The 56,384-nt window shown below is 72.6% G+C and carries 51 protein-coding genes (2 of these 51 cut by a window edge); 31 read left to right on the top strand and 20 right to left on the bottom strand.

Annotation, left to right across the window (positions count from 1 at the left end):
- The 5 genes from ACBJ32_RS31195 to ACBJ32_RS31175 form a co-directional block, all read left to right on the top strand.
- Positions 1-675, top strand: partial view of an ABC transporter permease subunit gene (locus ACBJ32_RS31195; RefSeq protein WP_357879849.1) — the 3' portion only. 312 nt of this gene lie to the left of the window's left edge; only the last 675 of its 987 coding nucleotides appear in the window; the start codon falls outside the window, past its left edge; the stop codon is at positions 673-675.
- Positions 672-1,550, top strand: coding sequence for a carbohydrate ABC transporter permease (locus ACBJ32_RS31190; protein WP_357879852.1), 879 nt, complete (start codon positions 672-674; stop codon positions 1,548-1,550). Before ACBJ32_RS31195 ends, ACBJ32_RS31190 begins: the two co-directional genes overlap by 4 nt.
- 40 nt (positions 1,551-1,590) lie before the next feature.
- On the top strand, positions 1,591-3,231 hold the full coding sequence (locus ACBJ32_RS31185; RefSeq protein ID WP_375129748.1) for an extracellular solute-binding protein: 1,641 nt from the start codon (positions 1,591-1,593) through the stop codon (positions 3,229-3,231).
- Positions 3,232-3,300: 69 nt separating this feature from the next.
- Entirely contained in the window at positions 3,301-4,812 is a 1,512-nt protein-coding gene (locus tag ACBJ32_RS31180) for a hypothetical protein (protein WP_375129747.1), read from the top strand.
- 37 nt (positions 4,813-4,849) lie between these two features.
- Entirely contained in the window at positions 4,850-5,539 is a 690-nt protein-coding gene (locus ACBJ32_RS31175) for a DUF624 domain-containing protein (protein WP_375129746.1), read from the top strand.
- Positions 5,540-5,544: 5 nt separating this feature from the next.
- On the opposite strand, the gene ACBJ32_RS31170 is transcribed toward ACBJ32_RS31175, so the two are convergent.
- From ACBJ32_RS31170 to ACBJ32_RS31160, 3 genes are all read right to left on the bottom strand, one after another.
- On the bottom strand, positions 5,545-7,560 hold the full coding sequence (locus tag ACBJ32_RS31170; protein ID WP_375129745.1) for an alpha-glucuronidase: 2,016 nt from the start codon (positions 7,558-7,560) through the stop codon (positions 5,545-5,547).
- A gap of 202 nt (positions 7,561-7,762) precedes the next feature.
- Positions 7,763-7,981 (bottom strand): hypothetical protein, encoded by a 219-nt coding sequence (locus ACBJ32_RS31165; RefSeq protein WP_357879867.1) that lies wholly within the window; start codon positions 7,979-7,981, stop codon positions 7,763-7,765.
- 91 nt (positions 7,982-8,072) lie between these two features.
- Complete coding sequence (locus ACBJ32_RS31160) at positions 8,073-8,972, bottom strand: PaaX family transcriptional regulator C-terminal domain-containing protein (RefSeq protein ID WP_375129744.1); 900 nt, start codon at positions 8,970-8,972, stop codon at positions 8,073-8,075.
- Positions 8,973-9,225: 253 nt separating this feature from the next.
- Between ACBJ32_RS31160 and ACBJ32_RS31155 the strand changes: the two genes are divergently transcribed.
- From ACBJ32_RS31155 to ACBJ32_RS31135, 5 genes are all read left to right on the top strand, one after another.
- Positions 9,226-10,548, top strand: a complete 1,323-nt coding sequence (locus ACBJ32_RS31155) for a cellulose binding domain-containing protein (RefSeq protein ID WP_375129743.1) — start codon at positions 9,226-9,228, stop codon at positions 10,546-10,548.
- Positions 10,549-11,065: 517 nt separating this feature from the next.
- Entirely contained in the window at positions 11,066-12,103 is a 1,038-nt protein-coding gene (locus ACBJ32_RS31150; protein ID WP_375129742.1) for a ketoacyl-ACP synthase III family protein, read from the top strand.
- Positions 12,100-12,351 carry an acyl carrier protein gene (locus tag ACBJ32_RS31145; protein WP_375129741.1) on the top strand — a complete coding sequence of 84 codons (252 nt, stop codon included), beginning with the start codon at positions 12,100-12,102 and terminating at the stop codon, positions 12,349-12,351. Before ACBJ32_RS31150 ends, ACBJ32_RS31145 begins: the two co-directional genes overlap by 4 nt.
- A 20-nt stretch (positions 12,352-12,371) precedes the next feature.
- Entirely contained in the window at positions 12,372-13,415 is a 1,044-nt protein-coding gene (locus ACBJ32_RS31140; protein ID WP_375129740.1) for a ketoacyl-ACP synthase III family protein, read from the top strand.
- 56 nt (positions 13,416-13,471) lie between these two features.
- Positions 13,472-17,512, top strand: coding sequence for a type I polyketide synthase (locus tag ACBJ32_RS31135; RefSeq protein ID WP_375129739.1), 4,041 nt, complete (start codon positions 13,472-13,474; stop codon positions 17,510-17,512).
- Positions 17,513-17,547: 35 nt separating this feature from the next.
- Here ACBJ32_RS31135 and ACBJ32_RS31130 read toward each other — a convergent pair whose 3' ends face one another.
- The 4 genes from ACBJ32_RS31130 to ACBJ32_RS31115 form a co-directional block, all read right to left on the bottom strand.
- Positions 17,548-18,174, bottom strand: a complete 627-nt coding sequence (locus ACBJ32_RS31130) for a response regulator (protein ID WP_375129862.1) — start codon at positions 18,172-18,174, stop codon at positions 17,548-17,550.
- 2 nt (positions 18,175-18,176) lie between these two features.
- Positions 18,177-19,334 (bottom strand): sensor histidine kinase, encoded by a 1,158-nt coding sequence (locus ACBJ32_RS31125; protein WP_375129738.1) that lies wholly within the window; start codon positions 19,332-19,334, stop codon positions 18,177-18,179.
- Between the two features lie 3 nt (positions 19,335-19,337).
- Positions 19,338-19,508, bottom strand: coding sequence for a hypothetical protein (locus ACBJ32_RS31120; RefSeq protein WP_375129737.1), 171 nt, complete (start codon positions 19,506-19,508; stop codon positions 19,338-19,340).
- 172 nt (positions 19,509-19,680) lie between these two features.
- A complete protein-coding gene (locus ACBJ32_RS31115; RefSeq protein ID WP_375129736.1) occupies positions 19,681-20,262 on the bottom strand; it encodes a hypothetical protein in 582 nt (193 codons plus the stop codon).
- A gap of 431 nt (positions 20,263-20,693) precedes the next feature.
- Here ACBJ32_RS31115 and ACBJ32_RS31110 point away from each other — a divergent pair, with 431 nt between their 5' ends.
- Entirely contained in the window at positions 20,694-21,713 is a 1,020-nt protein-coding gene (locus ACBJ32_RS31110; protein ID WP_357879891.1) for a LacI family DNA-binding transcriptional regulator, read from the top strand.
- A gap of 3 nt (positions 21,714-21,716) precedes the next feature.
- Here ACBJ32_RS31110 and ACBJ32_RS31105 read toward each other — a convergent pair whose 3' ends face one another.
- Complete coding sequence (locus ACBJ32_RS31105; protein WP_375129735.1) at positions 21,717-23,630, bottom strand: primary-amine oxidase; 1,914 nt, start codon at positions 23,628-23,630, stop codon at positions 21,717-21,719.
- 102 nt (positions 23,631-23,732) lie between these two features.
- Complete coding sequence (locus ACBJ32_RS31100) at positions 23,733-24,419, bottom strand: TetR family transcriptional regulator (RefSeq protein ID WP_375129734.1); 687 nt, start codon at positions 24,417-24,419, stop codon at positions 23,733-23,735.
- A gap of 219 nt (positions 24,420-24,638) precedes the next feature.
- Here ACBJ32_RS31100 and ACBJ32_RS31095 point away from each other — a divergent pair, with 219 nt between their 5' ends.
- The 3 genes from ACBJ32_RS31095 to ACBJ32_RS31085 all read left to right on the top strand — a co-directional run bounded on the left by ACBJ32_RS31095 (position 24,639) and on the right by ACBJ32_RS31085 (position 26,866).
- Positions 24,639-25,679 carry a TerC/Alx family metal homeostasis membrane protein gene (locus ACBJ32_RS31095; RefSeq protein WP_375129733.1) on the top strand — a complete coding sequence of 347 codons (1,041 nt, stop codon included), beginning with the start codon at positions 24,639-24,641 and terminating at the stop codon, positions 25,677-25,679.
- A 237-nt stretch (positions 25,680-25,916) separates the two neighbouring features.
- Positions 25,917-26,540 (top strand): RNA polymerase sigma factor, encoded by a 624-nt coding sequence (locus ACBJ32_RS31090; RefSeq protein ID WP_357879902.1) that lies wholly within the window; start codon positions 25,917-25,919, stop codon positions 26,538-26,540.
- Positions 26,541-26,581: 41 nt separating this feature from the next.
- On the top strand, positions 26,582-26,866 hold the full coding sequence (locus tag ACBJ32_RS31085; protein ID WP_375129732.1) for an anti-sigma factor family protein: 285 nt from the start codon (positions 26,582-26,584) through the stop codon (positions 26,864-26,866).
- Here ACBJ32_RS31085 and ACBJ32_RS31080 read toward each other — a convergent pair.
- Complete coding sequence (locus tag ACBJ32_RS31080; protein WP_375129731.1) at positions 26,826-27,137, bottom strand: anti-sigma factor family protein; 312 nt, start codon at positions 27,135-27,137, stop codon at positions 26,826-26,828. The genes ACBJ32_RS31085 and ACBJ32_RS31080 overlap by 41 nt on opposite strands.
- A 123-nt stretch (positions 27,138-27,260) precedes the next feature.
- On the opposite strand from ACBJ32_RS31080, the gene egtA reads away from it, so the two are divergent.
- The 5 genes from egtA to ACBJ32_RS31055 are packed head-to-tail and all read left to right on the top strand — an operon-like array spanning position 27,261 to position 33,027.
- Complete coding sequence (gene egtA, locus ACBJ32_RS31075) at positions 27,261-28,547, top strand: ergothioneine biosynthesis glutamate--cysteine ligase EgtA (protein WP_375129730.1); 1,287 nt, start codon at positions 27,261-27,263, stop codon at positions 28,545-28,547.
- The gene (egtB, locus tag ACBJ32_RS31070) at positions 28,544-29,836 is read left to right on the top strand and encodes an ergothioneine biosynthesis protein EgtB (protein WP_375129729.1); all 1,293 of its coding nucleotides are present in this window, start codon (positions 28,544-28,546) and stop codon (positions 29,834-29,836) included. Before egtA ends, egtB begins: the two co-directional genes overlap by 4 nt.
- 1 nt (position 29,837) lies before the next feature.
- On the top strand, positions 29,838-30,545 hold the full coding sequence (egtC, locus tag ACBJ32_RS31065; protein WP_375129728.1) for an ergothioneine biosynthesis protein EgtC: 708 nt from the start codon (positions 29,838-29,840) through the stop codon (positions 30,543-30,545).
- 20 nt (positions 30,546-30,565) lie between these two features.
- Positions 30,566-31,546 carry an L-histidine N(alpha)-methyltransferase gene (gene egtD, locus ACBJ32_RS31060; protein WP_375129727.1) on the top strand — a complete coding sequence of 327 codons (981 nt, stop codon included), beginning with the start codon at positions 30,566-30,568 and terminating at the stop codon, positions 31,544-31,546.
- Positions 31,543-33,027 (top strand): aminotransferase class V-fold PLP-dependent enzyme, encoded by a 1,485-nt coding sequence (locus ACBJ32_RS31055; RefSeq protein ID WP_375129726.1) that lies wholly within the window; start codon positions 31,543-31,545, stop codon positions 33,025-33,027. The genes egtD and ACBJ32_RS31055 overlap by 4 nt, the downstream gene beginning before the upstream one ends.
- 77 nt (positions 33,028-33,104) lie before the next feature.
- Here ACBJ32_RS31055 and ACBJ32_RS31050 read toward each other — a convergent pair whose 3' ends face one another.
- The gene (locus ACBJ32_RS31050) at positions 33,105-33,812 is read right to left on the bottom strand and encodes a TetR/AcrR family transcriptional regulator (protein ID WP_375129725.1); all 708 of its coding nucleotides are present in this window, start codon (positions 33,810-33,812) and stop codon (positions 33,105-33,107) included.
- Positions 33,813-33,904: 92 nt separating this feature from the next.
- Between ACBJ32_RS31050 and ACBJ32_RS31045 the strand changes: the two genes are divergently transcribed.
- Both ACBJ32_RS31045 and ACBJ32_RS31040 read left to right on the top strand, forming a co-directional pair.
- The gene (locus ACBJ32_RS31045; protein ID WP_375129724.1) at positions 33,905-34,588 is read left to right on the top strand and encodes an NAD(P)-dependent oxidoreductase; all 684 of its coding nucleotides are present in this window, start codon (positions 33,905-33,907) and stop codon (positions 34,586-34,588) included.
- 58 nt (positions 34,589-34,646) lie between these two features.
- Positions 34,647-35,870, top strand: a complete 1,224-nt coding sequence (locus ACBJ32_RS31040) for an exo-alpha-sialidase (RefSeq protein ID WP_375129723.1) — start codon at positions 34,647-34,649, stop codon at positions 35,868-35,870.
- Between the two features lie 85 nt (positions 35,871-35,955).
- Here ACBJ32_RS31040 and ACBJ32_RS31035 read toward each other — a convergent pair whose 3' ends face one another.
- Entirely contained in the window at positions 35,956-37,407 is a 1,452-nt protein-coding gene (locus ACBJ32_RS31035) for a hypothetical protein (RefSeq protein ID WP_375129722.1), read from the bottom strand.
- Between the two features lie 108 nt (positions 37,408-37,515).
- Between ACBJ32_RS31035 and ACBJ32_RS31030 the strand changes: the two genes are divergently transcribed.
- Positions 37,516-38,865, top strand: a complete 1,350-nt coding sequence (locus ACBJ32_RS31030; protein WP_375129721.1) for a hypothetical protein — start codon at positions 37,516-37,518, stop codon at positions 38,863-38,865.
- An 85-nt stretch (positions 38,866-38,950) separates the two neighbouring features.
- Here the strand turns inward: ACBJ32_RS31030 and ACBJ32_RS31025 are convergent, their stop codons facing one another.
- Both ACBJ32_RS31025 and ACBJ32_RS31020 read right to left on the bottom strand, forming a co-directional pair.
- Entirely contained in the window at positions 38,951-39,796 is an 846-nt protein-coding gene (locus tag ACBJ32_RS31025; RefSeq protein WP_375129720.1) for an LLM class flavin-dependent oxidoreductase, read from the bottom strand.
- 173 nt (positions 39,797-39,969) lie between these two features.
- Positions 39,970-41,868 carry a S41 family peptidase gene (locus ACBJ32_RS31020; RefSeq protein ID WP_375129719.1) on the bottom strand — a complete coding sequence of 633 codons (1,899 nt, stop codon included), beginning with the start codon at positions 41,866-41,868 and terminating at the stop codon, positions 39,970-39,972.
- A gap of 346 nt (positions 41,869-42,214) precedes the next feature.
- Here ACBJ32_RS31020 and ACBJ32_RS31015 point away from each other — a divergent pair, with 346 nt between their 5' ends.
- From ACBJ32_RS31015 to ACBJ32_RS31000, 4 genes are all read left to right on the top strand, one after another.
- Positions 42,215-42,964 (top strand): hypothetical protein, encoded by a 750-nt coding sequence (locus ACBJ32_RS31015; RefSeq protein WP_375129718.1) that lies wholly within the window; start codon positions 42,215-42,217, stop codon positions 42,962-42,964.
- 95 nt (positions 42,965-43,059) lie between these two features.
- Positions 43,060-44,769: an FUSC family protein gene (locus ACBJ32_RS31010; RefSeq protein ID WP_375129717.1), complete on the top strand. Its 1,710-nt coding sequence runs from the start codon at positions 43,060-43,062 to the stop codon at positions 44,767-44,769.
- Between the two features lie 83 nt (positions 44,770-44,852).
- Positions 44,853-45,356 (top strand): MarR family winged helix-turn-helix transcriptional regulator, encoded by a 504-nt coding sequence (locus tag ACBJ32_RS31005; protein ID WP_375129716.1) that lies wholly within the window; start codon positions 44,853-44,855, stop codon positions 45,354-45,356.
- 99 nt (positions 45,357-45,455) lie between these two features.
- A complete protein-coding gene (locus ACBJ32_RS31000; protein ID WP_375129715.1) occupies positions 45,456-46,085 on the top strand; it encodes a hypothetical protein in 630 nt (209 codons plus the stop codon).
- Between the two features lie 130 nt (positions 46,086-46,215).
- Here ACBJ32_RS31000 and ACBJ32_RS30995 read toward each other — a convergent pair whose 3' ends face one another.
- On the bottom strand, positions 46,216-46,944 hold the full coding sequence (locus ACBJ32_RS30995) for a maleylpyruvate isomerase family mycothiol-dependent enzyme (protein WP_375129714.1): 729 nt from the start codon (positions 46,942-46,944) through the stop codon (positions 46,216-46,218).
- Between the two features lie 41 nt (positions 46,945-46,985).
- Positions 46,986-48,449, bottom strand: a complete 1,464-nt coding sequence (locus tag ACBJ32_RS30990; protein WP_375129713.1) for a carboxylesterase/lipase family protein — start codon at positions 48,447-48,449, stop codon at positions 46,986-46,988.
- Between the two features lie 216 nt (positions 48,450-48,665).
- Here ACBJ32_RS30990 and ACBJ32_RS30985 point away from each other — a divergent pair, with 216 nt between their 5' ends.
- Entirely contained in the window at positions 48,666-49,961 is a 1,296-nt protein-coding gene (locus ACBJ32_RS30985) for an OFA family MFS transporter (RefSeq protein ID WP_375129712.1), read from the top strand.
- 194 nt (positions 49,962-50,155) lie between these two features.
- Here the strand turns inward: ACBJ32_RS30985 and ACBJ32_RS30980 are convergent, their stop codons facing one another.
- Positions 50,156-51,070: an alpha/beta hydrolase gene (locus ACBJ32_RS30980; RefSeq protein ID WP_375129711.1), complete on the bottom strand. Its 915-nt coding sequence runs from the start codon at positions 51,068-51,070 to the stop codon at positions 50,156-50,158.
- 127 nt (positions 51,071-51,197) lie between these two features.
- Between ACBJ32_RS30980 and ACBJ32_RS30975 the strand changes: the two genes are divergently transcribed.
- Positions 51,198-52,037 (top strand): FRG domain-containing protein, encoded by an 840-nt coding sequence (locus ACBJ32_RS30975; protein ID WP_375129710.1) that lies wholly within the window; start codon positions 51,198-51,200, stop codon positions 52,035-52,037.
- Between the two features lie 11 nt (positions 52,038-52,048).
- Here ACBJ32_RS30975 and ACBJ32_RS30970 read toward each other — a convergent pair whose 3' ends face one another.
- The 3 genes from ACBJ32_RS30970 to ACBJ32_RS30960 all read right to left on the bottom strand — a co-directional run bounded on the left by ACBJ32_RS30970 (position 52,049) and on the right by ACBJ32_RS30960 (position 53,337).
- Positions 52,049-52,306 carry a hypothetical protein gene (locus ACBJ32_RS30970; RefSeq protein WP_375129709.1) on the bottom strand — a complete coding sequence of 86 codons (258 nt, stop codon included), beginning with the start codon at positions 52,304-52,306 and terminating at the stop codon, positions 52,049-52,051.
- Between the two features lie 7 nt (positions 52,307-52,313).
- On the bottom strand, positions 52,314-52,763 hold the full coding sequence (locus ACBJ32_RS30965) for a hypothetical protein (RefSeq protein ID WP_375129708.1): 450 nt from the start codon (positions 52,761-52,763) through the stop codon (positions 52,314-52,316).
- A gap of 130 nt (positions 52,764-52,893) precedes the next feature.
- Entirely contained in the window at positions 52,894-53,337 is a 444-nt protein-coding gene (locus tag ACBJ32_RS30960; RefSeq protein WP_375129707.1) for a MarR family winged helix-turn-helix transcriptional regulator, read from the bottom strand.
- Positions 53,338-53,366: 29 nt separating this feature from the next.
- Between ACBJ32_RS30960 and ACBJ32_RS30955 the strand changes: the two genes are divergently transcribed.
- The 3 genes from ACBJ32_RS30955 to ACBJ32_RS30945 form a co-directional block, all read left to right on the top strand.
- Positions 53,367-53,774, top strand: a complete 408-nt coding sequence (locus ACBJ32_RS30955; protein ID WP_375129706.1) for an NUDIX domain-containing protein — start codon at positions 53,367-53,369, stop codon at positions 53,772-53,774.
- A 67-nt stretch (positions 53,775-53,841) separates the two neighbouring features.
- Complete coding sequence (locus tag ACBJ32_RS30950; RefSeq protein ID WP_375129705.1) at positions 53,842-54,660, top strand: SAM-dependent methyltransferase; 819 nt, start codon at positions 53,842-53,844, stop codon at positions 54,658-54,660.
- A gap of 89 nt (positions 54,661-54,749) precedes the next feature.
- Positions 54,750-56,384, top strand: partial view of a S8 family serine peptidase gene (locus ACBJ32_RS30945; protein WP_375129704.1) — the 5' portion only. Its footprint extends 1,065 nt past the window's final position; only the first 1,635 of its 2,700 coding nucleotides appear in the window; the start codon lies at positions 54,750-54,752; the stop codon falls past the right edge of the window.

The raw sequence follows: 56,384 nt of genomic DNA, 5'->3' as shown, positions 1-56,384 counted from the left end.
CTGATCCTCGGGGCGCTGACCCTGATCTTCTGCTTCCCGCTGCCGATCATCCTGGCGCTGCTGCTCAACGAGGTGCGGCGGCGCGCGCTGAAGCGGTTCCTGCAGTCGGTGTCGTACCTGCCGCACTTCCTGTCGATCGTGATCGTGGCCGGTCTCGTCATGCAGATGACGGCGATCGACGGGCCGATCAACGCGTTCCTCGGCTACATAGGCAACGAGAAGATCTCGTTCATGCAGGACCCGGACTGGTTCCGGACGATCTACGTCGGCTCCGAGGTCTGGCAGACGGTCGGCTGGGGCACGATCCTCTACCTGGCCGCGCTGACCACCATCGACGACCAGCTCTACGAGGCCGCCCGGATGGACGGCGCCTCGCGGTGGCGGCAGATCTGGCACGTGACCCTGCCGGGCATCCGGCCGACGGCGGTGACGCTGCTGATCCTCAACATCGGCACGTTCCTGGCGGTCGGCTTCGAGAAGGTCTTCCTGCTGTACAACCCGCTGACGTACCCGACCGCGGACGTGATCTCCACGTACCTGTACCGGATGGGTCTGGAGGCCAGCAACTTCAGCTACGCCGCGGCCATCGGCCTGTTCGAGGCGCTGGTCGGCCTGGTCCTGATCCTCTCGGCGAATGTGATCTCCCGTCGCACAGTTGGGACGAGCCTGTGGTGACAACGCACGACATGACCCGGGGCTACCGCGTCTTCCAGTGGTTCAACGGCGTCATCCTGACGCTGGTGGTGGTGGTGACGCTCTACCCGTTCGTCAACATCCTGGCCCGCTCGTTCAGCTCCCAGAGCGCCATCAGCGCGGGCGAGGTGAACCTCCTGCCCAAGGGGTTCAACCTGACGACGTACCAGATCGTCGCGTCGGACCCGATGTTCTGGACGAACTACCGCAACACGGTCGTGTACACGGTCGTCGCGACGTTCATCGCGATGGTGATGACGACGTGTTACGCGTACGTGCTGTCCAAGCAGCACCTCAAGGGCCGCAAGCTCCTCATCGGCGTCGCGGTCTTCACCATGTTCTTCTCCGGCGGCCTGATCCCGAACTACGTGCTGATCACCGGCCTCGGCATGAAGAACTCGATCTGGGCCATCGTCCTGCCCAACGCCATCAGCGTGTTCAACCTCCTGGTCATGAAGGCGTTCTTCGAGAGCCTGCCGCAGGACCTGGAGGAGGCCGCCGCCATCGACGGCCTGAACACCTACGGCATCCTGTGGAAGATCGTGCTGCCGCTGTCGAAGGCGGTCATCGCCACGATGATCCTGTTCTACGCGGTCTCGTTCTGGAACTCCTGGTTCGCGGCGTTCCTGTACATGGACCGGTCGGACCTGTTCCCGGTGACCGTCTATTTGCGCAACCTCATCGCCGGTGCCACCGGCGCCGACTCCTACGGCGCGGCGGCCGCGGAAGTGACGCAGGTGGGGGCCAACATCCAGGCGGTGACGATCGTGCTCACCGTCCTGCCGATCCTGGTCATCTACCCGTTCGTCCAGCGTTACTTCGTCTCCGGCGTCATGCTCGGCGCGGTCAAGGGCTGACCTCCCGGCGCCTCCCCAACCCCCAGAAAGGATTCCCCCCATGCGCGACATTTCGCGGCGTCAGGCGATCATCGGCCTCGGTGCCTTCGCCTCCCTCGCCCTGACCGCCTGCGGCAGCGACAGCGAGACCCCGGCCAAGGCCACGGACGCGGCCAACAAGGCGGGATCGATGGCGTCGTACGGCGTCGGCCAGCAGTTCAAGGCCACCGAGCCGCTCTCGTTCGACGTGCTCTACAACAACCACTCGTTCTACCCGAACAAGCCCGACTGGCTGTTCTGGCAGGAGCTGACCAAGCGGACCAACGTCACGCTCAAGCCGGTCGAGGTGCCGCTCAGCGACTACGAGAAGAAGCGCAGCCTGCTCATCGCCTCCGGCGACGCCCCGCTGATCATCCCGAAGACGTACCACCCGCAGGAGGAGGCGTTCGTCTCCTCCGGCGCGATCCTGCCGGTCAGCGACTACTTCAACCTGATGCCCAACTTCCAGGACAAGATCGCCAAGTGGCAGCTCCAGCCGGAGCTGAACTCGATCATGCAGACGGACGGCAAGATCTACCTGCTGCCCGGCCTGCACGAGGCCGCCTGGGCCGACTACTCCTTCGCGGTGCGCACCGACATCCTGGAGAAGCTGAAGCTGGAAGTCCCCAAGACCCTGGACGACTTCTACAACATGCTCAAGGCGATGAAGGCCGAGTACCCGGACCTGTACCCGATGACCGACCGGTGGGGCGTGCCCACGCCGGGCGGCAACCTGATCAAGCTCATCGCGCAGGCGTTCGGCAGCAAGGGCGGCTGGGAGTACCAGCACGCGACGTTCGACGCCGCCCAGGGCAAGTTCGTCTACACCGGCGCCATGCCCCAGTACAAGCAGGCGCTGGAGTACCTCAACAAGCTGGTGAAGGAGAAGCTGCTCGACCCCGAGAGCTTCACCCAGCAGGACGAGGCCGCCAAGCAGAAGTTCATCTCGGGCAAGTCCTTCGTGATCAGCACCAACGCGCAGACGCTGATCAACGACTACCGGGCGGCGCTGACCGAGAACGACAAGGACGCCAAGATCGTCAAGATCCCGGTGCCGATCGGCCCGGCGGGCGAGTTCAAGTTCGCCAGCCGCCTGGAGAACGGCATCATGATCTCCAAGAAGGCCACGGAGAACAAGAACTTCGTCGCCATGATGCAGCTCATCGACTGGCTGTGGTACTCCGAGGCCGGCATGGAGTTCGCCAAGTGGGGCGTCGAGGGCACCACGTTCACCAAGGACGGCGACAAGTACAAGCTGGCCGACGGCGTCGACTACGTCGGCCTCAACCCCGGCGCGCCCAAGCACCTGCAGAAGGACTTCGGCTTCGGCAACGGTGTGTTCGCCTACGGCGGCCCCACCAAGCTGCTCCAGTCCACGTTCTCGGACGAGGAGATGGAGTTCCAGAAGGTGATGAACACCAGGAAGCAGTGGCCGGTCGAGCCGGCCGCCCCGCTCAGCGAGGAGGAGCGCGACCAGGTCTCGCTCTGGGAGACGCCGCTGAAGGACCACGTCACCCAGAACACGCTGAAGTTCATCCTCGGCGAGCGTGACCTCGCCGAGTGGGACGCCTACGTCAAGGAGCTGGAGTCCAAGAACTCCACGCAGTACGTCACCCTCGTGAACGGCGCCTACGACCGGTTCAAGAAGGCACACGGCGGCTGATTCCCCTCAGGCCGGGCCGTCCCCTCCTGCCGGGGGCGGCCCGGCCGCCTCTTTCCCAAGGACTGATCCATGCGCAACCCCGTCCCCGGCGAGCCCTCCGGGCGGTTGTCCGACGCCTGGCGCCTCTGCGTCGGCACCGGGCGCTTCGACCTCGCGCTGCGGCGCGACTACCAGGACTCGCTGGCGCTCGTCCAGCGGGAGATCGGCTTCCGGCACATCCGCGGTCACGGCCTGTTCAGCGACGGCGTCGGCGTGCACCGGCCCTACGAGTACGGGGGCGAGCGGCGCGTCCGGCACGCGTTCACGTACCTGGACCAGGTCATCGACGCCTACCTGGAGATCGGCATCGAGCCCTTCCTGGAGCTGGGCTTCATGCCCTCGGGGCTGGCCTCCGGCGAGCAGACCGTGTTCTGGTGGCGCGGCAACGTCACCCCGCCCAGCTCGTGGCAGGAGTGGGCCGAGCTGGTCAGGGCCACGCTCATCCACCTCATCGACCGCTACGGCCTCGACCGGGTGCGCCGCTGGCCGATCGAGGTCTGGAACGAGCCCAACCTCAAGGACTTCTGGCAGGACGCCGACGAGGCCGCCTACCACCGCCTGTACGAGATCACCGCCCGCACGGTCAAGGACGTGGACGCGTCGCTGCAGGTCGGCGGCCCGTCCATCTCGCCGGGCTCCGACGAGTGGATGCCGCGCTTCGCCGACTTCGTCACCGCCCGCGACGTGCCGGTGGACTTCCTCAGCCGCCACGCCTACACCTCGGGCCCGGCCCAGCACGTGCCGTTCGGCGTGCACCAGACGATGGGGCCCGCCTCCGGCCTGCTGGAGCAGTTCGCCACCACGCGGCGCCAGCTCGCGGGCGGCCCGCTGGCGGGCCTGCCGGTGCACATCACCGAGTTCAACTCCTCCTACCGGCCCGACAACCCGATCCACGACACGGCCTTCAACGCCGCCTACCTGGCCCCCGTCCTGGCCGAGGGCGGCGAGCTGGTGGACTCCTTCTCGTACTGGACGTTCAGCGACATGTTCGAGGAGGTCGGGATCCCGACCTCGATCTTCCACGGCGGCTTCGGCCTGCTGACCCACCGGCAGATCAAGAAGCCCACCTACCACCTGTACGCGTTCATGGCCCGCATGGGCGACCAGCTCCTGACCCGGGGCGAGGACCACCTCGTGACCAGGGACTCCGGCGGCCGGGTCACCGTGCTGGCCTGGGCTCCGGTGGACGTCACGGGAGGTCCGGCCGTCGCCGGGCACACCGTGCGCCTGTCGATCCCGTTCCAGGGCGGCTCGGCCTTCATGCTGCGCTCGTCGGTGAGCGAGGAGATGGGCAACGCGTGGGCGGCCTGGTCTGAAATGGGGCGTCCCCGGTCACCGCACCCCAAGCAGCTCGATATCCTCCGGGAAGCGGCGGAACCGGTCCGCCGCCACCGGAGCCTGCCGGTCACCGGCGGGACGGTCGAGCTCGACCTGACGCTCGACCGCCACGAGGTCACGCTCGTCGAGCTCTCCCCGGTGGTGGACGAGACCCCGCCGTGGTGGGACGACCGCCGGCTGCTCGGCCTGGCGGAGGGCACGTGACCGGCGACGGCCCGGGACACCTGGGGAGGGGTACGCGATGAGCGACGTGACGAGCTCACGGAAGTTCGGCACCGGCCCGCTCTCGCGGGCCTCCGCCCTGATCTACACCCTGCTGGTCGTCGAACTGCTCGTCCTGCTCACCGCGGTGCCGGGCCTGGTGGTGCTGGTCCTGCTCGACCGGGACGCCAGCAACGTGCCGCTGATGGCCGCCTGCCTGCTGCCCGCCGGCCCGGCGCTGTCCGCCGCCCTGTACGCGCTGCGCCACCGCGGCCGGGAGCTGACCGAGCTGCGCCCGGCGTCGGCGTTCTGGCGCGGTTACCGGCTCAACTTCGGCGCGGCCATGAAGATCTGGATCCCCTGGCTGGTGGGGCTGGCCCTGGTCGGGACGAACCTGGGCAACTTCTCGGCCGCAGGGGTGCCCGGCTGGTGGGGGGCGCTGCTGATCGTCCTGGCGGCGGGCGCCACGCTGTGGGTGGCCAACGCGCTGGTCATCACCTCGCTGTTCGCGTTCAGGGCGGTGGACGTGGCCAAGCTGGCGGCGTACTCGCTGGGCCGCTTCCCCGCCGCCACCCTGGCGAACGCGTGCCTGATCATCGTGGCCGGCGGGGTCACGCTCGCCGCCACGGAGGCGGTGCTGGCGCTGCTGGCCTCGGTGCTCGCCGCGACGCTCCTGTGGAACAGCCGCTCGATGATCACCGAGGTCCAGCAGCGCTTCACCCGCCAGTAGGCCGCTCAGCAGATCTGCCTGCCGCGGGCGTCGGGCACCCCCGACTTGCGCAGGAAATAGGTGTTGACCTGGTCGCGCCACTCCTGCGCGCACCGGACCTGCTCGTCGAGCCGCTCCTGGACCCGCGCGTACAGCGCCGGGTCCACGGAGCCCGCCAGCTTCTCCCACGCCAGCCGGATCCCGGCCGCCTCCTCCGCGCCCGCGAAGTGGCTGTCGTAGATGTGCTGGATGACCGTGACGCCGCTCTGCAGCACGTGCTCGTACGGCACGTGGTGGAAGAAGAGCAGCAGCTCGTCGGGGCACTCGGCGAGCGACTCGTACACCTCCGACCACGGCGCCGGGTACTGGCCGGTGTAGCCGGTGCCGGTGGCGCGGGTGCGGTCCACGCCGACGCCGTCGCGGTCGGCGAAGTGGTAGGTGCCCCACGGCGTGTACTCGTACCCGTCCACGTCGGGGCCGTAGTGGTGGCCGGGGCGGACCATGAAGCCGACGCCGAGCGGCGCGGTGTACCGCTCGTAGGTCTCCCAGGAGCCGTCCATCATCTCGTGCAGCGTGTCGCGCACCAGGCCGTCGCCGCCGGGGAACGTCAGGCCGATCCACTCGTCCAGGATCGCCGCCGGGTCGAGCTCGGGGGACCAGGCGAGCCTGCCGAACGCGTACAGGTTGGCCTGGGCCAGCGGGTGACCCGTCCAGTACGGGTCGTCGCCCACGTTGGAGACGGCCACCAGGCCGCCGCCGGCGGCCACGTCGGCGACCGTGCGCTCGCCCGGCCCCCAGAAGCGGAACCCGAGCACCTCGCTCCACATCGGGCCGAGGTAGCACACGTGCCGCTGCTGGCCGGTGTACTCCTGGGTCACCTGCAGCTCCACCGCGAGCCTGGTGGCGGGCATGGCGGCGATCACGGGGGAGACCGGCTCGCGCGTCTGGAAGTCCATGGGGCCGTACTTGACCTGGAGGATCGCGTTGTCCCTGAACTGGCCGTCCAGCGGGGCGAAGTGGTCGTGGGCCGCGCGGGCGCGGTCGGTGGAGCGGTCGCGCCAGTCCTGGCGGTGGTTGTAGACGAAGGCGCGCCAGTACACCACGCCGCCGTGCGGGGCCAGGGCGTCGGCCAGCATGTTCGCGCCGTCGGCGTGGCTGCGACCGTACGCGAACGGTCCCGGCTGGCCCTCCGAGTCGGCCTTGACCACGTACCCGCCGAAGTCGGGGATCGTCTCGTAGACCCGCTCGGTGGTGCGCGCCCACCACTCGCGCACGGCCTCGTCCAGCGGGTCGGCGCTGTCCAGGCCGCCGAGCGCGATCGGGGAGGCGAAGTTGACCGACAGGTGCACGCGGATGCCGTACGGGCGCAGCTCCGCCGCGATGGCGGCGACCTCGCCGAGCCGGTCGGTCAGCAGGCGGGCCTCGGCGGCGTGCACGTTCACGTTGTTGACGGCGACCGCGTTGACGCCGGTCGCGGCCAGCAGCCGGCCGTACGCGCGCACCCGGGTGAGGTCCGCGCGCAGCGCGCCGTCCCGCCAGAAGATCGACCCGCCCGAGTAGCCGCGCTCGACCTGGCCCATCACCGGGTGCACGTCGATGTTGTCCCAGTGGTCCAGCATGCGCCGGCGCAGCGCGGGGCGGTGCGCCCGGGCCGGCCGGGCCTCGCCGAACGCCGCCTCGCCGAGCCGTACCACCTCGAACCAGCCGTACAACAAGCCCGCGGGGTCGTCGGCGAGGACCGCCGTGACACCGTCCTGCCGGGCCAGCACGAAACCCTCGGCGCCGATCTCCGGCCCCTGCAACGCCTGTACGGCGGGCGGCAGGTCGCCGGCCGAGGAAAGGGCGAGCACGAGGTCGCACGCCTCGCCGGGCGCGGCCACGGCGCCGCCGTGCCGCTCGCAGGCGCCGGCCACCTCGGCCCGCACGGTCGCGGCGAGCGCCGAGTCGTCGCCGAGCACGAGCACGCGGCGCGCGCCGGCCGCGCGGAAGGCCTCGGGAGGCAGCCAGGCTGGATGCACGTCGGGCACATGGGGAACGGTCACGGGGGCTCCTTGGATCAGGCGAGCGGGCGGGGACGCCGCCCGGTCACGCGCGGCGGCAAAGGCACGCGCACGCAGCGGTTATGCACCGAATCTATCGGTTCCCGCCGAGCCGCCCCGCACCGCCTCAAGGAGTCGCGCCGGCACGGTGGCGCGCCCCCTGGCCCGGCCCTCAGGAGCCGGGGGACGCGTCCGTCTCACGGTGTCACGCGTAGAGGAAGTAGTAGTGATACTGACTCTTCCACTCGCATCGCCAATCGTCCCACCAGCCCTGGTCGTCGCCGTAGCTGCCGACCCGCTGGCATTCCGAGTATTCCCGGTAGACGCCGTTCACCGATTCGGCGTGCGCCGGGGCGGCGCCGATCGACAACGACATTCCGACGGCCAGAACGGCCGAGACGAGAACCGCGCGTGCCTTGCGCATCAATCCTCCTGCGACTCACCGGATCATGGCGGTCAAGATTATTGCTGACCGGGTGCCTGGAAAGATAGTCATCAGGCGCGCAAACCCCGGTTCATCGTGTTCGCGCGCTGATCCGTTCCCATTCGCGCAACGCGGCCGGCGCCCACCTCGCGTGCTGCTCGTGGAAGAGCCGCGCGGCGCGGGCGCCGCGCCATCCCGCGGGCAGGAGCTCCGCGGGCAGTTCCGGATCGATGAGTGCGAGACGGCGCCAGTCGTGCACGAGCCTGGTGAGCCGGACCAGCGGATCGCTGAAGGGCGGGCGGGTGAACGCGGCGAGGAACGCCTCGTACTCCCGCTCGACCTCGTCGAAGTTCCACGCCTGGCGGACGAGCGCCGACGCTTCGCCGCCCGACAGGTGTTCCGCGACGAAGATCTGCGCCTCCCGGCGGACCCCGGCCTCGTCGAGGACGAGCTCGGCCTCCCCGGCCCGGTCGGTGTGCGTGTTGACCCAGGTGCCCGGCGCCGGGTTGCCGAACCCCGCCCACCGCAGCCGCGTGCGCAGCAGGTGGCGTGCCGGCCGGTTCGTCTCCGCCGCTCGCGCCAGGACCACCAGCCAGCGGCCGTCCCAGTCGGGCTGGGCCGCGGTGAAGCGGAGGATCCGCTCGGCGCCCAGCCGCAGGAACTGCCCGAAGGCGGGGCTGAGGCGCCACCACGTGTACCGTCCCTCGCGGCTCGGGCGCAGCCAGCCGTCCGCGGTGGCGCGGGCCAGCGCCTGCCGGCAGGCGTCCTCCCTGACGCCGAAGCGGCCCAGCGCCTCGACGAAGGCCGAGGTGGGCGTGGCCTGGCCGGGCGAGCGCACGTAGCCGCCGAGAAGCGTGAGCAGCAGCCCCCGGACGCCGCTCGTGCCCGCGGCGAACCGGCGGGACGGGACGGACCGCTCGCGGGAGGCGTCGCCGGGCTCGGACACCCCACCGCTGTTGACTGCCGGCGTGACGCTGCTGTCAGAGCGCATGTGGGGATTGTAGGACCTGTCACCAGGTCATCGCGGTGTGTTCGGAAATGCACTTATTTGACGAGATCTTTGACCACCGTCACATTCCTGTCATATCGTCACTTCGGCCATATCGATGCGAGACCAGAACTCGAACGGGGGCGGGCGTTCTCGCGGGCGCCACAGCCGGCGTGCCCATCACGGGCGCCCGGCGCCGGAGGAGATCTGGACGGCCACGGGGAAGCGGCGATCATCCGAACACCGGAGGCGCACCATGCATGCTCGTAACCGCACGGCCTCGATCCTCGGCATGGTCATGACCATGCTGGTCACCCTCGGTGTGTCGCTCGCCCTCTCGCCACCGGCCCGCGCCGCGCAGGTGATCAGCGACATCGCCTACGCCCCCGCCCAGCCGGCCGGCTCCAGGGGACACCTGCTGGACCTCTACCTGCCGTCCGGCGGCATCACCCCCCGGCCGCTGCTGATCTGGCACAGCGGCTCGGCGTGGTCGAGCGACGACGGCAAGACCGGCGCGGACGCGATCGCCGCCGTCTTCAACGCCAAGGGGTTCGCGGTCGCCGGCGTCAGCGTCCGGTCCAGCTCGCAGGCGGTCTTCCCGGCCCAGGTGCACGACGTCAAGGCGGCCATCCGGTGGCTGCGGGCCAACGCCGCCACGTACCAGCTCGACCCCAACCGGTTCGCGATGATGGGGGACTCCTCGGGCGGCTGGCTGACGGAGATGGCCACCCTGACCGGCGGCGTGCCGGCACTGGAGGGCACCGTCGGCACGACCGGCGTCTCCAGCGCCGTGCAGGCGGGACTCGCCTTCTACAGCCCGACCGACTTCCTCCAGATGAACGCGCAGAACCTGCCGGGCGGAGGGCTGGACCACGACTCTCCCGCCTCGCCCGAATCCCTCCTGATCGGCTGCGCCATCCAGACCTGCCCCGACAAGACGGCCCTGGCCAACCCGATCAACTACGTCGACGCCAACGACCCGCCGCTGCTGTTCCTGCACGGCCAGGCCGACTTCCTGGTACCGCACGGGCAGAGCGTCCTGCTCTACAACAAGATCAAGGCGAGCTGCGGCAACGCCCAGTTCATCTCGATCCCCGGCGCGGACCACGGCAAGAGCGACGTCATGGACCCCGCTCGCTTCGGCACCCAGACCAGCTACACCACCACCAACTGCCACGGGACCACCCAGGTCGGCTCGCCCAACCCCACGTGGGACACCTTCGAGCAGTTCCTGCGCGGCGGGCTCAAGCTGGGCACCTCCTGCCAGGTCTCCTACGCCACCACCACCTGGAACGGCGGCTTCACCGGCAGCGTGACCATCAGGAACACCGGCACGACCCCCATCGACCGCTGGGTCCTGACGTGGGGCTGGCCGGGCAACCAGCAGGTCACGACCGCCTGGAACGCCACGGTGAACCAGTCCGGCACCCAGGTGACCGCACGCGACGCCGGCCACAACGCCGTCATCGGCGCCAGCTCCAGCACCAGCTTCGGCTTCGAGGCCACCTACAGCGGGACGAACGCCACACCGGCCGAGTTCAGGCTCAACGGCATCGCCTGCACCAAGGTGTCCGGCTGAGCCGGGCCCAATTTCGGAAACACGCCCTGGAACCATCCAGGCGGAGAAACCGCAGCTCGGCGGAGAAAAGTGCATTTCCTAACTCGACACGTTCCGCCGATCCCCGATCACGGAATGACGTCGTCCAGATTTCGGACGTTATATTGATTTACTCGAGGGCCGGCCCTATCCTTTCCTCTGTGCCGACCGATGAAAGAGCGGAACTCGTGACGGCCATTGGTTCCGGCTCTTCGCCGACCGGCGGAAATTGCAGAACCTACCAGCTGACCCTCGTCTGACCGCCGACTCCGTATTCACGATATTTTTCGTCGGCTCGCTGCGTGCGCTTGGCCGAATTTCCCATACAAATCGCCGACGGCGAGATTTCGGGATGTGCGTCGCCCATCCCGCCGCCGTCCTGTTCACGCCGTTCCCCCTGGTGCTCCGTCGCATCGACGGCGCCCTTCCACGCCCTTCCACGCCGTGCCCGCAGCGCGGCGATCGTCGACGAGTTAGGGGACGTGTGCGTACATCCAACATGTTCGTCAGAAGCCTCGGCGTCTTCGTGCCGGACATCGTGAGCGTCGAGCAGGCGGTACGGGAGGGCCGGTACCCGGCCGAGGAGGTCGAGCGGTTCCAGCAGATCGGCGCGGCGGTCGCCGGTGACGTGCCCGCGCCGGAGATGGCCCGGCGCGCGGTCCTGGACGCCTACGACCGCTGGGGCGAATCCTCCCCGCGGGAGCTCGATCTCCTGCTCTACCCGTCGGTCTGGCACCAGGGCCCGAACGGCTGGCAGCCCCAGCACTACCTGCAGATGCATCTCCTCGGCGGGCACGTGCCGGCGTTCGAGATCCGCAGCGGCTGCGTCGGGATGATCAGCTCGCTGGAGCTGGCGGCGAGCTACCTGCAGGCGGACCCGCGGCGGGAGACGGCGATGGTGGTCTCCGCGGACAACCACGGCACCCCGCTGGTCGACCGCTGGCGCATGACGCCCGGGGCGGTGATCGGCGATGCCGCGTGCGCGCTCGTCCTCGGCAAGGAGTACGGCATGGCCGAGCTCCTCGCGGTCAACGTGACCACGATCCCGGAGGCCGACGCCGTCAACGACGGCGGCTACCCCCTGTTCCCCCCGGACGCCACCGTCGGAAGAGGGCTCAGCTTCGGGGACCGGCACGAGGAGTTCCGCCGGCGGCTGCTCAAGGCGCACGGGACCGGGATCCACCTGACGATCCAGAAGACGATGATGCAGCAGGTCGAACAGACCCTGGACGAGGCCGGCATCGGGTTCGCCGACATCACCCGGGTGGCGTTCCCGCACGGCCGCCGCGAGGACCTGGACGGCCAGATGTCCTGGCTGGGCATCGAGGAGGAGCAGACGACGTGGGACTACGGGCGGCGCGTCGGCCACTGCGGCGCGGTGGACCAGTTCATCGCCTTCGAGCACCTGATCGCGACCGGCGGGCTCGTGGCCGGTGATCACCTGCTCATGGTCGGCTTCGGCTCGGGGACGTCGGTCGCCGCGGCCGCGTTCCGGGTCCTGTCCAGCGTTCCCGTCACGAGAGGAGCACACGCATGACCGACCTCACGCAGCGGCTGGTCGGCTTCATCCAGGAGAACCTCGTCCTGGACGGCGACGACATCGAGGTCGACGAGACGACCCCGCTCCTGGTGTCGGGCCTCCTGGACTCCCTGCGGACGGCGCGGCTGCTGAACTTCCTCAGGAAGGACGTCGGCGTCCCGATCCCCGCCGCGAAGCTCGACCCCGAGAACTTCAGGGACGTCGTGACCATCGTGGCGATGGTCAGAGAACTCGAATCCGTCTAGCCGGGGCGAGGGGCGCAGTCATGCAGTGGGCGGACACGTACATCAGCGGGGTGGGAGCCTTCCTCCCCCGGACCGTCGTCAGCGTCGAGAAGGCCGTCGCCAAGGGCTGGTACCCGGCCGAGGAGGCCGAGCTGCACAACCTGGCCGGGGCGGCGGTGGCCGGCGACGTACCGGCTCCGGAGATGGCCCTGCACGCGGCGCAGAGCGCGCTCAAGCGCAGCGGCCGGGCACCGGCGGACCTGGATCTCCTCCTGTACGCCTCGACGTGGCACCAGGGCCCGGACGGCTGGCCCCCGCACTCCTACCTGCAGCGCCACCTGGTCGGCGGGGACGTCCTGGCCACCGAGATCAGGCAGGGCTGCAACGGGATGTTCATCGCGCTCGAACTCGCGGCGAGCTACCTGGACGCCGCTCCCGGACGGCAGGCCGCCCTGCTCGTCGCCGCCGACAACTACGGCACCCCGCTGATGGACCGGTGGCGCATGGGCCCCGGCTACATCGGCGGGGACGCCGCCAGCGCCCTCGTGCTCACGAAGGAGGCGGGTTTCGCCCGCCTGATGTCGGTCTGCACGGTGACCGTGGCCGAGGCCGAGGAGCTGCACCGCGGCACCGAGCCGCTGTTCCCGCCCGGCGTCACCGTCGGGCGCCGGATGAGCTTCGGCGCCAGGAACGAGCAGTTCAGGCAGCAGGTCATGCCCAAGGGGGAGGCCACCGCCGCCCTGTTCAAGATCCAGCGGGCGCTGATGGACGTCGTCGAGCGCGCGCTGGCCGAGAGCGGGATCGAGGCCCGCGATCTCGCCCGGGTGGCCTTCATGAACTACTCCGAGGAGATCGTCGAGCAGCGGTGCATGGCCGTGCTCGACCTGCCCATGTCCCGATCGACCTGGGGTTACGGCCGCACCATCGGCCACTGCGGCGCCAGCGACCAGGTGCTCGCCCTCGACCGGCTGCTGCAGACGGGGGAGCTGGGCCCCGGCGACCACCTGCTGATGCTCGGCACCGGCCCGGGGGTCACCGTCTCCAGCGCCGTGATCAAGATTCTCGATACGCCTGCATGGTCGTGAAACGTCGTCATCGAAGGGAAACGAACGCGATGGTCGATAGTCCGAGCGGAGTACGGGTGGAACCGGTGGCGGTGGTCGGGATCGGATGCCGCTTCCCCGGCGACGCCGGCTCACCGGACGCATTCTGGGACCTGCTGAGCGCCGCCAGGAACACGACCCGGCCGCTGCCCGCCGAACGCTGGCGCCCCTACGAGAACCACAGCCCCGAGTACGCCGCCGCGCTGCGCGACGCCGTACGTCACGGCAGCTTCCTGCGCGACATCGAGGGCTTCGACGCGGAGTTCTTCGGCCTGTCGCCCCGCGAGGCCGAGCTGATGGACCCGCAGCAGCGCATCCTGATGGAAACCGCGTGGGAGGCGCTGGAGCACGCCGGCCTGCCGCCGCACGAGCTGGCCGGCACCGACGCCGGGGTGTTCGTCGGCGTCTGCACGGCCGACTACGGCGGCCGCCTGCTGGAGGACCTGCCCCAGATCGAGGCGTGGACCGGGATCGGCGCCGCCACCTGCGCCGTCGCCAACCGCATCTCCTACTCCCTGGACCTGCGCGGCCCCAGCATGGCCATCGACACCGCCTGCTCGGCGTCGCTGGTCGCGCTGCACCTGGCCGCGCAGAGCCTGCGGCTCGGCGAGAGCGACGTCGCCCTCGCCGGCGGCGTCAACCTGCTGGTCACCCCGGGCCAGACCCTCACGCTCGGCACCGCCGGAGCCCTGGCCCCCGACGGGCGGTCCAAGTCGTTCGACGCCTCGGCCGACGGCTACGGGCGCGGCGAGGGCTGCGGCGTGATCGTGCTCAAGCGGCTGTCCGACGCGCGGCGCGACGGCGACCGGATCCTCGCCCTCGTCATCGGCAGCGCCGTGAACCAGGACGGGCACACCAACGGCATCATGGCCCCGTGCGGGACGGCCCAGGAACACGTGATGACCAGGGCCTGCCGGCAGGCGGGCATCTCGCCCGCCACGGTCGACTACATCGAGGCGCACGGGACCGGGACCAGGCTGGGCGACCCGCTCGAGGCGGAGGCGCTGGCCGCCGTGTACGGCACGGGACGCTCCCCTGACGACCCCTGCCTCATCGGCTCGGTCAAGTCCAACATCGGCCACCTCGAAGGCGCCGCCGGCATCGCCGGCGTCATCAAGGCGGTGCTCGCCCTCGACCGTGGCGAGATCCCCCCGAGCGTGCTGACCACCCCGAACCCGGCCATCTCGTGGGAGACCTCGGGGCTTCGCGTGGTGACCGAACGGTCGGCCTGGCCGGACCGCGGCCACCCGCGCCGGGCGGGCGTCTCCAGCTTCGGGTACGGCGGCACCGTCGCGCACATCCTGCTCGAACAGGCCCCTCCCGCCGCGGACGCCGCTCGGGGCGAGGGGGCGGGGCAGCGCCTGTTCCCGCTGTCGGCCGCGTCACGGACGGCTCTGCGGCAGTACGCGGGCGCGCTGGCCGACCGGCTCGACGGGCTCGACAAGCTGGACCTGGCTTCGGCGGGGCACACGCTGGCGCTGCGGCGCTCCCACCTGGCCCGCCGAGCCGTCGTGATCGCGGCGGACAGGGACGAGCTGGCGGCGAACCTGCGCAGGCTCGCGCAGGACCTGCCGTCCGAGGACGTCCTCACCGGGGACGTGCTGCCCGACCCCGGCCCCGGGCCGATCTGGGTGTTCTCCGGGCAGGGCTGCCAGTGGCGCGGCATGGGGCGGGAACTGCTCGCCACCGAGCCGGAGTTCGCGGCCCTGGTCGACGAGGTGGAGCCGATCTTCGCCGAGGAGATCGGCTTCTCTCCCCGGCAGGTCCTGACCGAGGGCGAGCTGGACGGGATCGACCGCGTACAGACCATGATCTTCGTGATGCAGCTGGGCCTCGCCCGGCTCTGGAACGCGTACGGGGTGGCTCCGAAGGCCGTCATCGGGCACTCCGTCGGGGAGATCGCGGCGGCGGTGACGGCCGGCGCCATGTCCGTCGCCGACGGCGCGCGCCTGATCTGCCGCCGGTCCCGGCTGCTGCGCCAGGCCGAGGGCAAGGGGGCCATGGTCATGGTCGGCCTGTCCTTCGAGGAGGCGGCCGAGCGGCTGGCGGGCCGTACCGACCTGGTCGCCGCGATCTCGTCGGCGCCCGGCTCCACCGTGCTGTCCGGGGACGTCGCCGCGGTCGAGGCGGTGCTGAACGAGTGGCCGGCCGAGGGCATCGTGGCCCGCCGGGTGGCGTCGGACGTCGCCTTCCACAGCCCCCACATGGAGCCCCTGGCCGTCGAACTGGCGGCGGCCACCGCCGATCTGTCGTTCGGCGCGCCCCGCATCCCCATGTACACGACCGTGCTGGCCGACCCCCGATCGACGCCCGTCCTGGACTCCGGGTACTGGGCGGCCAACCTCCGGGACCCCGTCCGGCTGGCCGCGGCGACCGAGGCCGCCGCCCAGGACGGCTACCGCGCCTTCCTGGAGATCTCCCCGCACCCCGTGGTCGCGCACTCCGTCACCGAGACGCTCGCGGAGACCGGTTTCGAGGACGTGTTCGTCGGCACGTCACTGCGCCGGAACCAGCCGGAGCGATCGACCCTCCTCGCGGCGCTGGGCCTGGCGCACTGCCACGGCGTCGAGGTGGACTGGAGCCGCCTGCAGCCGTCCGGCGGCCTGGCCGACCTGCCGCCGTACGCCTGGCAGCACCGCCGCCACTGGCGCGACGGCTCCGGCGGCGAGGACGAGAACCGGGGTCACGACGTGCGCTCCCACACCCTGCTCGGCGCCGGGACGAGCCTCGCGGGCAGCCGGGCGCGGCTGTGGCGGACCAGCCTGGAGGACGCCAACCGGCCCTACCCGGGCAGCCACGCGCTCAACGGGGTCGAGATCGTGCCCGCCGCCGTGCTGGTCAACACGTTCCTGCGCGCGGTCGCGGGCCCGGACGGCGCCCTTCCCGTCCTCACCGACGTGGAGATGACACATCCGCTGATGACCGCGGAACGCAGGCAGATCCAGGTCGTCCACGAGCCTCCCGCGATCCGGCTCGCGGCGCGCACACCGGCCGGGCCCGGCGAGCCGGAACCCGCCTGGCTGGTTCACGTCACAGCGTCCGTGGCGGCTCGCGGCGATGCGGCGGCCAGGAGCAACGGGGCGGTGCAGAGTAACGGGGCGGTGCAAGGCAACGGGGCCGTGCAAGGCAACGGGGCTGCTCAGGGCAACGGAGCTGCTCACGGTAACGGGACGGCACAGGGCAACGGGGCGGCTCACGGCAACGGCACGGCTCACCGTAACGGGGCGGTGCATGGCCATGCGCATGCGCTGCCCGAGGTGCTGCCGGATGCCGATGCGAGCGGTCTCACCCCGCTCGACACCGGATTCGTGCACCGGCGGCTGGCCGCGGTCGGCGTCCCCACGACGGGCTTCGAATGGACGATCCAGACGCTGTTGAGCGGAGACGGAGTACTCCGCGCCACGGTCCGCACCGGGCAGCCGGATGACGGGCAGCCGGATGACGGGCAGCCGGTTGAGGCGCCGCCGACGTGGGCGCCGGCGCTGGACGCGGTGATGTCCGTGGCTCCCTGCGTGTTCCCCGGCGACCCGGTGCTGCGCATGGTGGTGCACATCGACGAGGTGGTGCTGACCGGCGCGCCGCCGGAGACCGTGATCATCGAGGCGGCCGTCGACCCGGCAGGCGACGACACCGTACAGGCGCTCCTGGCCGACGCCGACGGCCGCGTGGTGGGACACCTGTCCGGGCTCCGCTACCCGGTGATCGACGCGCCCGCGGCGGCCGAGGAGGAGCTCCGGGAACCCGCGGACTCGTTCGCCGGCCTGCCGCCGGAGGAGCTGCGCGAGCACGTCCAGACGGAGGTCCGCGCGGAGATCGCGGCCGTGATGAGGCTCGCCACGGAGGACCTGGCCGTCCGGCGTCCCCTCGTCGAGCAGGGCCTGGACTCGGTGATGACCGTCATGGTCAGGCGGCGGCTGGAGAAGCGCTTCGGCTGCCGCCTCCCCGCGACCCTGCTGTGGCAGCAGCCGACCATCTCCGCGATCGCGGACCATCTGGTGGGCCTGCTCACGACCCTGACGCTGAGACAGGACACCAGGGCCGAGGCGGTTCTCGAAAGCGCGCCGGCGATCGGAGGCTGAGACCGGGACCGCGGATGCCCAGGAGCCTGCGCCGTTCAGAGGAGTCGGTCGCGGGCGTAGTCGGCGGCCTCGGTGCGGTTGCGTACGCCGATCTTGCCGAAGGCGTTGTTGATGTGCGTCTTCACCGTCGTCGCGGCGATGAACAGGCGGGCGGCGATCTCGGCGTTGCTGAGCCCGCGCGCGATCAGCCGGAGCACCTCCACCTCCCGCACCGTCAGCCCGTCCGGGCAGACGGTCACCGGCTCGGCGGCGCCCCGGGACAGCACCTCGACCAGCCGCTTGGCCGCCGCGGGCGAGAACGTCGACTGCCCCGCGGCGGCCGAGCGCAGCGCCGCGGCGATCTCGGCCCGCCCCGCGTCCTTGGTCAGGTATCCGCGCGCCCCGGCCAGCAGCGCCGCGTCCACCGACCGGTCGTCGTCGTACGTGGTCAGCACCACCACGGCCACCCCGGGATACTCGCGGGCGATCCGCCGCGTCGCCTCCACACCGTCCATGACCGGCATCCGCAGGTCCATCAGCACCACGTCCGGCCGCAGCTCCGCCACCAGCCCCAGCGCCTCCTCGCCCTGACCGGCATCCCCCACGACCTCGACGCCGTCCACCAGGTCGAGCAGCGCCACGAGCCCTTCGCGCATCGCCTGCTGGTCATCCACCACCAGCACCTTCACTCCGGCACCTCCGCCCGCACCTCCCACGTCCCGCCGACGGGCCCGGCACCCAGCGTCCCACCCGCCAGCGCCACCCGCTCCCGCATCCCGGCCAGCCCGTACCCGGTGCGACGCGCAGGCTGCTCTCCCGCGTGCTTCCGGGCAGGAGAGGGATTGCGGACCGTCAGGCGGACGGAGTGCTCGCCGTACGACAGGTCGAGCGTGACCGGCCGGCCCGGCGCGTGCTTGGCGGCGTTGGTGAGGGCCTCGCGGGCGGTGCGCAGCAGGCAGACCTCGGCCGCGGGGCTGATCGGCCGCCGCGTCCCCGTCGTGCGCAGCTCGGCCCGTACGGAGTGGTCCCGGCGATGCTCGGTCACCAGCAGGCCGAGCGCGTCCGGCAGCGGGGGCACGTCCTCGCGCAGCGCCGCCACCGCCGCCCGCGCCTCCACCAGCCCGTCCCTGGCGAGCCCGCGCGAGCGGCGGATGCGGGCCACCGCGCCCTCCACGTCCCCTCGCTCGGTCAGCAGCGCCTCGGCCACGTCGAGCTGCACCCCCAGCGCACCCAGCGAATGCGCGAGCACGTCGTGCAGCTCCCTGGCGATGCGGGCGCGCTCGTCCAGCGCCATGGCGCGGGCCCGGTCCTGGAGGGCGCGGCGGTACTGGCGGCGGTGCAGCGCGAACAGCACCGTGCACACCATCACCACGCCCTGGACCAGGATCGACGTCCGCGGCCTGTCGAACCAGACCAGGCTCCCGGCCATCAACCCCAGGTCGGCGGCGGTGACCAGGCAGATGGCCGGCATGCTCGGCGTCATGTGCGCCGCGTACAGCAGCAACATCGCGAACAGGAACACCGTGGGCGCCGCCGACTCCGACCCCGCCACCGTGGCCGCCACCGCGGACCCGGCCGCGAGCAGCACCGTGGGCGCTACGGGGACACGTCCGGCGAACGAGGCCCTGGCGGGCGTGGGGTAGCGGCCGTCGAGCAGGACGAACGCCAGCCAGCAGAGCATCGCGACGCCCAGCGCCGACCACACGAGCGCCGCCGCCCGGCCCGGCGAGGCGACCACCAGCGACCAGGCGAGGACCAGGGTCAGCAGCACCCTGGTCAGCCGCCCGGTCTCGGGGTCGTCGGCGGCCAGCAGCCGGGTGACTCGCCCCCACACCTCGCGCATGTGCTAGCGGGAGTCCCGCAGGCTGAGAATCATGTCCACCAAGATAAGACGGAACGCGAGGAACCCGACGACCACGATCAGGGCCACGACGATGACCGCGATCAAGAACTTCCCGTTCACTTTGCCCCCGTTGGCGTCCAGCAGTCGTTGCAGCAGTTCAAGCCGTTTGTCCATGCCAGAACGCTAAGAAGGTGGGTGGGTGGAGCGGCACCTCAGAAGGGTGGAGATGAGGGTGGAGCCGCCGCGGTCTGCCCTCCCGGCCCACGTATCGCGCCGGCCCGCGACGGCGTGTTGCCCACGACGGCAGGTCGCCCACGGTGGCAGGCCGCCCGCGCGTCGCGCAGCCCTACTTGTCGTGCCCTGGCGGAGTGGTGGGGCCGTTGCCCTGGACCCGGCCCGGGGGCTCGCGTGTCTGGCCCGGAGGTACGTGCTCCGAGCTGGGGGCGACGGCCGGGGACGGGGTCCGGGTCGGGCGGGCCGCCTTCGTCTTGCCGGTCGTCGGCGTGCTCGCCGGAGCGGTCCTCGACGCTTCCCGGGCGCCTTCCGACGGCGGCACGGCGCCCCTCTCGCGGACCGGGCTCCGGCTGGAGCGGGGGCTGGTCTGCGGGATGGAGGGGGCGGTGGCGGCCTGCGGGACGGTCGAGGGGCGGCCGGAGGCGGTGGGCTCGACGGGGCCGGAGGTGGTGGGCTCGGCGGGGGCGGAGGCCGAGTGGGGGCTGATCGCGACCACCGGACGCCCGGTGCGGGCCTCGTCGGCGGTCTCCCCGCCGGTGTCCGGCGGTAAGGGGTCGAGGGAGGGGGAGCTGCCGGGCAGGGCGATCAGGACGGCGGCGAGCACCAGGTGGAGGACGCCCACCAGCAGGGCGGAGATCCGCAGCGCCAGCCCGCGGCGACGGCGCCGCCGCTCTTCGGCCTGGTCGTTCAGCATTTCCGGCACGTTCCTGCCGATGCCATGCGGGGGTGTCCTCCGGGGGCGCGTGGGGCGGGTGAGTATCTTGATCTAGGCACGGATGGCCTCGGGGGTCAAGCCCATCGTACGAAGATCACAATCGCGTATCCGCCGCACCGTCATCTCGTGGCACGCAGCCACGCGCGACACCACAGTGAGATCCCCGCTCCCGCAGCCAGCAGCGCCCACAGGGCGGGCGGCCGGCCGCCGGACAGACCCCGACGGGCCGCCACAGGGCGAGCACCGGCAGGAGGAGCTGGACGGACGACGACCCCGCCGTGCCTGACGCCGAAGAGAACGACGGGCAGGAGCGTGCTCAAATCGTTCCAAACCCCTTTGAGCCGCTGCGCTATGATCACAGCGGACAACACGCTCGCGCCGCTCACGGGACTCGAGGAACGATGTCGAGCATGAAAGAGGTCGCCCGGCTCGCCGGGGTCTCCGTCGGCACCGTGAGCAACGTGCTCAACCGGCCGGAGATGGTCGCGCCCGACACCCGGCTGCGGGTGCAGGAGGCGATCGAGCGGCTCGGCTACGTGCGCAACGGCTCGGCCCGGCAGCTGCGGGCGGGGCGGAGCCGCATCATCGGGGTGGTCGCGCTCGATCTCTCGAACCCGTTCTTCATCGACGTCCTGCGCGGCGTCGAGACCGCCGCCCAGCAGGCCGACGTCACCGTGATGGTGTTCAACAGCAACAAGGACGCCGGCCGCGAGGCGGGGCTGCTGGAGACGTTCGAGGAGCAGCGGCCCCTGGGCGTGCTCATCACGCCGGTGAACGACAGGGGCGAGGAGGAGCGGCTGAGCCGGCTCGTCGCGCGCGGCATCCCGGTGGTGCGCTTCGACAGCTCGGCGGGCCACAGCGGCGGCTGCGCCGTCGCGGTGGACGACGTGCTCGGGGGCCGGCTGGCCGGCCTGCACTTACGCGAGCGGGGGCACCGCCGGATCGCCTTCGCCGGCGGCCCCTTCACCGTCCGGCAGGTGCGCGAGCGGCGCGACGGCCTGGCCCGCGTGCTCGGCCCCGACGACACGCTGACCGTGATCCCCCTGCCCGACCTCACCGTCGCCACCGGCCGCATCGTCGGCAAGGAGATCGCCGGCCTGCCCCCCGGCGAGCGGCCCACCGCGGTCTTCTGCGCCAACGACCTGGTCGCGATCGGGGTGCTGCAGGAGATGACGCTGCGCGGGCTGCGAGTGCCCGCCGACCTGGCCATCATCGGCTACGACGACATCGACTTCGCCGCGGCGGCCGCGGTGCCGCTGTCGTCCATCAGGCAGCCGCGCGAGCAACTCGGCCACACCGCCGCCACGCTCCTGCTGGAGGAGGCCAACCAGGCCGGCGACCACGAGCACCGCCAGGTCATCTTCCAGCCCGACCTGATGGCGCGCACCTCCACGACGGCCCGCGTCCGCGTGAACGACGCTCCCGAGTGACCGTCAGGCGCCGTGCCCGTGATGCGGGGGAACGTCCAGCGTCGGGTTGCGGTCGAAGAAGCCGACCGGCTTGAGCGTGAAGCCCGTGTGCTCCACCGGCATGACCGGCCAGTCCTCGGGCCGGGGAACGTGGGTGAGCCCGAAGACGTGCCAGACGACGAGCGAGCGGCCGTCGAGGTCGCGGTCGGCGGCGGCGAAGGCGGGCAGCCCGGCGCCGCCCGGGTGCTGGTTGACCAGGAAACCGGCCGGGTAACGCTCGTCCGGGTCGTAGGCGGTGACCCACAGATGCCTGGTCGCGAACGCGGCCCGCGCCGCGATGGAGGAGCCGGGATCGGCCAGCAGCACCGGCTTGCCCTCCGGGTGGAGCGCGTAGGCGACGGGCCTGCCCAGCGCGTTGAGCGAGGCGGGGTTGGTGATGTGCCAGGTGCGCGCGGCTGACGGGTCCGCGTCGCGCTGGGCCTGGCTCTCCCTCGTCAGCGGGGTGCGCCGGAAGGTGAAGGCGTTGCCGCGCGGGTTGCCGGCCCCCATCGGGACCCGGACCGCCTCGACCTCCTCCACCCGGTTGGCCGGCCCGTCCACCGCCATGTCCAGGCGGGCGCAGAACAGGTGCTGGTGGTAGGGCGCGGCCAGGCCGGGCGCGACCTCCGTCGCGTACGCGGAGCCGCCCCGCGGGTAGGCGGAGGTGAACAGCACGCCGGTCGCCTTGACCTCGAACCCGATGGTGCCGTCGAGGTAGAGGTACCAGGAGAAGCCGTAGTCGTAGTTGCCGACCGTGGTGAAGAACGACAGCACCAGGCGGCGCTGGCGGCGGACCTCCGCCGAGCCCGTCCACAGGTCCGTGTGCTTCCACAGGATGCCGTGGTCCTCCTCGTGCAGGCAGATCGCGTTCGGCAGGGTGCGCGCGGCGCCGCGCTCGTCGGCGATGACGGCGTCGAGGTAGGTGATCTCGCCGACGCAGTCGCAGCCCCGCTCCAGGGCGTTGGCGTACTGGCCGAACAGGTACTCGCCGGCGTCGAAGTAGTTCTGCCAGGAGCGGGTGGGGGACGGGTCGGCGTAGGGCACGACCATCTCGGCGATCGAGGCCCGGTGCACGATCGGGCGCTCGCGGCCGGCGTCCCGGTCGTGGAAGGCGATCTGGTGCAGGACGAGCCCCTCGCGGACGTCGAAGCCGATCCGCAGCGACCAGTTCTCCCAGCGCAGCAGGCTCCCTTCGAGGGTGAAGCTGGGCCCCTCGGGCTGGGTGATCTCGATGGGCCGCTGCGTGGTGCGCGGGGGACCCGTGACGGCGGCGTCGTCGAAGTTGCCCGAGACCGAAGGGATCGGGACGGGGCCGGAGTCGATCACCTGGTCCACGGTGCGGTTCAGCACGTCCACGTACGCGACGAGGCCGTCCACGGGGTGCGCCCAGGCGTGGTCCTTCTCGTGCTCCTGCACGAAGGCGAGCCCGCGCAGGATGCGGCGGCCCGACTCGCCGGGGTACTCGTCGGCGTACACGCCGGCGGACAGCGGGGCCACCCTGACCTTGGAGACGTCCAGCCCGCGGCTCTTGAGCGCGGCGATCCACCGCTCGTCGGTCGCCAGCACCTCCTCGACGATCCCGAACTCCGCGTCCAGCACGGGCGGCTGGCCGTCGACCGCGGGGTCCAGCGTGCGGTCGGCGTCGATCGTCCCCCTGGTGAGCGAGACGATCACGTCACGGGGCGCCGCCCCGGCGAGGTCGAGCAGCAGGACCCGGACCCTGCGGTCGAGCGGGGTCCCCGGCGAGTAGGCGAGCAGCGCGTCCTTGGGCGGCTCCTCCAGCCCGGTGTACGCGAAGCGGGTGGTGTCCTTGAGCAGCCCGGCGGTGGCCAGCACGGTCCGGGCGGCGGCGATCTCGCCGGGCGTCAGCGGGTCGAGCGGGTGCGGCGTGGCGGTCATGGCTTCTCCCTCTGCGGAGGAACGTCGCCGTCAGCGAACACCACGGCGACGGTGATTTCCAGGGCGGCCACCACTCGCGGGAGATTCCGCAACCGGGTGTCTTCACGGCTGCTCCCGCGCGGCCGGGTTCTCCCGTGAGGCCGTTCTCTCCTGCGAGGCCGGGTTCTCCTGCGTGGCCGGCTCGTCCTGCGGGGTCGGTTCGTCCTGCGGGGCCAGGGCGGTGACGATGCGGGACAGCAGCGCCGCCCACTCCTCGTCGCCGACCCCGTGCAGATCCGGGGTTACCAGCGCGCTGCCCATCCCGAGCAGCAGGCAGAAGTGCGCCACCGCGTCCGGCGACAGCCCGGCGTCCAGCTCGGCGTCGCCCTGCGCCACCCGTACGAGGCCGGCGATCCAGGCGGCCCGCTCGCTGACGTAGTCGCGCATCGGCCCGGCCACGTCCTCGTCCCTGCGCGCGGCGACCAGCGCCTCCACGACGAGATAGCCGAGGGGGTCGCGCCGGCGGGTCAGCGTGCGCCCGATGGCGAGCAGCAGCTCCGTGACCGACCGGTCGGGGTCGGCGACGAACAGGCTGGCGAGCTGGTGCCGCCCGTGCACGCGCAGGGCGGCCACGAGCAGCTCCGCCTTCGAGCCGAAGTGCGCGTACAGGGCGCCGTTGCTCACCCCCGCGGCGGCGGCGATGTCCGCCACGCGCGTGCCGTCGTACCCGCGCTCGGCGAAGACCTCGGCGGCGGCGCGCAGCAGCCGCTCGCGCGTCTCCGCGGCGGTGACTCCCGCGATGCGTCCCATGACCGAATTTAAAATTTCGTTCAATTGTCCCGTCAAGCGCGGCTTGGGAGAGCCCTCCAGGCGGAGGCATGTCCCCCTCTGATCTAGTCTGAACCCGGCGAGGGGAGTACTTCGCAAGCGCCGGCCCGGTCATTACGGACGTCCCGCACGTCCCCGGACGGCCACCCGCTGGGTGAAGGAGACCTCGAACGGTCGGAACTGTTCGAGGGAGGTATTCCCATGTCCGCGGGGACATTTTCGCATGCCGTCGAGCTGCGCACCATCGCTTCACCGGCTCTCTGGGCCGTCACGGTCGCCGTCCTGTCGCTGCTGCTGGTGGTGGACCTGCTGATCACCCGGCGACCGCGCGAGGAGAGCATGCGCGCGTCCGCCGGCTGGTCGGTCTTCTACCTGCTGTTGCCCATGCTGTTCGGCTGCTACCTGTGGGCCGGGCACGGGGGTGGCGTGGCGGTGGAGTTCTTCACCGGGTTCGTGGTGGAGAAGTCGCTGTCGGTGGACAACCTGTTCGTGTTCATGCTGCTGCTCGCGGCCTTCGCGGTGCCGTCCGCGCTGGCGCGGCAGGTGCTGCTGTACGGCATCGTCGGGGCGCTCGTCCTGCGCGTCGTCTTCATCTGGCTCGGGGCCGCCGCGCTGCAGAGCGGCACGTGGGCGTTCCTGCTGTTCGGCGGGATCCTCATCGTGACCGCAGGAAAGATCATCAAGGATGTGCTGCGCGGCGGCGAGCAGCAGGTGGACATCTCCTCCATGCGCACGGTACGGCTCGTGCGCCGCTTCGTCCCCGTCACCGACGACTACCGCGGCTCGCGGCTGGCCGTCCGTGAAGGCGGCCGGCTCGCGCTCACCCCGCTGGCGCTGGCCGCCGTCGCGATCCTGGCCACGGACGTCGTCTTCGCCGTGGACTCCGTACCGGCCGTGTACGGGGTGACGGACGACCCGTTCCTCGTCTTCGCCACCAACGCCTTCGCGCTGCTGGGGCTGCGGGCGCTGTACTTCGTCCTCCAGGGCGTGCTGACCAAGCTGCGCCACCTCAACCACGGGCTCAGCGTCATCCTCGCCTTCATCGGGGTGAAGCTGATCCTGCACTGGGCGCACGGCATCTGGGCGTGGGTGCCCGAGATCCCGACGCCGGCCTCGCTCGGGGTCATCGTGTCGGTGCTGGTCGTCGTCACGGTGACCAGCCTGCTCGCCAACCGCCGCGACCGCGTGCGTGCCGCCCCGGCGCAGCCCGAGCCGGTCGGGGAACCGGCGGGCGAGCGCTGACGCGACGCCGGCCACGCCCGCGGGGCCCTTCCCGAGGCCTCGCGGGCGTTCCGGCCGCCGTGATGGGCCCGCACTTCCGGACAGCTTCCCGAGTCACGGCTACGCACCCCGTCAGCGGGGAAACGTCAGTGGGGGAGATTAACCTGAGCGGTGTCGTCCCGAGGTGGGGCGGTGCCGGGCTCGGGCCCGGCTCCTTGAGGTGAGATGTCCCAGCGTGCGACCGGAGGGGGAGCGATCGTGGGGTCTTTCGAGGGCGGTGGGCTGCCCCCGGATGACATCGTCGTCAGTGCCCTGCGCGCCGGCGACGAGGCGATGTTCGCGGCGCTGCTCGACACCTGGTCCAGGGGCATGCTCCGGGTCGCCAGGTCGTACGTGTCCACCGACCACTCCGCGGAGGAGGTCGTGCAGGACACCTGGCTGGCGGTGATCGACGGGATCGACGCCTTCGAGGCGCGTTCCTCGGTCAAGACGTGGGTCTTCCGCATCCTGGTCAACACCGCGAAGAAGCGCGGCGTGCGGGAGAGCCGCACGCTGCCGTGGAGCGCGTTCGAGCAGGACGGCGGCCCGTTCCGGGGCTCGGCCCAGGGCGGCCCGGCCGAGTTCGCCGCACCCTGGCCGACGCCCGAGGGCGAGGCGCTGGCGGCGGAGGTGCGCGTGCTGATCGCCGAGGCCCTCGGCCGGCTGCCGCCCCGGCAGCGGGTCGTGATCTCCCTGCGCGACGTGGAGGGATGCACCTCCGACGAGGTCTGCGAGATCCTGGAGATCTCCGCGGCCAACCAGCGGGTCCTGCTGCATCGCGCCCGCACCGCGGTACGCGGCTGGCTGGCGGACTACTACGAGTCAGTCAAACAGCCCGAATGACATCGCGCGGCCCCACCAGGCCCGCGCAACGGCGACAATAAGTGAAACGGTTCATCCCAGAGACGAGGGCGGTCAACGTCGTGAAGCGGTTCACCTGCGACGAGCTGGCGGAACTTCTCACCGCCTACCTCGAGGACGCCCTCGACCAGCCGTCCCGCGACGGCATGCAGGCGCACCTGTCCTGCTGCGAGGGGTGCGGGCGCTACTTCGAGCAGTTCCGCGCCACCATCAAGGTGCTCGGCGACCAGCCGCCGGAGAAGTTGCCGGCGCCCGTCCGCGATCGGCTCATGTCCGCCTTCCGCGAGCGCCACCGCCATCACTCGTAACACCCCTGCCCGGGCAGGCGTCCTCGCCCGTGACGCCCCGTCCCGCGAAGCTGCGCCGCAGCGCGGCCAGCACCGGCGGTGAGATGACCCCGTCGCGCAGGCAGCCCAGGGCCGCGATCGTCGCCAGCAGCTGCGCCAGCCACGCCGAGCACCCCGGGCACGCCTCCAGATGGTCCGCGACCGTCCGCTGCCGCCCCGGTGGGAGCGCCGCGTCCAGGTAGTCCGTGACCAGGGCGAGCACCTCGGCGCAGCCCAGTGAACCCTCCTCCATGCCACACAGTGCCCGTCGCGCCCCATCCGTTACGCGGAAATTCGTGTGTAACGATCCCGCGCCTCCCGGCTCTGTAGTCCCGTGCGCGCCAGCACGACCTGCGGCGCCGGCGAAGGGGAGACGATGATCGGGGTAACGGCCGAGAGCACGCCGCTGCGCGATGCCACGCAGGTGGCGGACCACGCGCGCCGGTGCTTCCGTCCCGCCGGTGACCGGGTGGGCGTGGAGCTGGAGTTCCTCGTCTTCGACCGCGCGGACCCCGGCGGGCACGTCCCGCTGGAGCGGACCCGGCGGGCCCTGCCCGCGGAGCTGCCGGGCGGCAGCCGGGTGACGTTCGAGCCGGGCGGCCAGGTCGAGCTGTCCGGGCCCGCGGGCTCGCTGCCCGACACGGTGTCCCGCCTGGCCGCCGACGTGGCCGTCGTGCGTGACGGGCTGCGCGCCGCCGGCCTGGCGCTGGGCGGCGTGGGGCTCGACCCGGTGCGTCCCCCGTGCCGCCAGCTCGGCCTGCCCCGCTACGAGGCGATGGCCGAGTTCCTGGGGGCGCCGTACGGGCCGCTGATGATGTGCTCCACCGCGTCGATCCAGGTCAACCTGGACTTCGGGCGCCGGCCGGCCGTCCGGTGGGAGCGCGCGCACGCGCTCGGGCCCGTGCTGCTCGCCGCCTTCGCCAACTCCCCGCTGAGCGGGGGCAGGCCGTACGGGTGGATGTCGGGGCGCCAGGACGTCTGGAACCACCTCGACCCCACCAGGACCAGGCCGGTCCCGGTCACGGGCGACCCCGTCGCCGACTGGGCCGCGTACCTGCTGGACGCCCGGCTGATGCTGGTGCGGGAGGACGCCGAGCGCTACCGGCCGGTACGCGACGGCTCGACGTTCCGCGACTGGCTGGAGGGCGGCGGCGGGAGACGACCCACGCCGGACGACCTCGCCTACCACGCCACCACCGTCTTCCCGCCGGTCCGGCCCCGGGGGTGGCTGGAGATCCGCTACCTGGACGCGCAACATCCGGCGAGCTGGCCGGTGTGCGTGGCCGTGACCCACGCCCTCATCACCGACGACCGCGCCGCCGGCGTCGCGATGGCCGCCGTCGCGTCCCGGCAGACGGCCCCGTACCAGGAGGAATGGGACAGGGCCGCGCGCTGCGGGCTGGCGGACCCGCGGCTCAGGGACGCCGCCGAGGCGTGCTTCCGCGCCGCGCTGGAGGCGCTGCCACGGCTCGGCGCGGACGCCACGCTGGTCGGCGCGGTGGCCGCGTTCGCCGACCGGCACGTCAGCACCGGCCGCTCGCCGGCGGCCGACCTGATGGACCCGGCGGCGCGGCACCCGTCCCCGGCGTGGCTGGACCACCACGACCCCGGCACCCCGCCCGACGAGCCCAGGCACGACCACGGACACGAAGGACGCCCATGAACGACATCAAGGAACGCATCGCCAGGGAGCTCATCGCGGTGCGCGACCGTTCGCTCACCTACACGGCCGCCGAGGACGACCTCCTGGTACGCCAGCACTCCCCCCTCATGTCCCCCCTCGTCTGGGACCTGGCCCACGTAGGCAACTACGAGGAGCTCTGGGTGCTGCGCGCCGCCGCCGGCATCACCCCGCTCCGCCCCGAGATCGACGACATCTACGACGCCTTCAAGACCCCGCGCAAGGACCGCCCCAGCCTGCCGTTCCTGCGCCCCGTCGAGGCGCGCGGCTACATCGAGGGCGTACGCGGCCGCGTGCTCGACGTCCTCGACTCGATCGACCTGGAGGGCCCGTCGCCGCTGCACCGCGACGGGTTCGTGTTCGGCCTGGTGATCCAGCACGAGCACCAGCACGACGAGACCATGCTCGCCACCCTGCAGCTCTCCGGCCGGCCGGGCCTGGTCCGCGACGGCGACCTGCCGCCGGGCCGCGCCGGCGGCCCCGAGGAGGTGCACGTCCCGGCCGGGCCGTTCCTCATGGGCACCGACACGCTGCCGTGGGCCTACGACAACGAGCGCCCGGCCACCTGGGTGGACCTGCCCGGCTACTGGATCGACCGGCTGCCGGTCGGCAACCGCGCGTACCTGGCGTTCATCGAGGACGGCGGCTACGACGACCCGCGCTGGTGGACCCCCGAGGGCTGGCAGTGGCGGCAGCGCCGCGGCATCACCGCCCCGCTGTTCTGGACCAGGGACGGCGGCGCCTGGCACCGCACCCGCTTCGGCCGCGTCGAGCCCGTCCCCATGGACGAGCCCGTCCAGCACGTGAGCTGGTACGAGGCCGACGCCTACGCGCGCTGGGCAGGCAAGCGGCTGCCCACCGAGGCCGAGTGGGAGAAGGCGTGCGGCTGGGACCCCGGGGCGCGCCGGTCCAGGCGCTACCCGTGGGGCGAGGCCGACCCCGGCCCCTCCCTGGCGAACCTCGGCCACCGCGCCTCCCACCCCGCCCCCCTCGGCGCGTACCCGGCGGGGGCCAGCGCCTACGGGGCCGAGCAGATGGTGGGGGACGTGTGGGAGTGGACCGGCTCCTGGTTCCACGGTTACCCGGGGTTCCGCAGCTTCCCGTACAAGGAGTACAGCGAGGTGTTCTTCGGAGAGGAGTACCGCGTGCTGCGCGGCGGTTCCTGGGCGGCCGACCCGGCGGCGGTGCGCACCACGTTCAGGAACTGGGACTACCCGATCCGCAGGCAGATCTTCACCGGCTTCCGCTGCGCCCGGTCGGAGCTGGTGTGAGATGTGCAGGCATGCCGCCTGGCTGGGTGCCGAGCGCCCGCTCACCTCGCTCATCGACGAGCCCGAGTACGGGCTGCTCAAGCAGTCGTACGCGCCCCGCCGCCAGCGGCACGGGCTGATCAACGCCGACGGGTACGGCATGGGCTGGTACGCCCCCGGCCGCCCCGAGCCGGTGCGTTACCGCCGTTCCGTGCCCATCTGGACCGACGCCAACCTGGCGGGCCTGTCCGCGGTGGCCCGCTCGACGTGCCTGCTGGCCGCCGTGCGCTCGGCCACCGTGGGCATGCCGGTCGAGGAGAGCGCCACCGCGCCGTTCACCGACCGGACCTGGCTGCTCAGCCACAACGGCCGCGTGGCCCGCGACGCGGTCAAGGACCTCTGCGACGGCGCCGAGAGCACCTGCGACGCCGCCTGGGTCGCCGGGGCCGTCTTCCAGCGCGGGCGCGCCGGCGCCGGCCTGGGCGAGGCGCTGGCCGAGGTCGTCCAACGGGCCGGGGAGAAGGACCCCGCCGCCCGCCTGAACCTGCTCGCCACCGACGGCACGACCATCGCCGCGACCGTCTGGGGCGACACCCTGTTCCACCACCGACTCCACGACGGCGTGCTGGTGGCCAGCGAACCGCTCGACGACCTGCCCGGCTGGCAGGCCGTGCCCGAGCGGAGCCTGCTGACCGTCACCCGCGACGACGTGACCGTCCAGCCGTTGTGAACCCGTCTCCAGGAGGCCTCGTGCCCGTCACCCAGTCCACCGTGCACGTCATCAGCCATCTTGACCGCGACTACCTGCGCCAGGCCCTCGAACACGACGTCACCACCGGCCTGACGTCCAGCCCCAAGTGGCTGCCGCCCAAGTGGTTCTACGACGCCGCCGGCAGCGAGTTGTTCTCCCGTATCACCCGGTTGCCCGAGTACTACCCGACCCGGCGCGAGCTGGCCATCCTGCGCGCGCGGGCCGCCGACGTGGCGGCCGTCTCCCGCGCGGACACGCTGGTCGAGCTGGGCTCGGGCACCAGCGAGAAGACCGTGCTGCTGCTGGACGCCCTGGCGGCGGCGGGCACGCTGCGCGGCTACACGCCGGTGGACGTGGACGCCGTCACCCTGGAGTCCGCGGCGCACCGGCTGGCCGGGCGCTACCCGGGGCTGGCCGTACGGGCCGTGTGCGCCGACTTCGAACGCCACCTGGCGCTGCTGCCCCGCAACGGGCGGCGGATGGTGGCCTTCCTCGGCGGCACCATCGGCAACCTCGAACCGGCCGCCCGCGCGGTGTTCCTCAAGGAGTTGCGGGCCACGCTGCGGGCCGGGGACACGTTCCTGCTCGGGGCCGACCTGGTCAAGGACAGGGGGCGGCTGGTGGCCGCCTACGACGATGCCGCGGGGGTGACGGCCGAGTTCAACAGGAACGTGCTGCGCGTGATCAACAGGGAGCTGGACGCGGACTTCGAGCCCGAGGCGTTCGAGCACGTGGCCCTGTACGACGAGCGGCACGACTGGATCGAGATGCGGCTGCGGGCCTCGCGGGAGATGCGGGTGCGGGTCGGCGGGCTCGGGCTGGCGGTGTCGTTCGGGGCGGGGGAGGAGATGCGGACCGAGATCAGCGCCAAGTTCCGGCCGGAGGGGCTGCGGGCGGAGCTCGCGGCGGCGGGCTTCGAGGTACGCCGCCACTACACCGACCCGTCGGAGGATTTCGCCCTGGTCCTGGCCGAGGCGTGACCACCCCCGCGTCCCCCGGCTCCGCGCCCGGTACCGGCCCCGGCGCCGGCTCCGCACTCGGCGTCGGTGCCGGGGCCGAGGCCGGGTGCGGGTTCGAGGCGGAGGCCGTGCCCAGGAGGTGGCGGGCGGCGCGGGGTGTGGTGCCGCCCGGGCATCTCGACGCGGCCGGGTGCAACGTGCCGAGCGATCGGGTGCTCGACGCGATGACGGCGCACCTGCGGCTGGAACGCGAACGTGGCGGCTACGGCGCCGTCCCCGACCTCACCGCCGCCCGTTCGGCCCTGGCCGCCCTCGTCGGCCCCCGACCGGACGACGGCGCCTCAGGAGACGCGCCGGTGCGGCCGGGAGGCGCGGGGGCGGGCGCGGAGCGCGTGCCGGCTGGGCCAGGAGGTGTGGCTGCGGGGCCGGGGCACATGCCGGTAGCGCCGGGAGGCGCGGCTGCGGGGCCGGCGGGCGTGGCGGCGGGGGCGGGGCAGGTGGCGTTCCTGGAGAGCGGGACGGCGGCGATGGCGGCGCTGCTGGGTGGATGGCGGCTCGGCCCGGGCAGCCGCGTCGGCTGCGCGCGCACCGAGTACGGCAGCACGCTGATGCTGCTGCGCCGCCTGGCCGCCCGGCGCGGCTGGCGGCTCGTCGAGCTGCCGGTGGACGGCGACGCCCGCATCGACCCCGACGGCGTACGGGCCCGGCTGGCGTCGGGGCTGGACCTCGTGGTCGTCTCGCACCTCGGCTCCCATCACGGCGTCGTGCAACCGGTGCCGGAGATCGGGGCCCTGTGCCGGGCGGCGGGGGTGCCGTTCGTGCTGGACGTCTGCCAGTCGCTGGGGCACGTGGAGGTACGAGGAGCGGGGGCCACCGCCTACGTGGGCACCTCCCGCAAGTGGCTGGCCGGCCCTCGCGGCGTCGGCTTCCTGATCGTGCCCGGCCTTACCCCGGCCATGGACGCCCCGGCCCCCACCCTCAGCGGCCACCTCTGGAGCGGCCTCCCGCCGGAGCCCGGCGGCGTGTGGGACGAGCCGTGGCCGGAGGGCGGCGGCCGGGCGCGGGGAGGGGAGACGTCGCAGTGGGCCGGCGCGGTGCCGGTTGAGGGAGCGGCGCGTTACGAGAGCTCGGAGGGTCCCATCGCCGCCAGGGTGGGGCTCGGCGTCGCGGCCCAGGAGCACCACGTGCTCGGCCCGGCCGCCGTCCACGCCCACCTGGCCGACCTGGGCCGCACGGCACGCGGCCTGCTCGACGGGGCGGGCGGCTGGCGGGTGGCCGAGCCGCTCGACGAGCCCTCGGCCCTCGTCACGCTCACCCCGCCGCCCGGCGACACGGCCGAGCGCGCCGCCGCCCGCGCCGCCGAGGCGTCCCTGCTGGTCGGCGTCGTCCCTACGGCCCGCGCCCCGCTGCACCTGCGCGAGCCCGTCCTCCGCGTCTCCCCGCCACCCGGCACCCCGCTCGACACCCTGCAAGCCCTGGCCCGCGTCCTCGCCACCACCTGACCGGCCCCGGACCGCCCATTCCAGGACCGTCCGTTCCGGACTGTCCGTCCCGAGCCGCCCGTCCCGCGCTGCCCGGTTCAACGGCCGGCGGGCAGCCCCAGGGAGGCGATGAGGTCGCGGATCTCCTCCCGGTACAACTTCTCCGGATGCCGGGTCTGCGTACGCAGATGCCCGTGCACCTCCAGGGCGACGAGCCCGTGCATGCGCCCCCACACCCGCAGCGCCAGCGCGACGGCGGCGGGCGGCAGCCCCGGATGTGACGCGCGGACCTCGTCGGCGAGGCCGGGCCCGAAGTCCGACCAGTCGTGCCCGCCCTCGGGCTGCCGGCCGGCGGCGTGCGGCCAGGCCGCGGCCACGAGCGTGACGAGCCCGGCGCAGGCGCGGCGCTCCGCTTCCGGGGCGGGCCCGCCGGGCGGGGGCCGGTAGTCCGGGACCGGCTCGCCGTAGACCAGCCGGAACCCTTCGGGGTTGGCGGTGGCCCAGCCGCGGAACGTCTCCGCCCACGCCAGCAGCCGCCCGGCGGCGTCCTCGGCGGGCAGGGCGCCGCAGGCCTTGTCGATCTCGTCGATGAGCCCGGTGTAGACGTCGTCGATGAGGGCGGTGAGCAGGTCGTCGCGGGTGGCGTAGTAGCCGTAGAGCGCCCCGGCCGTCATCCCCATCCGGCGCGCGATGGCCCGCAGGGTGACCGCGCCCGGCCCGCCCTCGGCCAGCAGCGCCATGGCGGTCTCCTTGATCTCCCGGACCGTCTGGGCCCGGAGCCGCTCCCGCCTGCTCCCGTCGATCACGTTGACACCCTACCGCGTTCAGTGTCTAAGCTGTGCTCACTAACTACACGGCGTTCAGCAACTGAACGCCGTATAAGGAGGAGTGCGGGTTCATGCGTATCGGAGTGTTCGGAGCCACGGGCGTCATCGGGTCGCGGGTCGTCGCGGAGGCGGTGCGACGCGGGCAGCACGTCACCGCGTTCACCAGGGACGCCTCTCGCGTCCCCGCCGACGCGGGGGAGGTCGCCTGGCGCGTCGCCGACGTCCTGGACGTGCCCGGCGTGACGGCCGCCGTCGCGGGGCTGGACGTGATCGTGAACGCGCTCAACACCGGCCGCGACATCGCTGAGACGATCGCCAACGCCCACGTGCTGCCCGCCGCCGCCCGGTCGCTGCTCCAGGCGCTGGAGTCGCACCCCGCCGCCCGGTTGATCGTCGTCGGAGGCGCGGGAAGCCTCGAGGTACGCCCAGGGCTGCAGGTGGTGGACACCGAGGGCTTCGCCGAAGGGCTGCCGGAGCATCTCGGCGTCCCGGAGGAGTACGTCAAGGTCGTGCTCGCCCACCGCGAGGCGCTGGCGCTCTACCGCCTGTCCAACCGCAACTGGACCTACCTCAGCCCCTCGGCGGCCCGCGTCGAGCCCGGCCGGCGTACCGGCAGGTTCCGCGTGGGCGGCGACCGGTTGCTGGTACGCGAGGACGGCACCAGCGACATCTCCGCCGAGGACCTGGCCGTCGCCGTCGTCGACGAGGCCGAGCTGCCCCGCCACGTCCAGCGGCGCTTCACCGTCGGCTACTGATCGAGGAGGTTGGCCGCGGGGCCCGCGTGGGGATCATCACTGCGAGATGGAGGCGATCATGCAGAGATTACGCACGCTGGGCGCCGCGATCGGCGCCGTCGTGGCCGTGGCGGTCACCGCCTCGCCCGCCGCGGCCGCGCAGCCGCCCACCTACACCTGGCACAAGCAGACCCTGTGGAGGCAGTACACCAGCACCGACCCGGCCACCGGTGCGACGGTCACCACCTGCTACCGGCTCCCGGCCGTCGTCAGGACCGCCAGGAACGTGCTGCTCGCCTTCGCGGAGCGGCGCAACAGGAACAACTGCGCCGACCACGGCGCGTTCGACGTCGTCATGCGCCGCTCCACCGACAACGGCGTGACCTGGGAGGCGAGCAGGACCGTCCTGGCGAGCACCGCGGGGGCGGCACTCCAGGGGAACGCGACCGTGGTGGCTGACTCCGCCGGCCCGGTGTTCCTGTTCACGACCTCCGAGCCGACCCCGACCCAGACCACGCCCCGCACCCCGAAGGTCCAGGTCAGCACCGACGACGGGCGTACGTGGTCGGCGCCCGACGACCTGTCCGGCGAGATCAAGGCCCCGGCGGGGGCGGGCGACTGGTTCGCCACCGGCCCGGGGCACGGGATCCAGCTCACGCGCGGCGAGCACGCGGGCCGGCTCGTCGTGCCCGTCTACTTCGCCGTGGGGAGCCGGCAGAGCGTACGGCTGGTCTACAGCGACGACCACGGCGGCTCCTGGAAGATCGGCGCGACCGCCACGTACGACAAGTCGGTGCTCAAGCTGGGCGAGCAGACGCTGGTCGAGAGGACCGACGGCAGCATCCTCGTGATCGCGCGCAACGGCGCCGTCCCCGACGACCAGACCTCCGTGCACGGCCTGGCCCGCGGCGTCAGCAGGGACGGCGGGCTGACCTTCGACGGCGGCTTCCGCGCCGACAGCGCCATCACCGCGCCGCCTACCCACCCCGCCCTGCTCCGCCAGCGCTGGGACGGCGGCCCGTACACGCGCATCCTGCTGTCGGCGCCCGCCACCCCCAAGACGAACAACAACGCGGTGGGCATGAACGTGCGCTCCTCCTTCGACGAGGGCGCGACCTGGCGCAACCACAACGGCACGACCGACAACGCCGGGGTGCGGATCGACGCGGACCACGCCGGGTACTCGGACATGGCGCTACTCGGCAACGGCGCGATCGGCGTGCTGTACGAGGCGGGCGCGGCCCGCTTCCGCGACGAGATCCGGTGGAACTGGTTCTGGGAGAGCGCCATCGGCCTGCGCTGAGCGGTTCGCCCCAGGTCGCCTCAGGTCGCCTTCAGTCGCCCCGGGTCGATGCGCGAGGTCGTGCCGATCGGCGAGCCGGCGCGGCTCAGCCGGGGGCGAAGAGCCGCTCGACGGCCGCCGACACCCGGCGCGCGAACGGTGACGCGCTGGCCGGCCCGTGGAAGGGCTGCGTGGCGCCGTCCGTGACGGCCTCGACGGTGGCGAGGTCCGCGCCGGGATGGCAGACCACGTCCGCGGGCGGCAGGTCGGCGAGCAGGAACTCGCCGTGGTCGGCGCGGGCGGCGGACGGGTGGGCGGCGCGGCGGACCCAGCGCGGGTGGTCGTCGCGGTCCAGCCGGTAGACGCCGGGCCCCTGGCCGGCCGCGACCCGTACGGAGGACTCGCCGCGCAGCCGGACCCGTATGGAGAACGGGCCGCCGCGCTGGGTCGCGCGCAGCAGGCTGACCTGGTTGAACTCCTGCGGGTCCGCCAGCCAGCTCACCCGCCCGCCCAGCATCACCACGAGGTGGGCCAGCACGAACGGGGGCACGCCGACGGCCTGCTGGTTGACCGCCGACACCTCGGTGCTCTCGTCGCAGCGCCACCTGATCGCCGACAGGTAGACCCGCTCGCTCGGCGTGATCAGGCCACGCAGGCCGAACAGCCCGGCGACGCCGTACCTGCGCCATCCCCAGACCGCGATGCGCTCCGCGCACTCGACGAGCAGCGCGGCGGCCGGCACCGGCCACGGGCGCGACCAGTCGTGGCCGGCGCTGCACAGCGGGCCCACGCCCAGCTCGGGGACGCCGGTCGTCTCGTGCGAGGGCCGGTCCACGTACACGCTGACCCCGCCCGCGCCGTCCGGGACGCTGAGCACGGTGACGGCGCACGGCCAGCCCTCCACGTACGCGGCCACCCGGTACGGGCCCAGCAGTCGCGCAGCCCTGGCCATGTCGTCGTCGCCCGAGACGATCACGGTGCCGCGCCCGCCGGAGACGCCGCCCGCCTGCACCACGACCCGCTCGGCGCCGACCGCGCGCCGCAGCTCCGCCAGGCTCGGCAGCCGCTCGGCCGGTACGCAGCGGATCCGCGCCACGGCCGGCACCCCCGCCGCGCGCAGCAGGTCGTCGAACAGGTGCCTGGCCTCGATCGTGGCACGCACGCCCGCGTCGATCGCCGCGACCGTGCCGCCAGGGCCCGCCAGCTCCTGGAGCTGGGCGCCCGTGTGGCAGGTGGCGATGACGGGCGGGCGGTCCAGCTTGACCAGGTGCCGGGCGGCGTCGTGGCGCACGCGCCGCAGCCAGCCGCGCCGCTCGGGCACCGAACGGCTGCCCGTGTGCTCCTCCGCGGCGACGACCATGCCGGGCAGCGCCGGGTCCCACGCCGAGTAGCAGCCGATGCCCAGCGCGGGGCGCAGCGCCTCGATGGGCATCGGCCCGGTGTAACCGGTGCGCAGGGCGGTGCTGTACCGGTCGACGACGACCAGGGGCCTGCCCGCCAGCGCGCCCAGCAGTTCGGCGTGAGCCGCCTCGGCCGCCGCCCCGTCCATCCCTGCCATCCCGCCTCCTTCTCGTCCGCCGGTCACGTCACGGTCCGCTCTCTTGACGGTGCGCTGCGTACGGCGCATCGTCGAGGGCACCGCGATGTGAAGCGATGTGAAGATGAGATGCCGCCACGGCGCACCCGCCCCGTCGTGAACCGGGCCCTGGCCGCGTTGATCGAGCAGGCCGGCTGGACGCACGCGGCCACCGCGCAGCACGTGAACGCCGTCGCGGCGGAGAGCGGCGAGCGCCTGCACTACGACCGCTCGGCGGTGGGGCACTGGCTGACCGGCACCGTGCCCAGGCCCGAGGCGGTGCACGCGGCCGTGGAGGCGTTCCGCCGCCGGCTCGGCCGGCCGGACCTCTCGCCGCGGCACCTCGGCTGGCCGGACCCCGCCGTCGCCCCGCCCGCCGACGACCCCTGGGGCGGCGACCCGGTCGCCCGGCTGGCCACGCTGGGCGAGGACGACCTGCTCAACCGCCGTACCGTGCTGACCGCCGGCACGTTCACCCTGGCCGCGCTGTCCGGCCTGGCCATCAGGCGCGGGACCCCGAACGCGCCAGGCAGCGCCTCCCGCGCGGGCGCCGGCGACGTGGCCCGCCTGCGCGCCGCCACGGCGGCCTTCGCCGACCTCGACGACCAGTACGGCGGCGGCCACGCCCGCGCCGCCGTCGCCGCCTACCTGTCGCGGGAGGTGACACCGCTGCTGCGCCGGGCGAGCGGGCGCACCCGCCCCGACCTGTTCACCGCGGCGGCCGAGCTGAGCTACCTGGCCGCGTACATGGCCATGGACGCGGGCGCGAACGTCCTGGCCCAGCGCTACTACATCAGCACCGTACGGCTCGCGGACGAGGCCGGCGACCTGGTGCTGCGCGCGACGGCCTTACGCAGCATGGCCGTGCAGGCGGCCGAGCTGGGCCACGACGGCGAGGCGCTCGCGCTGGCCGACGCCGCCGCCTCGGCCCTCGGCGGGCACGGCCCCCGGCGCATGCTGGCCTGGATCACCGGCATGCGCGCGGAGGCGCACGCGGCGGCCGGCACCCGCTGGGACGCGCTGAACCTCCTGCACCGCACCGAGTCCCAGCTCGAACGCGCCGACTCCCCGCCGGAGACCGAGTGGCTGGGCAACTACCGGCGCGAGTCCCTGGAGCACCAGATCGGCCTGACCCTCACCCAGCTCGGCGACCACGCCACCGCCGCCCGCCACTTCATGGCGTCGATGGAGGCGCGGCGGCCGGTCGAGCTGCGCACGCGGGTGCTGATCGGGCTGCGGGCGGCGCACGCCTGCCTGCGCGCCGGCGACCCGGAGCAGGCCGCGGTCACCGTCCTCGGCCTCAGCGACGACGTGCGGCTGATCGCGTCGGCCCGGGTGCACGACGAGCTGCGCCGCCTGCGGGCGGGCTGGCAGCCGTACCGCGCCAGCCCGCTCGTCGCCGAGGCGGACGGCGCCGTGTCGGGCCGGGACCACACCTGACCCGGCGCAGCCGGCTGGGACAGGGCGGCCCCGAGCGCCCGGCCCCGAGCGCCCGGCCCCGAGCACCCGGCTCAGCGCGCCCGGCTCAGAGCAGGTCGGCGAAGCGGTCGACCTGTTCGGGGTCGCGTCCGAAGCAGTAGAGCATGACCTCGTCCGCCCCGAGATCGCCGAGCTGCGCGACGGCGTCCCGGATCGCGCCGGGGGTGGTGAGCATCCCCGAGACCATGTAGTCCGCGACGCCGGACGAGGCGTAGTAGGCGGCCATCGCCGCCCGGGCCTCGTCGATCACGGGCTCGGGCCCGATGGCGGCGCCGACCTGGGCGACGATCCGCGGCGAGCCGTCGCGCCCGTGTGCCTTCCAGGCGGTCCGCACGGTGTCGAACAGCCCGCCGGCCCAGGAGGGCGGGGCGGCGGCCAGGAAGCCGTCGCCCCAGCGGGCCACCCGTTCCAGCGCGCGGGGCTTGAAGCCGCCGATCAGCACCTCGGGGCCGCCCGGCCTGGCGGGTGCGGGCCCGACGGGGCCGGCGCCGGCCCCGTACGGCTCGCCGGACCACAGGCGCCGCATCGTGGCGAGCTGTTCGTCCATGCGGCGGCCACGGGTACGCAGGTCGGTGCCGGCGGCCACGTGGTCGTCCGCCCGGCCGCCGATGCCGACGCCCAGGACGAACCGGCCGCCGCTGAGCCGGTCGAGGGTCGCGGCCTGCTTGGCGAGCAGCGCGGTCTCCCGCAGCGGGGGCAGGAGGACTTCGGTCTGGAGCCGGATCCTGGTGGTGGCGCCGGCGAGGACGGCGAGGGTGACCAGCGGCTCGGGGTTGTCGTAGACGAGACGGTCGAGCAGGCCCAGGGTGGTGAAGGGGCCCGCTTCGGCCCTGCTGGCCCAGTCGAGCAGCGACTCGGGGTCGGTGACGGGCAGGCCGAGGCCGACGTGCATGGAATTCCTCCGAACGAAGAGACGGCAAAGAACCGTGCCGCCCCTTCGGCACCCCGTGGCGCGGGGTGTGCGCTTCCGCTCTGCGGCGTACTTCTGGAAAGCGCTGATTCGAGTGGTGATCATCCTACAGCAGCAGCGAAGGGCCCCGCACCAGTGCGGGGCCCTTCAAGCGATCACTGCGGCAGGATCGTCCGGGCGGCGACCAGCTCGCCGCCCTGGAACCCCTCCACCCGGATGACGTGCGCGGACCCGGCGCCCGGCACCGGCACGGTCGTGACCTGCTGCGTCACGTCCACCGACGCCGTGGGCCGGCCGTCGAGGTAGATGTCGGCCCGGTCCACGAGCGCGGTCGTGAGCGTCACCTGCGCGGCGGAGACCTGCACGTCGAGCCGCCGCACCGGCTGCCCGGAGAGGATCTCGCCGGCCTTGGCGAGCAGGTCCTCGTTGCCCTGCAGCACGTCCTTGCGGGTCATCCGGTGGCGGAAGTCCGGCACCACCCCGAGGTCCTCGACGGGCGTACCTGCCAGGTCGTGCACGCGCAGCGTGCGCCGGATCGACACCCGCATGCCCGCCCCGCCGGGCAGCGGCTGGTACGGGCTCCCCGAGGCGGGGGAGGGCAGTTCGAGCAGGAGCTTGAGCAGCTCGTGCGTCCACACGTTGGCGCCGCCCGCGCCCGTGTTGTCGTCCGTGCCGAGGATCTTGCCGATCTTGTGGTCCTGGAAGCCACCGGCGAAGATGTCGGTCGCCGAGTAGCAGAGCGCGTTGGTGATCAGCACGACGGGGCCGAAGTACTGCTGGCCGATCGCGTTCGCCCCGTCGGCCGGGGTGATGGAGAACGCGCCCGAGTAGACGGCGCCCGTCTCCAGCGCCTGCTCCATGGACGGGCACCAGGGGCCGAGGTCGATCTGGCCGGTCGGGTTCTCCCGGTGCTGGCGGCAGATCCGCAGGTTCAGGTTCGTCGTGATGAACTGCGTCGGCTCCGGCACGATCGGGCGTGGCGTGAGCGTCTGCAGCAGGAACTCGCTGGCGAAGATGTGCCCGCCGCCGTTGTCGCGGACGTCCAGGATCAGCCCGTTCTGCGGCAGCAGCCCGATGAGCCGGACGAACTCGCGGACGAACGCGTCGGGATCGTTGACGCTGAAGCTGAACACGCGGATGTGGCCGAAGGTGCCCGACGGCGTGACGACGCTCCTGGCGCGGAAGAAGCCGGGCATGGAGGTGGGGATGTCCGCGCCGGCCTCGGCGGGCTCGGCCGTCAGCTCGGCGCCGCCCAGGCTCTCCTGCGGGGTGACGGCCTCGGGCACGTACAGCAGCTTGAGCGCCCGGGAGATCTCGTCCGCGCCGAGGTCGAGGCCCTGGGCCGTGGCGGCGACGGACAGCTCGTCGGCGTTCACGAACGGCGGCAGGTTGTCGCTGACACGCCAGGTCTCGCTCAGCTCGCGGCGGATCCCGTCCTGGCCGACGTAGGTGAGCACCACCCAGGACTCGTCCGGCGGCACGTGCACGCGCAGCGGCCTGATCGTCATCGACTGCAGGCCGCGCGCGTGCCGGGCCGCCGGGTTGCTGCCCGCGAACCTGCTCGCGTTGATGTCCACCGCCCGGTCGATCGGGATGCCGTTCCAGTGCGTCACCTCGACGCCGGGGCCGAAGCCGGGGGCGGAGAAGTCCTGCAGCGTCCTGGTGACCACGTAGTGGCGCCGCTCGCCGTCGTAGTGCTCCTCGATGAGGTACGGGAGGAAGGCGATCTTGCCGGAGAACGGCTGCGGCAGCAGGTAGTTGGTGTGCAGGTCGCGTACCGAGTGGAAGATCTCGGACAGGTCGGCGTGGAAGCGCCATTCCGGGTCCATGGTCTGCGGGGTCTGCCTGCTCAGGCGCACGGCGAGCAGCCGCAGCCGCTGTACCGGGTTCACGGCGTGCATCGCGGCCTTCAGCGGCAGATGCACGTAGTTCTGCTCGATGAGCACCAGCGCCTGCTGGACCAGGAGTCTCCTGTCGTCGAGTGTGAGTTTGTCCGCCGTGCGCAGGAAGTCATCGAGCTCCTGCTTCGCGACCCCGCTCGTGGGCTCGGTCATCTTCGTCCACCCGTTCCGGTCGTCCGCGCGGAAATCCTTCCCGCGCTCGAATACCGGCACGCTTTCACCGGGGGCGCGAGTGCCGCCACGGGAGGCGTCCTAGGGGTTTCCCTAGCGTGCGCGGATTCCGCCTGCCGAAGCGGCACCACCACCGCACCGGGGGCGCAGGTGCCGAAGTCGCGCGGACGCGGTGCCGCCGATCAGCAGGCCGCCGGTGATCAGGACATCGTACGAGGCGCTCAAGCGTCTCTCCTCCGCCACGCAGGGGCTTCTCGGCTGTCGCGGCGGGTGTGGAACGTGCTATTCAAAGATCGTAATCGTGGCTCTTGGGTGGATTGGGGTGGGGATGGAAGTCGGGTTCAACGAGTTGTACGCGGCCTGCCAGCCGATCGTCTACGGGGACATGGCGCGGGGGAGGCAGGCGCTGACGGCGCTGCTGCCGGAGGCGTGGCGGCGGGGGCCGCGCTGGGGGCTCGCGATGATCCACGCGATGCTCGCCGACCTCCACGGCCGGGCCGGGGACGTGCCTGGCGGGATCGAGCACTTCCGGGCCGCGGTCGACCTGGGCTGGAACGACTGCCTGTCCATCTGGTCCGATCCCGGCTTCGCCGGACTGGCCCGCAGCCCGCACTTCGCCGGCATCTACGGTCGCGTGTGGATCTCACCCGCCGATCTGGAGGAACTGCGGTGGCTGCGCGCCGAGGCCACCGCGATCTCCCAGCAGCTCAGCTGGATCGCGGCGGAGAACATCGGCCGGGTCGACCACGGCTCCACCGACGTCTTCCACGCCCCCCTGCCCACCCGCGCCCCCGACGGCGCGGGCGTGCTCGCCGCCCGCATGTCCCTGGCCATCATGCAGCGCATCGGCCTCGACCTCGTCGCCTCCTCGGACATCACCCGCATCAGCGGCCAGATAGCCGTGGACGCCATCGGTGAGTCCGCCTACTCGCAAGGGGACATCTGGCGCTCGGCGGACCTCGCGGGATCCCGGGCCGCCGCCCGCCACGCCTCCGCCCAGGCCCGCGCCTTCCGGCCCACCCCTGGGCTGTCCACCGTGCCGGTCCCCGCCTCCACCCTCCCGCGTACCGGTTGGTGAACCACGGACCACGCGGCGCGATCCCGCCCGCCCATCGAGCTGGGTACCTGGTCGAGCGATTATTTTACGAGTAAAACACCCGGTAAGCTTTATGGGTGAGTGCCATCCCCTTCCACCAGTTCAGGCCCCGTGTCCGCATGCCCGTCCGAGCCGCGCTGCGCCTCGCGCCCCTCGGCGACATCTGGCACAAACCCGCCCTCAGTGGGGTGGCCGCACTCGCCGTGGTGCTGCTCGCGCTGCTCCTGGCGGGGCGGCTGGACCTGACCCTGTACGCCTCCGCCGGGGCCATGTGCGCCCTGTACGGGCACGGCCTGCCGTACGCGGCCCGGGCCAGGGCTCTGGGATGGGTCGTGCTGGGGATGCTGGCCGGCACCGCCGCCGCCCTCGTCACGGCGGCGCTCACCGACTCGGTCGCCATCCGCGTGGCGGTGGCCGCCCTGCTGGCGGGGTTGCACAAGGCGGCCTGCGACGCGACCAGGATCGGCCCGCCCGGCAACGTCGTGCTCACCTTCATCGCGGCCAGTGCCGCCTTCGTCCCCGAGCAGCGCCTCGCCGACGTCCCCGCGCACGTGGGGCTGGGGGTGCTCGGCGGGCTCGTGGCCTGGGCGGTGGGGATGGCGCCGGGCCTCCTCCGCCCTGACGGCCCGGAACGCATCGCGGTCGCCCGCGCCCTGGAGGCGACGGCCCGGCTCCTGCACGCCCGCGACGAGGACGTGTGCGGCGTGCGGGATGGCGACGCCCGGCAGGCGCGCCATGCTGCGGCGACGGCCGTCAACGCCGCGTGGCAGACGCTGCTGCGCGCCGGCGATCGGCGAGAAGGGCTGCGACGGCTGCTGGTGCGGGCCGAGTCGGTCGCCGCCGCCCGCATCGGCGACCGAGAGCCCAGCGACCGCGAGGTCAGCGACCGCGAGGGCTGTGATCGCGAGCCCATCGACCGTGAGCCCGGCGGCGGGGTGGATGCCGACACGCTGCTGGGGTGGGCGCGCGAGCTGCGCAAGGGCCGCCCAGTCCCGGAGCCGCCGCTCTGCGACGCGCGAACGCAGGCCGCCGAGCAGGCGGAACTGACCGGCATCGCAGCCGAGCGCGTCGAACGGACAGGACGACCCGCAAGCTCGCCGCCGGCTCTCCTGGCCCGCTGGTGGCGGGTCGTCGTGATGGTGGCCGGCGGGGCGGCGCTTGCGGGGTGGGTGTCGATGGCGCTCGGCGTGGGCAGGCCGTACTGGGCCGTCGTGACGGCGGCGGCCGTGTTCGCCGCGAACACCACCATGTCGTGGAGCCGCGCGCTCCAGCGCGTGGTGGGCAACCTGCTCGGCGTCGCCCTGTTCACCCTGATCGTCCCCGTGACCAGGTGGGGCGCGGTGGCGCTCGTCGTGGCCGTGCTGGTCCTGCAGTTCGTCACCGAGGCGGCGATCACCCGCAACTACTGGCTGGGCAGCGTGTTCGTCGCCCCCATGGCCATGCTGATGACCGAGTTCGCGGGGGCGGAGCCGGTGTCCGCGCTCGTGGCCGATCGCTGGCTGGACACCTGCCTCGGGGCCGCCGCCGGGCTGCTGGCCTGCGTTCTGCTGCCCGACCGGCGGGCCGCCGCCCGCGTACGGGATGGGCTGGAACGGCTGGAGCGGCTGGTCGAGGAGCCGCCCACCGGGGGCCGCGCAGCTCGCGACCGGTTGCGTGCCGCCCTGGTGGAGCTGCGCGAGGCGGCCGACATCGCGGCGGGCGAGTGGTGGAGCGCGGCGCTGCCGCAGGAACGGATCGCCGCCGCCGAGCGGGCCGGCCACCACCGGCTGGCCGAGCTGCCGGCGTGACCTCGGCCGTGGTCGGCGCAGGCGCCGCCGGCGCGTACGATCGTGAGCCACCGGACACCCCCGGCACAGGAAGGATCGGGCACGTGGAGGACGCCGTGGCGGTCGCGCTGCGCCAGTGGCGGAAGGTCCTCCCCGACGCCGATCTCGACACGATCGCCGTCATCGGCCGGCTCAACCGGTGCACCGCCCTCCTCCACCAGGCCACCGACGCCCCGCTCGGCCGCGCGGGGGTGAACAGGGCGGAGTTCGACCTGCTGTGCGCGCTGCTCAGGGTAGGCGGCGAGCTGACGCCGGGCCGGCTGGCCCGCGAGACGTTCGCCTCGGGGGCGGCCGTCACCAAGCGGGTGCGGCGGCTGGAGGAGATCGGCCTGGTCGCCCGGCGCGTGGACGACCGCGACCGCCGCGTGGCCCACCTGTCGCTCACCGAGCGGGGCAGGGAGTTCATCATGCGGTTGATGCCCGAGCAGCTCGAGTACGAGACCGCGCTGCTGTCGGGCCTGCCCGCCGAGAAGGAGCGGGAGCTCGCCGGCCTGCTGGCGGAGCTGCTGCTGATGCTGGAGGGCCGCCTGGGCGGCACGATCGGGTAGCCGCCCCGGCCGGCGACCGGAGGAGCGCGCCGCGCGTGGGGCGGGCGGCAGATCGGCGAGAGGTTAGCCAGGAGCGGCGCGACGCCGGAGCATGGGCACATGACGAACGACGATCCCGCCCTCATGTCCGCGCTCACCACGGAGCATTTCGTCCTGCAGACCGCCATCAGCACCGCCACCAGCGAGGAGTCGGCCCGCGCCACGCTGTACGTGATGGCGCTGTCCAGCTCGCTGGTGGCGCTGGGCTTCGCCGCCCCGCCCTCGCCGGCGTTCGCGCCGCTGGCGGCGACCCTCCTGCCCGCGCTGGCCATCCTCGGCCTGTTCACCAGCGTCCGCCTGGTCGACACGGGCCTGCAGAACATCCTGTGCCGCAGCGCGATCGCCCGCATCCGCCACTACTACCGCCACTTATCCCCGCAGGCCTCCGCCTACATCGTCGCGTGGGCCGGGCCGGACGAGAACGACGCCGTCGCCGCCGCCACCGCCACCATGGGCATCGGGCGGCGGCGCGACTGGCTCATCGGCTTCTTCACCATCGCGATGATGATCAGCACGATCAACAGCATCGTGATCGGCGCGGGCATCACGCTGCTGGCCGTCCTGGCGCTCCCGCTCGGTGCGGCGATCGTCCTCGGCCTGCTCGCCGCCGCCGCGCATCTCACTCTCTTCTCCCTCTACCAGCGCCACCGCTACCGCACCCGCCCGCGACTGCCCGAGATCTCCCCCTGACCGGAACCCGCGCGTCCAGGCGGCATGCGGCCGAACCTCGCCGGCGGCGCCGTGCTGCCGTCGAGCTGCCGTCGAGCTGCCGGCGTGCTGCGGCACGCTGGGGCACGTTGCCGGCGTGCTGCCGAAGTGCTCAGTAGGCGTAGTTGCGCAGCACGGCGAGGGCTTCGGCGCCGTGCGGGCCGGTGGCCTTGAGCGCCGAGTCGGCGGCGGCCAGCCGGCGCGCGCCCACGCGGCAGAAGTCGCCCGCCGGCCCGGTGATCACGGACGGCGCGTCGTGGTCGCCGAAGTGCCACAGCTCGCCGTCCGGCGCGGTGAGCTCGCAGTGCACGGGCCCGCCTGCCAGGCCCTCGACGTCGAACGCGTACGGCAGGGTGCGATGCCCCAGCCAGGCGATGTGCCGCAGCCGTGCCGTGTCGGGGTAGGGGATGCCGAGCGGGGCGGTGATGTCGAGGGCGTGCGCCCAGTGCTCGGCCAGGCGGGTGGTGGCCAGGGTGGCCGGCGACAGGCTGGCGGCGACCCAGGTCAGCCGGTTGCCCCTGGGGTGGGCGCGCAGCGCGGCGGGCATGAACGCGGTGGCCGCGCGCCAGCGGGCCAGGAGGTCGGCGGGGGCGATGTCGCGCTCGGCGGCCACGGCGCTGTCCGCCATGGCGTCCACCTCGCCGCGGGTGCGCGGGCCCGCCAGCTCGCCGCGGATCGAGGCGGCGGCGAGCTCCTCGGTCTGGGCGAGGTGGAGGACCACGTCGGAGACGGTCCAGCCGGCGGCGGCCGACGGGTGCGACCACTGCGCGGGCGTGAGGGCAGCCAGGACGGTGTCGAGTTGCTCGTACTCGGCCTGGAGGTCATCGAAGATGTCCGTCATGCCCCACCACCCTACAGAACAAAGTTCGGGTTGGCTCGGCCTCAGGTGACAAGCGGCAGCTCGGCGAACGGGTGCGAGGCCCAGATGCGCCGGGAGGCCTCCTCCGGATAGGGCACCACGGCCGGCTCGACGTCGAACAGCCTGGTCAGGCGCCCTTCCGGCGTGTACGGCTGCCAGCCGGGCCCCTCGCCCGCCGCGAAGCCGGTCCACGCGCGCCGGAACGCGGACGACACGGCGGCGGCCTCCGGCGGGGCGCTCTCGCCGAGGAAGAACGTGCCCATCCCGCTGCCCAGGTTCCCGAACACCAGTGGCACGTCCAGCCCGTGACACGCCCCGCCCAGCGCGGGGCTGTCCCAGGTCAGCTCGTACGCGTGCACCTGCCCGCCCCCACCCGCCTGCGCGTCGGCCAGCCGCAGGGACGGCATGCGGAACAGCCAGTCGGACTGGACCAGCTCGTCCAGCAGCTCGGGCCCCGCCGAGGGGAAGGCGTCGCGGTAGGCCTGCTCCCGCCCCGGCGCGAACACCCCCAGGAGCTCCCGCCCCTCCACCCGCCCCGTCCGCGCGAACAGCCGGTACTCGTCCCGCGTGTGCCCCACGATCAGCTCCACCTCGCGGCCCGCCCCGTCCGCCAGCGCGCTCCAGGGATCGCGAGGCAGCACGTCACCGTCCACGACCGGCGAGAACGGCGTGACGGTGTGCGCGACGGCGCCCCAGCGATCCTCGTGCAGGCGCATCCTGGCCGTCACCGCCTCGGCCGCCGCGACGAGCCGGCCGGGCTCGGCGGCGGCCAGCGCGCCTGCGTCCGGCGGCAGGCCCAGCTCCGCGGCCAGGACGGCGGCGATGTCCGAGGCCAGCGGCGCGGAGAAGTACGTGCCGGGGACGCTCTGCGCGATCGCCCGCCCGAACAGCCCGGCGGCGCGCGGCATGGCCATGAGCGCGGCGATGCACCCGGCCCCCGCCGACTCCCCGAACACCGTCACCCGGCCGGGATCGCCCCCGAACGCGGCCACGTTGTCCCGCACCCACTCCAGCGCCGCCACCTGGTCGAGCAGCCCCCGGTTGGCCGGCGCCCCCTCGACGTGGGCGAACCCCTCCATGCCGACCCGGTAGTTGAGGGTGACGACGACCGCGTTCCCCTCCCGGGCCAGCACCGCGCCGTCGTAGACGGACTCGCCGGACTCGCCGCCCCGGTACGCGCCCCCGTAGATCCACACCATCACCGGCAGCCGCGCCGCCGCGCCGAGGGACGGCGACCAGACGTTGACCGTCAGCCAGCTGTCGCCGCTGCGCCCCGCCACGGCCGAGGCGAGCGTGGACTGCTGGGGCGGCGGCGGGCCGAACGCCACGCAGTCACGTACGCCGTCCCACGCCCCGGCGGGCCCGGGCGCGCCGAACCGCGGCGGCTCGGCGAACGGGATGCCGCGGAAGACGGACACGCCGCCCTCGGTGCGGCCCCGCACGCGGCCCGTCGCGATCCGGACCTCGGGCTCTGTGGTCGTCCCCATGCTCAGCCGCCTTTCTCGGAACACCACTCCAAGATTACGGGGCCGTTCATCGACGAGTTTTGACCGCTCGCCGTAAAGATCTTCCGCATGCCAAATACTGCATACCGTATGTGTGGTAGCCACTGATGCGTGTCACTCAGTACGAGGTTCGCGAGTCCCACAGGTTTCCTGAGTCGTTCCCGTACCGTGGCGGCGCCCACCTGGAGCCGTTGGCTCGTGCCGCCCGCGGCGCTCTCCGTGCACCTGGCCATCGGGCAGGCGTACGCGTGGAGCGTGTTCAAACCCTCGCTCGAATCCGCACTCGGGCTCTCCGGCACCCAGAGCGCGCTGCCGTTCCAGCTCGGCATCGTCATGCTGGGCCTGTCGGCCGCCTTCGGCGGCACGCTCGTCGAGCGCAACGGGCCCCGGTGGGCCATGTTCGTCTCGATGACCTGCTTCTCCTCCGGTTTCCTGCTGTCGGCGCTGGGCGTGTTCACCCGGCAGTACTGGCTGGTCGTGCTCGGCTACGGCTTCGTGGGCGGGATCGGCCTCGGCATCGGGTACATCTCGCCGGTCTCCACGCTGATCAATTGGTTCCCCGACCGGCCCGGCATGGCGACCGGCATCGCGATCATGGGGTTCGGCGGGGGAGCGCTCATCGCCTCACCGTGGTCGGCGCAGATGCTGGCCTCCTTCGGCCCGACCACGACCGGGATCGCCACGACGTTCCTCGTGCACGGCGTCGTCTACGCGGTGTTCATGTCGATGGGCGTGCTGCTCGTACGGGTGCCGCCGGACGGCTGGGCCCCGAAGGGCTGGAGCCCGCCCGCGGCCCGGGCCCGCCCGCTGATCACCACGGCCGACGTCTCGGCGCGCAACGCCATCCGGACCCCGCAGTTCTACTGCCTGTGGGTCGTGCTGTGCTGCAACGTCACCGCCGGCATCGGCATCCTGGAGAAGGCCGCACCGATGATCACGGACTTCTTCACCGGCACCCCGGCCGCCGTCGCGGCGGGGGCGGCGGCCGGGTTCGTCGCGCTGCTGTCGCTGGCCAACATGGCGGGCCGCTTCGTCTGGTCCTCCACCTCCGACCTGATCGGGCGCAAGAACATGTACCGCGTCTACCTGGGCGTCGGCGCGCTGCTGTATCTCGCCATCGCCCTGGCGGGCGACGCGTCCAAGCCGCTGTTCATCGTGTGCGCGCTGGGCATCCTGTCCTTCTACGGCGGCGGCTTCGCGACCGTGCCCGCCTACCTCAAGGACCTCTTCGGCACCTACCAGGTCGGCGCCATCCACGGCCGCCTGCTCACGGCCTGGTCCACCGCGGGCGTGCTCGGCCCGCTGATCGTCAACGCCATCGCCGACGCGCAGAAGGCCGGCGGGCGCTCGGGCGCCGACCTCTACACGACCTCGCTGTTCATCATGATCGGGCTGCTCGCGGTGGGCTTCCTCGCCAACGAGCTGATCCGGCCCGTGCACGAGAGACACCACGAACGCCCCGTGCGGGCGATGGAGGAGGGGCAGGCCGCATGAGCTCCGAGGAACGGCGCACCGGGCTGATGACGCTGGCGTGGGTCTGGGTGGGGCTGCCCTTCGCGTACGGGGTGTACGAGCTGTTCCTGAAGCTCACCCAGCTCTTCTCCGGCTGAACAGGAGGGAGAACCGAGCGGCGGCAGGGATCTGCCCGCAGCGCCGGTGACCTCGGGCTCACCGCCCCGGCTCGGGGCTCACTCCAGCCGCCGCTCCACCGTCTCGGCGATCAGGGCGAGCGCGGCGGCGCTGCCCGGCAGCACGTTCACCAGGGTGAAGAAGACGTGCATCTGCCCCTCGAACCGCCTCAGCTCGACCGGCACGCCCGCCTGCCGCAACCGCCGCGCGTACTCCTCCCCCTCGTCGCGCAGCACGTCGTGCTCGGCCGTCAGGACGAGCGCGGGCGGCAGGCCGGACAGGTCGGCGGCGCGCAGGGGAGAGGCGTCGGGGTTGGCGCGTTGCGCGCGGTCGGGCACGTAGTGGTCCCAGAACCAGGCGACGGCGTCGCGGGTGAGCATGAGCTGGTTCTCGGGGTCGAGGTAGGAGTCCCTGTCGAGGTCGCAGTCGGTGACCGGGTACACGAGCACCTGCAGCGCGACGGCCGGGCCGTTCTCGTCCCTGGCGCGCTGGGCGACCACGGCGGACAGGTTGCCGCCCGCGCTGTCGCCCGCCACGACGACCGGCAGGCCGGGCATGCGGGCGGCGACCCAGCGCAGCGTCGCGTAGGCGTCGCGGGCGGCGGTCGGGTAGCGGTGCTCGGGGGCGAGCCGGTAGGCGGGCAGGACGACGGTGCAGCCGGTACGCGCGGCCAGCTCCCTGCCCAGCGTGTCGAACTCGTCGAGCGTGCCGAGCACCCAGCCGCCCCCGTGGAAGTAGATCAGGACGCCGCGCGGGGTGCCGGTGGGGACCAGGACGCGGGCGGGGAACGAGGCGCCGTCCTCGGCGGGGATGGTGGCCTCTTCGACGCGGGCCACGTCGGGGCCCTTGCCGTACAGCTCGGCCAGGAAGGTGCCGAGGGCTCGTGCCTCCGTCACGCTCATCTCGTGCAGCGGCTTGCCGCCCGTGCCGGCGAGCTGCTTGAGGAAATCGGTGGTCGCGTGGTCAAGTGCCATGGGACGTCACCTCGTGCGGGGGGATCGTGGGACACCCCGAACGTAGGATCCGCTGCCGGAGTTGTCGAGGCCGGCGGGTGTGAAGCGGGTGAGCAGGGGCAACGCAACCAGGGTGAAGGTGGTTACGGTGTCGTCCTGGAGGGAGCTGGACGACTCGGTCGGCGAGGCGGGCCGGGGCGACGGGGGCGGGCACGCGCATTCCACGCTGGTCTTCCGCGGCCTGGCGCGCAGCGAGTACACGCACATGTCGGGGCTGGCCCGGTTGCGCGGCGACTACGCGGCCGTCGAGTCCCACCTCATCCGAAATTTCAGGAAGTATGCGCACCGGCAGGCCCCGGGGCCGACGCTCTGGGACTGGCTGGCCCTGGGCCAGCACCACGGCCTGCCCACGCGCCTGCTCGACTGGACGTTCTCCCCGCTCGTCGCGCTGCACTTCGCCACCGCCTCCTGGCCGGAGGACGACGCCGTGCTGCTCGCGGTCGACTGCGCGGGCGCGCACGAGCTGCTGCCGGAGCCGCTGAGCGAGCTGCTGGCGGCCGAGGGCGCGCTGCTGTTCACCACCGAGATGCTCGCCAAGGTCGCGGCCGACCTGCCGTGCTTCGACGAGCTGGGCGGCGAGCGGCCGTTCGTGGCCTTCTTCGAGCCGCCCTCGCTGGACGAGCGGGTGATCAACCAGTCCTCGGTGCTGTCGGTGCTCTCGGACCCCACGTTCCAGCTGGAGCAGTGGCTGGAGGAGCATCCGGGACTGGCCCGCGCGTGGCTGATCCCGCCCGAGGTCAAGGCCGAGATCAGGCAACGGCTGGACCAGGCGAACATCACCGAGCGCGTCCTCCTGCCCGGCCTGGACGGGCTGGCCGACTGGCTGCGGCGCTACTACTCGCCCGGCTCGATCGAGTACGGCGGCGCCGGCGCGTCGATGTCGGGCCAGGAGGAGCGCCACCGCCAGGACGGCCGCATGGCCGGGTGACGTCCCGGCCGTCAGGACCGGCTCGTGGCAGGCCCCAGCCGGCGGACGGCGAGCAGCCCGCCGATCACCGGGATCCAGGCCAGCCACCGGGCCCCGGTCGAGGCGCTGCCGGGGACGAGCACGGTGCAGGCGACGACGGCGAGGTAGGCCCCGCCGTGCAGCGGCCCGACGAGCGACGCGACGCCCTCGACATGCACGGTGAACAGGTTGACCAGCAGGACCGCCAGCGACAGCGTCTCGACGGCGACCGCGATGCGCAGCGCGCGCATGGGGCCCTCACGCCCCTTCCGCGGCGCCGGGACGGACGATCATCAGCACGACGACGACCGTCCACAGCACGTTGTAGATCCCGGCGGACATGGACAGGGAACGCAGGCGGTCGCGGGCGGCGGGGGTGGCCAGGGCGTCGCGCTGGCGCGGGTAGATCTGCACGGCCAGCAGGAAACCCGCCGCCGCGGTGAGGATCATGGCCAGGATGATCCAGATCTCGCCGGTACGGCCCTGCACGAACGCCAGGACGATGCCGGCCGCGGGCACGATCAGCCCGGCGATGCTGTAGCCGCGGGTGATGCGGTGCAGCGCCGCGGCCACGGCCCGGCTGCGCTCCTGGGACCCGTCCTCGCCGGTGACCGGCACGTACCGGGGGAAGAGGCTGGTCGCGATGGCCGAGCCGCCCACGAACAGGATGCCGGCGACCACGTGGACGGACAGCAGCAGAGGCTCCACGAAGTACTCCCTCCAAACCTTCAGGTGGCCTGAAGCCTAACACGCGACCTTCAGAGTCCCTGAAGGAGGGAAGGGATGGCGGGACCCAGGGAGCAGCGGTCGTCGCCCCTCGGCCGGAGAAGTCGACGCTCTAGCGGGAGAACCCGCCGAACGCGGCGCGGATCGTGTCGCCCACCTGCCGCTGGATCGGGTCGGCCGCCTCCCCGAACAGGCGCTCGTCCACCGCGGCCACCGCCGCGCGCGCCCGCTCCATCAGCCGCGCGCCCTCGGGAGTGACCTCGATGGCCGACGCCGAGCCCGCGCGGGCGGTGGTGTCGCGCACCAGCCCGGCCCCGGCCAGCGCCTTCACCGCCGCGTGCACGCTCTGCACGGTGATGCCCGACATCCGCGCCAGCTCGCTGAACGACGTCCCCGGCATGGCCGCGATGTGCCCAAGCAGCCCGAGCCGGCTCACGGTGAGGTCGAGCGGCGCGAGGGCGGCGTTGAGCTCGGTCTCGACCTTGCGCGCCAGCGTGAGCACCACGATGGAGGCGCTGGTCGTCGGGGGAGCGGGGCGGTCGTTCTCGGAGCTCACCCCCCAAGTCTCCACTAGGGTCTGGCGTCATGGCGAACGACGACGGCGTGCCGGAGAAGGTGGCGTGGGTGCTGGTGCGCGACCACCGGGTGCTGATGACGCGCAGCCACGGCCGCGAGGTGTTCTACTTCCCCGGCGGGATGCGCGAGCCGGGGGAGTCCGACAGCCAGACCCTCGTCAGGGAGATCGACGAGGAGCTGCTGACGGCGATCGACGCGGACTCGATGGTGCATTTCGGCACGTTCGAGGTTCCGGCCGGGCATCCGGAGCACGGGCCGTTCCGGATGATCTGCTACACCGCCGACCACAGCGGGCCGCTGGCGCCGTCCATGGAGATCGCGGAGAAGGCGTGGCTCGGGTACGCCGACCGGCACCGGGTGTCGTACGTCGACTCGCTCGTCCTCCAGGCGCTCCACGAGGAAGGGCTGCTGCGCTGAAACGGGCACTTCACCCGTACCAGACTGATCGCTAGGCTGGCCGCACCTCGGTGCAGGGAGACGACGCGTGAGTGCTGTTGAGCCGGACGTGCCCGGTGTTGACCCCACGATTCCCAGCGTGGCCCGCATGTACGACTACTACCTGGGCGGGAAGGACAACTTCCCCTCGGACCGGGCCGCCGCGGAGAAGATCATCGCGATCGTCCCCGAGGTGCGCGAGACGGCCCGCGACAACCGGGCCTTCATCGGCAAGGCCGTACGGCTGATGGCCGGGCAGGGCGTGCGGCAGTTCCTCGACATCGGCGCCGGCCTGCCCACGCAGGACAACGTCCACCAGATCGCGCAGCGGGTCGTCCCGGACGCCCGGGTCGTCTACGTCGACAACGACCCGATCGTCCTGACGCACGCCCGTGCCCTGCTGGCGGAGAACCCGTACACCCTCGCCGTCTGGGGCGACGTCACCGACCCCGCCGCGATCCTGCGCGACCCCGAGGTGAGCGCGCACCTCGACTTCGGCAGGCCCGTCGGGCTGCTGATGTCGGCGGTGCTCCACTTCGTTCAGGGCGACCAGCAGACGAGTGACATCGTCAAGACGCTGCGCGAGCCGCTCGTGCCGGGCAGCCACCTGCTGATCTCCCACTTCTACACGCCGGACGCCGACGACCCCAAGGTCAAGGCGGGCCAGCAGGTCTACAAGGCGACCAAGCCGGGCACGCTGATCGCCCGCCCGCTGCGGCAGATCGCCGGCTACTTCGACGGGCTGAGCCTGCTGGAGCCGGGCCTCGTCCCGGTCAAGTCGTGGCGGCCGGACTCCGAGCTGGACCGGCAGGCCGCCGTCGATCTCGCCGTGCCCGGGCTCATCGGAGCGGTGGGCCGGCTGGCTTAGGGACTTCCCTAGGCCGTGCCCTGAGGACAGGGCACGGCCGGCTGCATAGTGTCGGCACCTCTCATCACTTGTGAAGAAGGTGTCGGGCCATGACCACTCCCCGTCCGGAAGAGAGCGAATACAGCTACGTCGACAAGACCAGCGGCCATCTCACGTCCTTCGCCGCCAAGCCCGACGAGGCCATGGTGACGTTCGCCCCCCGGGCCCGGGCGGAGATCGACACGCTCAACCGGATCGTCTCCGACCCGGCGCTGCTGTCGGTCAGCCAGGGCTACGACCTGGAGCGGGGCTTCGCCGCCGTCTTCGTCAGCCCCGCCCGCATGGCCGACGTGGCGGCGCAGGACGAGGTCACGAACTCGCTCCCGGTGATGATCGACGAGCACGGCGCGTCCCGGTACTTCCTGCCGGACGAGCTCACCGTGCAGTTCAAGGCCGGCGTCGGCCCGGTCCGCGCCGAGGAGATCATCGCCGCGCGCGGCAGCCGCGTCCTGGTCCGGCAGCGCACGCCCGGCTACTACACGGTGGCGGTGCCCGAGGGGCGGGGCCTGTTCGAGGCGATCCGCGAGCTGTCCGGGCTGGACGAGGTGGCCTTCGCCGAGCCCAGCGAGGTGGGCTTCAACAGCAAGCTGCTGTTCGTCCCCGGTGACGCGGACTTCGGCAGGCTGTGGGGCATGCGCAACACCGGGCAGGCGGTCAACGGCGTGGCCGGGGCCGCGGGCGCCGACATCCACGCCTGCGAGGCATGGGAGATCACCAGGGGCGACCCCGAGGTGATCATCACGGTCATCGACACCGGCGCCGCGATCACCCACCCCGACCTGCGGGCCAACATCCTGCCCCGCGGCGCGGAGGACTGGGACTTCGGCGACGCGAACGACCCCGTACCGGAGGACGAGGACGGGCACGGCTCGCACGTCTCCGGCACCTGCGCCGCCGTGAACGACGCGGTCGGCGTCGTCGGCGTGGCGCCGCTCTGCCGCGTGATGCCGCTGCGCGTCGACCTCACCACCGGCATGAACCAGAACCGCGCCGACGCGATCAACTACGTGGCCGCCCAGGCGAACGCCCACGCCGAGCGCCGCTACGTCGTCAACTGCAGCTGGCGCATGAACGGCGACCACGCGGGCGTGCGGACCGCGATCCGGAGCGCGGTGGCCGCGAACGTCGTCGTGGTGTTCGCCGCGGGCAACGCCGGTACCAACACCGACATCACCCCGCAGTTCCCCGGCGTCTACCCGGACGTGATCGCGGTCGCCGCGCTCGACCAGTCCGACCGCAAGGCCACGTTCTCGAACTTCGGCACGAACGTGGACGTCTCCGCGCCCGGCGTCAACATCTGGTCCACCTTCCCGGGCGGTGGCTACGCCTTCCTCGACGGCACGTCCATGGCCTCGCCGCACGTGGCCGGGGTCGCCGCGCTCATCTGGTCGCGCAACCGCAACCTGACGAACCTGCAGGTGCGCCGGATCCTGGAGAGCACCTGCGACAATATCGACGCGACCAACGCCGGCTTCATCGGCATGCTGGGCGGCGGCCGGGTCAACGCGATGAGCGCGGTCACCTCCCCGCTCCTGTTCTCCACCCACGTCGAGCACACCGCCGACCTGACGGGCGACAGGAAGGCCGACGTCGTCGGCTTCGGCGACGCCGGCATGTACGTCGCCAGGAACCAGGGCAACGGCAACTTCGACGCGCCGCAGCTCGCGATCGCCAACTTCGGGTAC

The organism is Nonomuraea sp. GTA35 (assembly GCF_041950525.1).
Taxonomy (GTDB): domain Bacteria; phylum Actinomycetota; class Actinomycetes; order Streptosporangiales; family Streptosporangiaceae; genus Nonomuraea.
The sequence above is the reverse complement of the archived record's forward strand: the minus strand, read 5'-3'. Positions and strand labels throughout refer to the sequence as shown.

Bases quoted from the DNA above. Each gene is read 5' to 3' on its own strand.
- ACBJ32_RS31185 (WP_375129748.1), top strand. From the start codon at position 1,591: ATGCGCGACATTTCGCGGCGTCAGGCGATCATCGGCCTCGGTGCCTTC.
- ACBJ32_RS31180 (WP_375129747.1), top strand. From the start codon at position 3,301: ATGCGCAACCCCGTCCCCGGCGAGCCCTCCGGGCGGTTGTCCGACGCC.
- ACBJ32_RS31175 (WP_375129746.1), top strand. From the start codon at position 4,850: ATGAGCGACGTGACGAGCTCACGGAAGTTCGGCACCGGCCCGCTCTCG.
- ACBJ32_RS31165 (WP_357879867.1), bottom strand. From the start codon at position 7,981: ATGCGCAAGGCACGCGCGGTTCTCGTCTCGGCCGTTCTGGCCGTCGGA.
- ACBJ32_RS31160 (WP_375129744.1), bottom strand. From the start codon at position 8,972: ATGCGCTCTGACAGCAGCGTCACGCCGGCAGTCAACAGCGGTGGGGTG.
- ACBJ32_RS31155 (WP_375129743.1), top strand. From the start codon at position 9,226: ATGCATGCTCGTAACCGCACGGCCTCGATCCTCGGCATGGTCATGACC.
- ACBJ32_RS31150 (WP_375129742.1), top strand. From the start codon at position 11,066: ATGTTCGTCAGAAGCCTCGGCGTCTTCGTGCCGGACATCGTGAGCGTC.
- ACBJ32_RS31145 (WP_375129741.1), top strand. From the start codon at position 12,100: ATGACCGACCTCACGCAGCGGCTGGTCGGCTTCATCCAGGAGAACCTC.
- ACBJ32_RS31140 (WP_375129740.1), top strand. From the start codon at position 12,372: ATGCAGTGGGCGGACACGTACATCAGCGGGGTGGGAGCCTTCCTCCCC.
- ACBJ32_RS31125 (WP_375129738.1), bottom strand. From the start codon at position 19,334: ATGCGCGAGGTGTGGGGGCGAGTCACCCGGCTGCTGGCCGCCGACGAC.
- ACBJ32_RS31120 (WP_375129737.1), bottom strand. From the start codon at position 19,508: ATGGACAAACGGCTTGAACTGCTGCAACGACTGCTGGACGCCAACGGG.
- ACBJ32_RS31115 (WP_375129736.1), bottom strand. From the start codon at position 20,262: ATGCTGAACGACCAGGCCGAAGAGCGGCGGCGCCGTCGCCGCGGGCTG.
- ACBJ32_RS31110 (WP_357879891.1), top strand. From the start codon at position 20,694: ATGAAAGAGGTCGCCCGGCTCGCCGGGGTCTCCGTCGGCACCGTGAGC.
- ACBJ32_RS31105 (WP_375129735.1), bottom strand. From the start codon at position 23,630: ATGACCGCCACGCCGCACCCGCTCGACCCGCTGACGCCCGGCGAGATC.
- ACBJ32_RS31100 (WP_375129734.1), bottom strand. From the start codon at position 24,419: ATGGGACGCATCGCGGGAGTCACCGCCGCGGAGACGCGCGAGCGGCTG.
- ACBJ32_RS31095 (WP_375129733.1), top strand. From the start codon at position 24,639: ATGTCCGCGGGGACATTTTCGCATGCCGTCGAGCTGCGCACCATCGCT.
- ACBJ32_RS31080 (WP_375129731.1), bottom strand. From the start codon at position 27,137: ATGGAGGAGGGTTCACTGGGCTGCGCCGAGGTGCTCGCCCTGGTCACG.
- egtA (WP_375129730.1), top strand. From the start codon at position 27,261: ATGATCGGGGTAACGGCCGAGAGCACGCCGCTGCGCGATGCCACGCAG.
- egtB (WP_375129729.1), top strand. From the start codon at position 28,544: ATGAACGACATCAAGGAACGCATCGCCAGGGAGCTCATCGCGGTGCGC.
- egtC (WP_375129728.1), top strand. From the start codon at position 29,838: ATGTGCAGGCATGCCGCCTGGCTGGGTGCCGAGCGCCCGCTCACCTCG.
- ACBJ32_RS31045 (WP_375129724.1), top strand. From the start codon at position 33,905: ATGCGTATCGGAGTGTTCGGAGCCACGGGCGTCATCGGGTCGCGGGTC.
- ACBJ32_RS31040 (WP_375129723.1), top strand. From the start codon at position 34,647: ATGCAGAGATTACGCACGCTGGGCGCCGCGATCGGCGCCGTCGTGGCC.
- ACBJ32_RS31035 (WP_375129722.1), bottom strand. From the start codon at position 37,407: ATGGCAGGGATGGACGGGGCGGCGGCCGAGGCGGCTCACGCCGAACTG.
- ACBJ32_RS31030 (WP_375129721.1), top strand. From the start codon at position 37,516: ATGCCGCCACGGCGCACCCGCCCCGTCGTGAACCGGGCCCTGGCCGCG.
- ACBJ32_RS31025 (WP_375129720.1), bottom strand. From the start codon at position 39,796: ATGCACGTCGGCCTCGGCCTGCCCGTCACCGACCCCGAGTCGCTGCTC.
- ACBJ32_RS31020 (WP_375129719.1), bottom strand. From the start codon at position 41,868: ATGACCGAGCCCACGAGCGGGGTCGCGAAGCAGGAGCTCGATGACTTC.
- ACBJ32_RS31015 (WP_375129718.1), top strand. From the start codon at position 42,215: ATGGAAGTCGGGTTCAACGAGTTGTACGCGGCCTGCCAGCCGATCGTC.
- ACBJ32_RS31000 (WP_375129715.1), top strand. From the start codon at position 45,456: ATGACGAACGACGATCCCGCCCTCATGTCCGCGCTCACCACGGAGCAT.
- ACBJ32_RS30995 (WP_375129714.1), bottom strand. From the start codon at position 46,944: ATGACGGACATCTTCGATGACCTCCAGGCCGAGTACGAGCAACTCGAC.
- ACBJ32_RS30990 (WP_375129713.1), bottom strand. From the start codon at position 48,449: ATGGGGACGACCACAGAGCCCGAGGTCCGGATCGCGACGGGCCGCGTG.
- ACBJ32_RS30980 (WP_375129711.1), bottom strand. From the start codon at position 51,070: ATGGCACTTGACCACGCGACCACCGATTTCCTCAAGCAGCTCGCCGGC.
- ACBJ32_RS30970 (WP_375129709.1), bottom strand. From the start codon at position 52,306: ATGCGCGCGCTGCGCATCGCGGTCGCCGTCGAGACGCTGTCGCTGGCG.
- ACBJ32_RS30955 (WP_375129706.1), top strand. From the start codon at position 53,367: ATGGCGAACGACGACGGCGTGCCGGAGAAGGTGGCGTGGGTGCTGGTG.